General features: G+C 60.6%; 45 protein-coding genes and 2 tRNA genes. 36 read left to right on the forward strand and 11 right to left on the reverse strand.

The genetic code is table 11. The annotated features are described in order from the left end of the window. Positions 1-234: 234 nt before the first annotated feature. Positions 235-2,706 carry a glycosyltransferase gene (locus tag DWY03_RS07125; RefSeq protein WP_117840296.1) on the reverse strand — a complete coding sequence of 824 codons (2,472 nt, stop codon included), beginning with the start codon at positions 2,704-2,706 and terminating at the stop codon, positions 235-237. Between the two features lie 156 nt (positions 2,707-2,862). Between DWY03_RS07125 and rfbA the strand changes: the two genes are divergently transcribed. The 5 genes from rfbA (at position 2,863) to DWY03_RS07150 (ending at position 7,951) form a co-directional block, all read left to right on the forward strand. After that, a complete protein-coding gene (gene rfbA / locus DWY03_RS07130; RefSeq protein WP_117840297.1) occupies positions 2,863-3,762 on the forward strand; it encodes a glucose-1-phosphate thymidylyltransferase RfbA in 900 nt (299 codons plus the stop codon). A gap of 95 nt (positions 3,763-3,857) precedes the next feature. After that, positions 3,858-4,295: a DUF4869 domain-containing protein gene (locus DWY03_RS07135; RefSeq protein ID WP_022094783.1), complete on the forward strand. Its 438-nt coding sequence runs from the start codon at positions 3,858-3,860 to the stop codon at positions 4,293-4,295. Positions 4,296-4,304: 9 nt separating this feature from the next. Then, positions 4,305-5,279, forward strand: a complete 975-nt coding sequence (locus DWY03_RS07140) for a hypothetical protein (protein WP_117840298.1) — start codon at positions 4,305-4,307, stop codon at positions 5,277-5,279. Positions 5,280-5,354: 75 nt separating this feature from the next. Further along, on the forward strand, positions 5,355-6,374 hold the full coding sequence (gene rfbB / locus DWY03_RS07145; RefSeq protein ID WP_117840299.1) for a dTDP-glucose 4,6-dehydratase: 1,020 nt from the start codon (positions 5,355-5,357) through the stop codon (positions 6,372-6,374). 122 nt (positions 6,375-6,496) lie between these two features. Further along, positions 6,497-7,951, forward strand: a complete 1,455-nt coding sequence (locus DWY03_RS07150) for a sugar nucleotide-binding protein (RefSeq protein ID WP_117840300.1) — start codon at positions 6,497-6,499, stop codon at positions 7,949-7,951. 102 nt (positions 7,952-8,053) lie between these two features. On the opposite strand, the gene DWY03_RS07155 is transcribed toward DWY03_RS07150, so the two are convergent. After that, a complete protein-coding gene (locus tag DWY03_RS07155) occupies positions 8,054-9,025 on the reverse strand; it encodes a glycosyltransferase family 2 protein (RefSeq protein WP_052044190.1) in 972 nt (323 codons plus the stop codon). 160 nt (positions 9,026-9,185) lie between these two features. On the opposite strand from DWY03_RS07155, the gene DWY03_RS07160 reads away from it, so the two are divergent. The 3 genes from DWY03_RS07160 to DWY03_RS07170 all read left to right on the forward strand — a co-directional run bounded on the left by DWY03_RS07160 (position 9,186) and on the right by DWY03_RS07170 (position 10,941). After that, entirely contained in the window at positions 9,186-10,031 is an 846-nt protein-coding gene (locus DWY03_RS07160) for an ABC transporter permease (RefSeq protein ID WP_022094778.1), read from the forward strand. An 11-nt stretch (positions 10,032-10,042) separates the two neighbouring features. Beyond that, positions 10,043-10,810, forward strand: coding sequence for an ABC transporter ATP-binding protein (locus tag DWY03_RS07165; protein ID WP_006236046.1), 768 nt, complete (start codon positions 10,043-10,045; stop codon positions 10,808-10,810). Positions 10,811-10,864: 54 nt separating this feature from the next. Then, positions 10,865-10,941, forward strand: a tRNA-Arg gene (locus tag DWY03_RS07170). Positions 10,942-11,045: 104 nt separating this feature from the next. Here the strand turns inward: DWY03_RS07170 and aroQ are convergent. The 8 genes from aroQ to aroF all read right to left on the reverse strand — a co-directional run bounded on the left by aroQ (position 11,046) and on the right by aroF (position 19,493). Further along, on the reverse strand, positions 11,046-11,483 hold the full coding sequence (gene aroQ, locus DWY03_RS07175) for a type II 3-dehydroquinate dehydratase (protein ID WP_099431841.1): 438 nt from the start codon (positions 11,481-11,483) through the stop codon (positions 11,046-11,048). Positions 11,484-11,547: 64 nt separating this feature from the next. Beyond that, a complete protein-coding gene (locus DWY03_RS07180; RefSeq protein ID WP_117840301.1) occupies positions 11,548-12,798 on the reverse strand; it encodes a shikimate kinase in 1,251 nt (416 codons plus the stop codon). Next, positions 12,799-13,944: a prephenate dehydratase gene (gene pheA, locus DWY03_RS07185; protein WP_117840302.1), complete on the reverse strand. Its 1,146-nt coding sequence runs from the start codon at positions 13,942-13,944 to the stop codon at positions 12,799-12,801. A 53-nt stretch (positions 13,945-13,997) separates the two neighbouring features. Next, positions 13,998-15,095 (reverse strand): chorismate synthase, encoded by a 1,098-nt coding sequence (gene aroC, locus DWY03_RS07190; RefSeq protein WP_117840303.1) that lies wholly within the window; start codon positions 15,093-15,095, stop codon positions 13,998-14,000. Between the two features lies 1 nt (position 15,096). Next, positions 15,097-16,416, reverse strand: coding sequence for a 3-phosphoshikimate 1-carboxyvinyltransferase (aroA, locus tag DWY03_RS07195; RefSeq protein WP_117840304.1), 1,320 nt, complete (start codon positions 16,414-16,416; stop codon positions 15,097-15,099). After that, a complete protein-coding gene (aroB, locus tag DWY03_RS07200; protein ID WP_117654842.1) occupies positions 16,410-17,516 on the reverse strand; it encodes a 3-dehydroquinate synthase in 1,107 nt (368 codons plus the stop codon). Before aroB ends, aroA begins: the two co-directional genes overlap by 7 nt. Positions 17,517-17,552: 36 nt before the next feature. Next, the gene (locus tag DWY03_RS07205; protein WP_117840305.1) at positions 17,553-18,467 is read right to left on the reverse strand and encodes a prephenate dehydrogenase/arogenate dehydrogenase family protein; all 915 of its coding nucleotides are present in this window, start codon (positions 18,465-18,467) and stop codon (positions 17,553-17,555) included. 3 nt (positions 18,468-18,470) lie between these two features. After that, positions 18,471-19,493, reverse strand: coding sequence for a 3-deoxy-7-phosphoheptulonate synthase (gene aroF / locus DWY03_RS07210; protein WP_117840306.1), 1,023 nt, complete (start codon positions 19,491-19,493; stop codon positions 18,471-18,473). A gap of 204 nt (positions 19,494-19,697) precedes the next feature. Here aroF and DWY03_RS07215 point away from each other — a divergent pair. The 19 genes from DWY03_RS07215 to rsfS all read left to right on the forward strand — a co-directional run bounded on the left by DWY03_RS07215 (position 19,698) and on the right by rsfS (position 39,572). Next, positions 19,698-19,774, forward strand: a tRNA-Arg gene (locus DWY03_RS07215). A 76-nt stretch (positions 19,775-19,850) separates the two neighbouring features. Next, positions 19,851-22,568: an HAD-IC family P-type ATPase gene (locus DWY03_RS07220; RefSeq protein WP_117840307.1), complete on the forward strand. Its 2,718-nt coding sequence runs from the start codon at positions 19,851-19,853 to the stop codon at positions 22,566-22,568. 103 nt (positions 22,569-22,671) lie between these two features. Further along, a complete protein-coding gene (locus DWY03_RS07225; protein WP_158551271.1) occupies positions 22,672-23,814 on the forward strand; it encodes a zinc ribbon domain-containing protein in 1,143 nt (380 codons plus the stop codon). A 107-nt stretch (positions 23,815-23,921) separates the two neighbouring features. Then, positions 23,922-24,464, forward strand: coding sequence for a peptidylprolyl isomerase (locus DWY03_RS07230; protein WP_055249980.1), 543 nt, complete (start codon positions 23,922-23,924; stop codon positions 24,462-24,464). An 11-nt stretch (positions 24,465-24,475) separates the two neighbouring features. Further along, positions 24,476-25,780 (forward strand): tetratricopeptide repeat protein, encoded by a 1,305-nt coding sequence (locus DWY03_RS07235; RefSeq protein WP_231500813.1) that lies wholly within the window; start codon positions 24,476-24,478, stop codon positions 25,778-25,780. 127 nt (positions 25,781-25,907) lie between these two features. After that, positions 25,908-26,939, forward strand: a complete 1,032-nt coding sequence (locus DWY03_RS07240) for a rod shape-determining protein (RefSeq protein ID WP_006236061.1) — start codon at positions 25,908-25,910, stop codon at positions 26,937-26,939. A gap of 78 nt (positions 26,940-27,017) precedes the next feature. Further along, positions 27,018-27,959: a rod shape-determining protein MreC gene (gene mreC, locus DWY03_RS07245; RefSeq protein WP_117773548.1), complete on the forward strand. Its 942-nt coding sequence runs from the start codon at positions 27,018-27,020 to the stop codon at positions 27,957-27,959. 11 nt (positions 27,960-27,970) lie between these two features. Further along, positions 27,971-28,537, forward strand: coding sequence for a hypothetical protein (locus DWY03_RS07250; protein ID WP_117840309.1), 567 nt, complete (start codon positions 27,971-27,973; stop codon positions 28,535-28,537). A 13-nt stretch (positions 28,538-28,550) separates the two neighbouring features. Continuing rightward, a complete protein-coding gene (mrdA, locus tag DWY03_RS07255; RefSeq protein ID WP_117773547.1) occupies positions 28,551-30,620 on the forward strand; it encodes a penicillin-binding protein 2 in 2,070 nt (689 codons plus the stop codon). Between the two features lie 9 nt (positions 30,621-30,629). Further along, positions 30,630-31,856 carry an FtsW/RodA/SpoVE family cell cycle protein gene (locus tag DWY03_RS07260; protein ID WP_055249988.1) on the forward strand — a complete coding sequence of 409 codons (1,227 nt, stop codon included), beginning with the start codon at positions 30,630-30,632 and terminating at the stop codon, positions 31,854-31,856. 18 nt (positions 31,857-31,874) lie between these two features. Further along, positions 31,875-32,804: a YcjF family protein gene (locus DWY03_RS07265; RefSeq protein WP_117840310.1), complete on the forward strand. Its 930-nt coding sequence runs from the start codon at positions 31,875-31,877 to the stop codon at positions 32,802-32,804. 10 nt (positions 32,805-32,814) lie between these two features. Continuing rightward, positions 32,815-34,692 (forward strand): TIGR03960 family B12-binding radical SAM protein, encoded by a 1,878-nt coding sequence (locus tag DWY03_RS07270; RefSeq protein ID WP_117840311.1) that lies wholly within the window; start codon positions 32,815-32,817, stop codon positions 34,690-34,692. Beyond that, positions 34,689-35,501: a TIGR03936 family radical SAM-associated protein gene (locus DWY03_RS07275; protein ID WP_117840312.1), complete on the forward strand. Its 813-nt coding sequence runs from the start codon at positions 34,689-34,691 to the stop codon at positions 35,499-35,501. The genes DWY03_RS07270 and DWY03_RS07275 overlap by 4 nt, the downstream gene beginning before the upstream one ends. A gap of 67 nt (positions 35,502-35,568) precedes the next feature. Beyond that, positions 35,569-35,943, forward strand: coding sequence for a 50S ribosomal protein L21 (rplU, locus tag DWY03_RS07280; RefSeq protein WP_035138585.1), 375 nt, complete (start codon positions 35,569-35,571; stop codon positions 35,941-35,943). Positions 35,944-35,976: 33 nt separating this feature from the next. Next, positions 35,977-36,234, forward strand: a complete 258-nt coding sequence (gene rpmA, locus DWY03_RS07285; RefSeq protein WP_006236075.1) for a 50S ribosomal protein L27 — start codon at positions 35,977-35,979, stop codon at positions 36,232-36,234. Positions 36,235-36,319: 85 nt separating this feature from the next. Further along, complete coding sequence (gene obgE, locus DWY03_RS07290) at positions 36,320-37,786, forward strand: GTPase ObgE (protein WP_197032816.1); 1,467 nt, start codon at positions 36,320-36,322, stop codon at positions 37,784-37,786. Positions 37,787-37,789: 3 nt separating this feature from the next. Next, a complete protein-coding gene (gene nadD / locus DWY03_RS07295) occupies positions 37,790-38,467 on the forward strand; it encodes a nicotinate-nucleotide adenylyltransferase (protein WP_117840314.1) in 678 nt (225 codons plus the stop codon). An 87-nt stretch (positions 38,468-38,554) separates the two neighbouring features. After that, positions 38,555-39,088 carry a bis(5'-nucleosyl)-tetraphosphatase (symmetrical) YqeK gene (yqeK, locus tag DWY03_RS07300; RefSeq protein WP_197032817.1) on the forward strand — a complete coding sequence of 178 codons (534 nt, stop codon included), beginning with the start codon at positions 38,555-38,557 and terminating at the stop codon, positions 39,086-39,088. A gap of 28 nt (positions 39,089-39,116) precedes the next feature. Beyond that, on the forward strand, positions 39,117-39,572 hold the full coding sequence (rsfS, locus tag DWY03_RS07305) for a ribosome silencing factor (protein WP_055250002.1): 456 nt from the start codon (positions 39,117-39,119) through the stop codon (positions 39,570-39,572). Between the two features lie 98 nt (positions 39,573-39,670). Here the strand turns inward: rsfS and dinB are convergent, their stop codons facing one another. Then, the gene (gene dinB, locus DWY03_RS07310) at positions 39,671-40,924 is read right to left on the reverse strand and encodes a DNA polymerase IV (protein WP_117840316.1); all 1,254 of its coding nucleotides are present in this window, start codon (positions 40,922-40,924) and stop codon (positions 39,671-39,673) included. A gap of 201 nt (positions 40,925-41,125) precedes the next feature. Between dinB and rpsP the strand changes: the two genes are divergently transcribed. The 9 genes from rpsP (at position 41,126) to ppdK (ending at position 50,674) form a co-directional block, all read left to right on the forward strand. Then, a complete protein-coding gene (rpsP, locus tag DWY03_RS07315) occupies positions 41,126-41,467 on the forward strand; it encodes a 30S ribosomal protein S16 (protein WP_022094749.1) in 342 nt (113 codons plus the stop codon). A gap of 42 nt (positions 41,468-41,509) precedes the next feature. Then, a complete protein-coding gene (locus tag DWY03_RS07320; protein WP_171021534.1) occupies positions 41,510-41,755 on the forward strand; it encodes a KH domain-containing protein in 246 nt (81 codons plus the stop codon). Between the two features lie 34 nt (positions 41,756-41,789). After that, entirely contained in the window at positions 41,790-42,281 is a 492-nt protein-coding gene (gene rimM, locus DWY03_RS07325; RefSeq protein WP_231500815.1) for a ribosome maturation factor RimM, read from the forward strand. A 10-nt stretch (positions 42,282-42,291) separates the two neighbouring features. Further along, positions 42,292-43,050 (forward strand): tRNA (guanosine(37)-N1)-methyltransferase TrmD, encoded by a 759-nt coding sequence (gene trmD, locus DWY03_RS07330; protein WP_055285126.1) that lies wholly within the window; start codon positions 42,292-42,294, stop codon positions 43,048-43,050. A 2-nt stretch (positions 43,051-43,052) separates the two neighbouring features. Further along, positions 43,053-43,616, forward strand: coding sequence for a signal peptidase I (lepB, locus tag DWY03_RS07335; RefSeq protein WP_117840318.1), 564 nt, complete (start codon positions 43,053-43,055; stop codon positions 43,614-43,616). 59 nt (positions 43,617-43,675) lie between these two features. Continuing rightward, positions 43,676-44,587, forward strand: coding sequence for a glycine--tRNA ligase subunit alpha (locus tag DWY03_RS07340; protein ID WP_117716653.1), 912 nt, complete (start codon positions 43,676-43,678; stop codon positions 44,585-44,587). Positions 44,588-44,590: 3 nt separating this feature from the next. Further along, entirely contained in the window at positions 44,591-46,687 is a 2,097-nt protein-coding gene (gene glyS, locus DWY03_RS07345) for a glycine--tRNA ligase subunit beta (protein WP_117840319.1), read from the forward strand. 34 nt (positions 46,688-46,721) lie between these two features. After that, positions 46,722-47,597 (forward strand): pyruvate, water dikinase regulatory protein, encoded by an 876-nt coding sequence (locus tag DWY03_RS07350; protein ID WP_117736669.1) that lies wholly within the window; start codon positions 46,722-46,724, stop codon positions 47,595-47,597. Between the two features lie 326 nt (positions 47,598-47,923). Continuing rightward, the gene (gene ppdK / locus DWY03_RS07355; protein WP_117840320.1) at positions 47,924-50,674 is read left to right on the forward strand and encodes a pyruvate, phosphate dikinase; all 2,751 of its coding nucleotides are present in this window, start codon (positions 47,924-47,926) and stop codon (positions 50,672-50,674) included. The last annotated feature ends 128 nt before the right edge of the window (positions 50,675-50,802 follow it).

The following is a 50,802-nucleotide window of genomic DNA, read 5'->3' on the forward strand; positions in this document are numbered from 1 at the left end:
GCCGCCTCGATCAATTTGCGAAAGAATCTTGACGGTACCCTTTTCCAAGCCAAGCAGAGACTTTGACCGAGCGCTGGGTTGGCATGCGAGAGGCCAACATGAGGCCGTGCCGCGGGGCGGACCGCAGGTAGCAAAACGGCACCGGAGCCCATGTCGGGCCCGGTGCCCAAGCGCGATATCGACGGCGCAGTTTCGCGATATTCAACAGCGCCCAAATGAGTAAATACTCATTATCTATAAATGATAATAACGATTCGCGGGTTCCCCGACGGTGAAGTTTGGATTCATATAAGGATCGCCTTTGACGTAATACTTAGCCCATCGATAATTCATGTACGCGACCTCTTTGTGGAAGCGAATCTGCTTCTCCGTATTGTTTTCAACGCCTCTAGAAATCGACTCGTAGTGATAGAGCTCGACTTCGGGTGTGTATACAATTAGGTCGTTGATCTCGCGTAGCTTTAAGCAAAAGTCAACGTCATTAAATGCAACTTGAAGCTCTTCCGTGAAACCTCCGACTTTCTCATATTCATCACGCTTGGTCATTATGCAAGCTGCGGTGACGGCGCTGAAGTCTTGTTGTGCATCGTTGAGTGCAAAGTAGCCCCAGTTATCCCTTGGCATGCTTTGGCAAAGATGTCCTGCCACGCCACCAGTGACGCATAAGCCCGCGTGCTGGATGGTGTTGTCGGGATAGTAGAGTTTTGCACCAACTGCGCCAACATCCTCACGTGCGCAGATGCCAAGCATAGTCTCAATCCAATTGGGCGTAATTACCTCAGTATCGTTATTCAACAGCAAGAGATAGTCGCCCTTGGCGTGAGCAACGCCAAAGTTCATGAGCTTGGAGAAATTGAATTCGTGCTTCCAAGTTACAAGACGAACGATGTCAGGATATTTTGCTTGCAACTTATCGTAATAATCGAACGTCTCCTTTTCTGTGCTGTTGTTTTCGATTATGACAAGCTCGAAATTGTCGTACGTTGATTTCTCAACAATTGACTTAATGCAGTTGTCCAGAATGTTGGCGTGGTCTTTAGTTGGAATGATAATTGACACGAGTGGATGGGAATCTGGCACAGCGTAGGTTACTTTATATGTAAAGGGACGACGCGCTTGTTCGACCTTCGCATTGAGCCCAAGCCTGTCCAAATGACTCTGGACCGCTTTGATACCTGCGATAGTGGCATACGGCTTGCTATCGGCATTTGCTGCGGTGGAGGTCTCGCTTAGGCGCCAGTGATATAGAACCTTTGCAACATGATGAACTTTCCTTGCCTTTTCCACGGCGTGGAGAGTCAGATTATGATCCTGTGCTCCATCGAACTCTTTCGTGTTCGGTTCTAGAGTGTCAAGCAGAGACTTACGGATGGTAAGCATATGGCAGATATAGTTATTGTTTCTGAGCAGATCGATATTGAAATCCGGCTTAAAGAACGGCTGCGCTAGCATTCCATCGGGCATGAGTTTATCTTCATCACAATAAAGAAGATCGACGTCATCATTGTTTTCAATTGCCTCGGCATATGAGAACAACAAGTCCGGTTCAAGAATATCGTCATGGTCAAAGAAGCTAACGAAATCACCCGAAGCGATGGCAACGCCGGCGTTTGTGTTTTCGGAAATGCCCTTATTCTCGGTAAGGTTAATTGATTTAATTCTGTTGTCGTGGGCCGTCTCCTGCTCAACGCGAGCCTTTAGTTCCTGATTGTCAGGACTTGCATTTACTAGGATGAGCTCCCAGTTTGCATAAGACTGGTTTTTTACGGATTCGGCCATATCGTTAAAGAACGAAATGGGTGTGTTGTATAGAGGGACAATAATGCTGAACTTCGGAGCGCTGTTGAAGACGATTTTTCTCTGCTTCTCCAGAGCGCCGATAGTTGCCTTATGATCCGTGAACCATTCGGGGTATTCAGGGTCAAACTGCGCATGGGTAAAGAGAAAGTTGGTCTCCTCAAGAAGCAAGCCTAGCTTATCGGGTGTTAAGCAGTCGAATGCACTGAATGATGGGTGATTTTGATCGTCAATAATAAAGTAGTAACGATCGAACGCCTTTGGCATTCGAATTGAGAGCTGCGTTTCAAGCTGCTTTTTCTCAGACGTAAATCCAACGCTTGTTACATTCGAGCCGAAATTGACGATGCTCAAATTAACTTCATTAAGGGTTCGATCGAAACAACGAAGTTTGATTTGCGAGTCGCTACGATAAGGAGTTCTCACCGTGCACCTAAGGATATAGTCGCTTGAATCTTCGATGCACTGCCAGAAATCAATCGTTGCCATGTCAAACTCTGAAACGTCATCGTAGTTTCGGAGTTTGCTGCACATGTCAGGTTTAATTTTGTAGTTAAGGCGCGACTCCCATTTGATGTTCTTGCAATTGAGCGAAAGGGAGTCGCTGCTCAGGGTGCGACCGTCTTGGCCGATTTCGCTAAACTCAATTTTGATGGTGCGAGCATCGGGATCGGGGACTACAAGGACGTATGAGTTCGAGTCACAACTATTGTCCCGGAATTTTAGGAGGGATAAAGGTGAGCGGCGGTTATCGTCTGTAGCCGCCTGGGCTGTTACGCTGGAGCCTTTATGGATGCCTTCAATCTTAAGCTGCTGGTAGATTTTCCAGTTTCCTCTGCATACTCCGGTTGTTTCGACTCGCATTGTTTGCCTTTCGTTTGTTGGACACTGCTCATTGTACTTTTTCATTTGTTGCCTCGCTAGAAATGCAGAAAGAGTTGCGTGTTTCTGCTGTCCGATTTAAATAAGAAGACGGGGAGGTTGCTGCCGGTGCGTATAATTTAATTAACTATGCATCTGTAATCAGCGGCTTTTGCTCAACGATTGTCAATCGAGAGGATTTTTATGAAAGGCATCATCCTCGCCGGCGGGTCCGGCACCCGCCTATACCCGCTCACGCTCGTGACCTCCAAGCAGCTGCTGCCGGTCTACGACAAGCCCATGATCTATTACCCGCTGTCCACCCTCATGCTGGCGGGCATCCGGGACATCCTGGTCATCTCCACGCCGACCGACCTGCCCAACTTCGAGCGCCTGCTCGGTGACGGCTCGCGCTACGGCGTCAACCTCTCCTACGCCGAGCAGCCGAGCCCCGACGGCCTGGCCCAGGCCTTCACCATCGGCGAGGAGTTCATCGCCGGCGAGCCTTGCGCGCTGGTGCTCGGCGACAACATCTTCTACGGCAACGGCCTCAGCCGCCACCTGAAGAAGGCCGTCGAGAACACGCAGTCGGGCCGCGCCACGGTCTTCGGCTACCACGTGGACGACCCCGAGCGCTTCGGCGTCGTGGAGTTCGACGGCGAGGGCAGGGCCGTCTCCATCGAGGAGAAGCCCGAGCGCCCCAAGAGCTCCTACGCCGTCACCGGCCTGTACTTCTACCCGGGCGACGTCGCCGCCAAGGCGCATGAGGTTAAGCCGTCGGCCCGCGGCGAGCTGGAGATCACCACGCTCAACCAGATGTACCTGGAGGAGGGGACGCTGTCCGTGGTCACCCTCGGCCGCGGCTACGCGTGGCTGGACACCGGCACCATGGAGAGCCTGCACGAGGCCGCGGAGTTCGTCCGCGCCGTGGAGCACTCCCAGGACCTGCCGGTCTCGGTCCCCGAGGAGATTGCCTGGGAGAACGGCTGGATCACGACCGCCGAGCTGGAGGAGGCCGCCAAGGCCTACGGCAAGTCGGTCTACGGGCAGCACCTGAAGAAGGTCGCCGCCGGCGAGATCGTCAATAGCCCACGCGAGTACTAGCGCAAGCTTGTTTTCTTTTAGGGGTCACCGTTTATCTGGTGGCCCCTTTCGTTATGATTACGTTGACCATAAAGACAATATGATTGGGAGTGGATGTGTTAAGCGTCTACTTTGGCGATATGCCAGAAGCGATTTACAACACAGCGACATATTTCAAAAACTCTTACCGGTCTTCTTGGATTACGGATCCCTATGCAGTCTCGATAATTAAAGATGTCGATCGATCGGTTGTTGTCTCCGAAAACGTCATCGAAAGCCCTGTGCTTGGATCCATCTCCCCACTCCAGCTTTCTGGTGGCGTGAAAACGCTGCTGCTTATGAGATTTGATCGTAAGCATATTTTTAACGCTTCTACCTGTGGTGACAACTGTGCCAAGTGGATTCTCGACATGGCGAAAGACCGCAAGCTCGTTGTGAATCTCTATCATGTGATGGACTTTGGTCGCGAGGATTTTAAAATTAAAGTCGTGAATAGCGGCCGAATCGTTCACAACATGGCCGATTTGATTCACGAGTCGATTCCGTATCTGTAGGTGCTGCTTATGAACGGTTCGCATCTCGTTAAGATTTCCCGCCGCAGGGGAACCAAGTACACATTTACCATTAAACGGAACATTACTATTGTGCGTGGGGATAGTGGCACGGGTAAGACGACACTGTTTGACATGGTCGCAGACTACATGCGAACGGGCGAGCAGTCGGGTGTTTCCTTGCAATGCGATTGTCCCTGTGTCGCCCTGACCGATTATGATTGGCGAAACCAGCTTTCGTCCGTTCATGACTCGATTGTATTTGTCGATGAGGGCTTAAAAGAGATCCATTCTGATGAGTTTGCCCATCATGTGCTGTATTCCTCGAATTATTTCGTGCTGATCTCAAGGGCTGATTTCCCCAATCTTCCGTATAGCGTGGATGAGATTTACAAGATTAAGACGAGCGGAAAATACCATTCTTTCGTCCCTGTTTATCAAGATCGCGGGAATCATCGTTATGCTATTTCCCGGTCGGCGCCAAAACAGGACTTTTCTATCCTTCTATGCGAGGACAGTAAGTCTGGTTTCCAGTTCTTTAAACGGCATTTTGCTGACAGTGAGCTTACCTGTACTTCGGCCATGACGAACAGCGCGATTTTGGGCTGGTTGGATCAGCATCTCGACGATCGCGTGTTTGTTGTCGCGGACGGGGCGGCATTTGGGTGCTATGCGGACCGCGTCCTTAAGCTGCAAGACATTCACCGCGATACTGTTACGGTTTGTCTTCCCGAGTCGTTCGAATGGCTTCTGCTGAGCTCCGGCGTAATTTCAGGGCTAGATGTTAAGACGGTTTTGGAAACCCCAGAAGCCTTTGTAAACAGTGAGAAGTTTAAAAGCTGGGAGGATTTCTTCTATAAGTACTTACGTGAAATAACTGGGGATTCGGTTTTTCACTACGACAAAGACTGCATTTCGGAGGCGTTTTGTACAGGAGGTAATTCTGCGAAGGTTATGGCTCTTATCGCATGCCGAAATGTCCGATAGTTTTGTTGAATAGCGTCGCGGCGTCACTTCCTGCGGCATACTAAAGAAGCTGTACATGCTTCAGATTGGATTTTCATGTCTGAGATTTTCGAACCCAAGAATATCATCGTCACGGGCGGCTGCGGCTTCATCGGCAGCAACTTCGTGCACTACGTGGTCAACAACCACCCCGAGGTGCACGTCACCGTCCTGGACAAGCTGACCTACGCCGGCAACCCCGAGAACATCGCGGGCCTGCCCTCCGACCGCGTGGAGCTCGTCGTGGGCGACATCTGCGACGCGGAGCTCCTGGACCGCATCGTCCCGGGCCACGACGCCATCGTGCACTACGCCGCCGAGTCCCACAACGACAACTCCATCGCCGACCCCGAGCCCTTCCTGCGCACCAACGTCGAGGGCACCTTCCGCCTCCTGGAGGCCGTCCGCAAGTACGGCGTCCGCTACCATCACGTCTCCACCGACGAGGTCTACGGCGACCTGGCGCTCGACGACCCCGCCAAGTTCACTGAGGAGACGCCCTATAAGCCGTCCTCTCCGTACAGCTCGACCAAGGCTTCCTCCGACATGCTCGTCCGAGCGTGGACCCGCACCTACGGGCTTCGCACCACGATCTCCAACTGCTCCAACAACTACGGCCCCTACCAGCACGTGGAGAAGTTCATCCCCAGGCAGATCACCAACATCGTCGACGGCGTGCGCCCCAAGCTCTACGGCCGCGGCGAGAACGTCCGCGACTGGATCCACACCGAGGACCACTCCAGCGCCGTCTGGGACATCCTCACCAAGGGCCGCATGGGGGAGACCTACCTCATCGGAGCCGACGGGGAGAGGAACAACATCACCGTGCTGCGCATGATCCTCGAGGCCATGGGGCGCGACCCCGAGGACTTCGACTGGGTCGCAGACCGCCCCGGACACGACCGCCGCTACGCCATCGACAGCACGAAGCTCCGGCGCGAGCTGGGCTGGAGGCCGGCCCACACCGACTTCGCCGGGGGGCTCAGGGCCACCATCGACTGGTACGTCGCCAACGAGTCCTGGTGGCGCCCGGCCAAGGAGGCCACCGAGGCGCGCTACCGCGCCCAGGGGCAGTAGGCCGGACCCCGGCGAACCGCACCGCGGGGCGCCCGCGCGGGGATGCAGGGCATGGGGATGATCCTGCGTCCCCGCGCGGGCGCCCCCGGTTATACAACCTCTTCGATAGGAGCTTTTCCCACATGGCAGACATCGCATTCGAGAAGGACCTCTCCGTCGCCGAGACCGGCATCGAGGGCCTCAAGGTCGTCGACCTCGCCGTCCACGGCGACTCGCGCGGCTGGTTCAAGGAGAACTGGCAGCGCGCCAAGATGACCGCCCTGGGCATCCCGGACCTCAGGGTCGTCCAGAACAACATCTCCTACAACGACAGCCGCGGCGTCACCCGCGGCATCCACGCCGAGCCCTGGGACAAGTTCATCTCCGTGGCGCGCGGCAGCGTCTTCGGCGCCTGGGTGGACCTGCGCGAGGGCAGCGAGACCTACGGGAAGGTGTTCACCTGCACGCTCGACCCGTCCAAGGCCATCTACGTCCCGCGCGGCGTGGGCAACTCCTTCCAGGCCCTGGAGGACGGCACCGCCTACACCTACCTGGTGGACGTCCACTGGTCCCTCGAGCTCAAGAAGACCTACACCTTCGTGAACCTCGCCGACCCCGAGCTCGCCATCGAGTGGCCGATCCCGCTCGATGAGGCCACCGTCTCCGAGGCCGACCTCAACCACCCGATGCTCAGGGACGTCGTCCCAATGGCGCCCAAGAGGACGCTCGTCACCGGCTGCAACGGCCAGCTGGGCCATGCTGTGCGCAGGCTGGCGGAGGAGCGCGGCGTCGCCAAGGACTTCGACTTCTGCGACATCGACACCTTCGATATGTCAGACCCGGACGCCTACGCACAGTACGACTGGTCGCTCTACGGCACCGTGATCAACTGCGGCGCCTACACCGCCGTGGATAGGGCGGAGACCGCCGAGGGCCGCGCGACCGCCTGGAAGGCCAACGCGACCGGCCCCGCCCTCCTCGCCCGCACATGCTCTGATCACGGGATCACCCTCGTCCACGTGTCCAGCGACTACGTCTTCGACGGCACCGCCGAGGTGCATGACGAGGACGAGCCCCTCAGCCCGCTGTCCGTCTACGGCCAGACCAAGGCCGCCGGCGACATCGCCGTGGCCGGGTGCCCGCGCCACTACATCATGCGCTCCAGCTGGGTCATCGGCGAGGGCCGCAACTTCGTCAAGACGATGAAGGGCCTGTCCGACCGCGTCGCCGACCCCGAGGACGGGCTCGAGCAGGTCACGGTCGTTGACGACCAGCTGGGCCGCCTGACCTTCACGCGCGACATGGCCGAGGCCATCTTCCACGTGCTGGGGACGCACGCCCCCTACGGCACCTACGACTGCACCGGCTCCGGCACCGTCAAGTCCTGGGCCGATATCGCCCGCGCCGTCTTCGAGGCCGCCAACGGCAACGGGGACAGGGTCGTGCCGGTATCGACCGCCGACTACTACGCGAGCGCCGAGGGCCCCGTCGCCCCGCGCCCGGTCCACTCCGCGCTCGACCTGTCCAAGCTCGAGGCTGCCGGCTTCCACATGCCCGACTGGGAGGAAGAGCTGGGGGAGTACATCAAGACGCTCTAGCCGCTATTAACTTTTCGAGAGTAAAAGCCGCCGTTCTTTAACGGCGGCTTTTCTTGTTGGTGGCTATCTGCGCAGTGGTGCCAATAGTATTTTGCGGAAGATCTACCTCTCGCTTGGCATGGAAGTAGGGTGGCCGGGCTGGTCGTCGTAGGCGTATTTGCTGTACACGTTGACCTCCCACTGCTTTTTTTCGACCTTTGCTACAGAATCTAGGATGAAGCCGGTCGCAAGGCTCAGGCCGCACAGGAACATAAACGAGGCGGCGAGCATAGCGGTGGGGAAGCGCGGGACGAGGCCGGTCTGGAAATATTCGACAACGATGGGCATGCCCAGGGCGAGGCCGAATACCGCGAACAGAAGCGCAACGAGGCTGAAGAACTTCAGCGGGCGGTAGTCCTTGAACAGCGTGCCGATCATCGCAACGACTTTAATGCCGTCGCTCACGGTGTTGAGTTTGGACTCGGAACCCTCGGGACGGTCGCGGTACTCGATGGGCACATCTTTGATGCGCCAGCGGTGGTCGACGGCGTGGATCGAGAGCTCGGTTTCGATCTGAAAGCCCTCGGAAAGCACTGGGAAGGTTTTAACGAACGGGCGGCTCATGGCGCGGTAGCCTGTCATGACGTCATCGAAGCTGTAGCCATAGATCCACTTGATCATGGCGCGGACCAGATTATTGCCAAAGCCGTGGAAGGCACGCTTGTTCTCCTCGGCGTAGGTGCCGTTGGAAAGGCGATCGCCTACGGTCATGTCGGCCGTGCCGTTAAGGATGGGCTCGCAGAGGGCCTTGGCCGCCTCGGCGGGGTAGGTGTCGTCTCCGTCGACCATCAGGTAGCAATCGGCGTCGATATCGCGAAACATCTGGCGGCACACGTTGCCCTTTCCCTGACGGGGCTCAAAGCGGACTGTGGCGCCGTGCTCGGTGGCAATGCGTGAGGTATCGTCCGACGAGTTGTTGTCATAGACATAGACCGTCGCCTGCGGAAGCTCGCGGTGAAAGTCGTCGATGACTTTGCCGATCGTGAGCGCTTCGTTGTAGCAAGGGATGATGACGGCGATGGATTCAGAATTCACTTAATGCTCCTTATACATTCAATCCTAGAAAGTATAGCCGTTTGGGCCTGGCATCCTAAGATGTGGGTTAGTTCTCCAGTTTTGTTGCGCGAATCGTTTGCATGGCCGTCGGGTCTATACTGTTCGTTTGTCAACGATTACGAGTAAAGGAGTTGCATCCGTGTCGGATCAGACAAAGCAACAAGAAACTCGCAGTCTGCCTGCGACGTTTGCTAAGAACGAATTTGAGAAGGACGCGTTTATCCTTCGTCAGCTGGTTACCAAGGATTTTAAGATCAAGTATCGCCGTAGCGTTCTGGGCGTCGCATGGTCGGTGCTCAACCCGCTGCTGATGATGATCGTCATGGCCATCGTGTTCTCGACGATTTTTGGCCAGGGCCGCAATGGCTCAATGACGCCCGAGATGTACCCGCTGTACTTGATCGTGGGTAACATCACCTTTGCCGTCATGTCTGAGTCTACTAACCAGGCCCTGACGTCGATCGTGGGCGCTGCCCCTCTGCTCAAGAAGGTTAAGGTGCACCGCTGGGTTTTCCCGGTGCAGAAGGTGCTCTTCTCGCTGGTCAACTTTGCCTTCTCGCTGGTCGCCGTCGCCATCGTCATGCTGTGGTTCCGCGTTATGCCTTCTTGGCACCTGATTCTGTTGCCGGTTTGCCTGCTGCTGCTTATGTGCTTCTGCATGGGCCTGGGCATGATGCTCTCTGCCCTTACGGTCTTCTTCCGCGACGTTATGCATCTGTGGAGCGTCGTCATTACGGCGTGGACTTACATTACGCCCATCTTCTGGACGACTGACTATATTGCGCAAATGCCGCATCTCGTGCGTATCTTGATGTATGCGAACCCCATGTTCAACTACCTGCAGTTTATGCGCGATATCTTCCTGTTCCAGACTACACCCTCGCTTATGACGTTTGGTATGTGCGTCGCTTGGGCGGTTCTTGCGCTTATTATTGGCTATACCGTGTTCCATAAGTCCGAGCGCAAATTTATCCTCTACATCTAAGGAGTGCTGTGATGACTGAATCTGTTGTTGATTACAGCGAGCAGCCTCTGGCTGTCGAGGTCGACGACGTCACCATGATCTTTAACATGGCGTCCGAGTCGCTGACCAACCTCAAGGAGTACTTCATTAAGCTTGCCAAGCACGAGCTGTTCTTTGAGGAGTTTAGGGCGCTTAAGCACATCTCGTTTGATATTCATCGCGGCGAGGTTGTGGGTCTGGTCGGCACCAATGGCTCCGGCAAGTCTACGATGCTCAAGATTATCGCTGGCGTTCTTGAGCCTAGCGAGGGCAGCGTTAAGGTGCACGGTAACATCGCACCGCTGATTGAGCTTGGCGCCGGCTTTGACCCCGAGCTGACCGCCCGCGAGAACATCTATCTGAACGGCGCCCTGCTCGGCTATACCAAGGAGTTCATCGACGCCAACTTTGACGGCATTATCGAGTTCGCTGAGCTGCAGAACTTTGTCGATATGCCGCTTAAGAACTTCTCTTCGGGCATGGTGGCGCGTATCGCCTTTGCAATCGCGACGATTACCGAGCCCGATATTCTGATCGTTGACGAGACGCTGTCCGTCGGTGATGTGTTCTTCCAGCAAAAGTGTGAGGCCCGCATCCAGCACTTTATCCAGAGCGGCGACGTGACGGTTCTGTTCGTTTCGCACTCTATGGAGCAGGTTGAGCGCATCTGCCAGCGTGCCGTTTGGATTGAGAAGGGTGACCTTCGCATGGACGGCCCGGTCGATGAGGTCTGCAAGGCGTACCGCGAGCAGTTCAACTAGGTTATAATTACTTGCGCCTGACAGGCTTGTGCTTGCTTGGGCGTGCGGTTATTTGCTCCATTAGCTCAGTTGGATAGAGCAGGGGACTTCTAATCCCAAGGTCGACGGTTCGAATCCGCCATGGAGCACCATCGTTTATTAAGCCCAGACCGCTTGGTGGTCTGGGCTTTTTTCATCTTGTGTGTTGCTGGAGCCGAGCGCGAGCAAGCCGCTGCTGTTTGTTGGGGTTGGCATTTTACTTTTCGAGATGCTCTTTCAGCAGCTCCAACGCGTGGGCGTAGCCCTTCAGGCCCTCTCCGGTGATGGTGGCGAAGCAGGCCAGACGGGCGTAGCTCACCTGGCGGAAGTCTTCGCGGGTCTCGACTGCGCTAATGTGGACCTCCACAGCCGGGATGGCGACGGCTTTGAGCGCGTCCAGGATGGCCACGCTTGTGTGCGTGTAGGCGGCCGGGTTGATGACGATGCCGTCGACCTTTCCGTAAGCCTCCTGGATCTTGTCGACGATGCTGCCCTCGTGGTTAGACTGGAAGACCTCGACCTCGTCGAAGCCCTGTGCGGCACCCGCTTCCTGGCAGATCTGCACTAAGCGATCGTAGTTGTCGCTGCCGTAGATGCCTGGCTCGCGAATGCCGAGCATGTTGAGGTTGGGGCCGTTAATGACGAGTGCTTTCATGGTTGCTTCCTTTGCAGTTGAAAAACCACCACAAAGGTGCCTGCCCCCTTTGTGGTGGTTTTGGTTAGAGAGCGGGTGGGAGGGTGTCGAGGAGGGCATGGACGGTGTTGGCGGCGCAGTCGCGTGAGTCGATGATGTAGTCGGCCCAGGCGCGGTAGCGCGGCATACGCTGCTCGGCCAGCTTGTCGATGCCGTCGCGCGCGGTGATGGGGCGGCCCTTGTGGGCGAGCTCGTCGAGCTTGCGGTTGAGCATCACGATTTGGCTGTTTTGGTGCAGCAGAGGGTAGTTCTCGTCGCGCGTAACCACGCCGCCGCCGGTGGAGAGCACCAAGCCGCTGCGCTTGGAGATGTCGGCCAGCGCTGCCGTCTCCTGCTCGCGGAAGGCCGCCTCGCCGCACTTGATGATAAAGTCGGCGCAGGGCATGCCCAGGCGCTCCTCGAGGGCGCGATCGAGATCGATGTGCTCGCGGCCCGTGAGCTGGGCGATCTGCTCGCCCACGCGGGTCTTGCCCGAGCCCGGCATGCCGATCAGCGCGATGTTCTGTTCGCGGCGTGACAGGCGCTCCGTTACGTCCAGGATCCTCTCGCGCGGGGTGGCTTTGCCGGTATAGCGCTCGACAGCTTGTGCCGCCTGGGCAACAAGCATAAGCAGGCCGCCGATGCAGGGGATGCCGCGGCACTCGGCCTCGAGCATCAGGCCCGTGCGGGCGGGGTTGTAGACAATGTCGATGACGCCCTCGAGCGCATCGAGGCCTTCGAGCGTGCAAGGCGCGTCGGGGCAATGGGGGAACATGCCGGCGGGCGTGCAGTTGACGAGTAGGGAGGCGTCGGACTGCTGCGCGATATTGTCGTAGTTGACCTCGCTCGTGCGACCCACGGGTACGACGATGGCGCCCATGTCTCCCAGCACCATACTTGCCGTGGTGCCGGCGCCGCCGGTGGCACCGAGCACGAGGGCCTTCTTGCCGGCAACCTCAACGCCCAACTCCTCGACCAGGCACTGGAAACCGAAGTAGTCAGTATTATCGCCGTGCAGGCGGCCGTCGGGCAGGCGCGTGATGGTGTTGACGTTGCCCATGCGCTCGGCGAGCGGGCTCAGCTCGTCCAGGTATTCCATGACGGCGCGCTTGTAGGGGATGGTCACGTTGGTGCCCTCCCATTCGTCGCCCGTCATAAAAGCCTCAAGATCCTCGGGCTCGCGCTCAAAACGCACGTACTCAAGCCCCGCCAGCTCTTTGTAGATGGTCGGGGTGTAGCTGTGGCCCAGCACGCGGCCCAGCACACCGTAGGGGCGGGTTGCGGCGGTATCGGTCATCTAGAGCACCTCCGTGTAGCTGCCAAAGTAGGTGAAGCTCTCGCACACGTCGTCGATGGAATCGAGCAGGTCGTCGAGGGCCTTGCTGCCAAAGGGGCAGTCCAGATCAAAGTAGAACATAAACTCAAAGTCGCGGCCGGGGATGGGGCGGCTCTCGAGCTTGATGAGGTTGATGTTGAGTGCGTAGAAGCGCTCGAGCACGCGATAGAGGGCGCCCGGCTCGTTGGCCGTGGTGATCATGAGCGAGGTGCGATTAGCGCCGGGGTAGACGCGCGGCTCGCGGCTGATGACGACAAAGCGCGTGTAGTTGTTGTCCGAGTCTTGGATATTGGGCTCCAGCACCTCGAGGCCATACAGCGTGGCACAGCTGCGCGAGGCGATGGCGGCGACGTCGGTGCGCTCGGAGTTGGCGACCATCTCGGCCGACATGGCCGTGTTTGGGTACTTGGTGGCGTGCAGGTCGTGGGACTCGATAAAGCCGGCACACTGGGCAATGGCTTGGCCGTGGCTGTAGACCTCGCGCACGTCGGCGAGCTTAGTGCCGGGCTTGACGAGCAGGTTGTGATCGATCTTAAGGCGCAGTGAACGCACGATGTGGAAATCGAACTGGGCGAGCAGGTCGTAGACGGCGTTGACCGATCCGGCAGTTGAGTTTTCGATGGGCAGCACGCCAAATTCGCAAAAGCCGTCGCGTACGGCGCGCATAACGCCCTCGAAGGTCTCAAAGAAGGCGATATCGGGCACGTCAAAGAGCTTGCACGCGGCAATCTGGCTGTAGGCGCCCTCGACGCCCTGGCAGGCGACGGTGGCCGTCTGGGGGAAGGGCGTGTCAAAGGCTGCGGCCGTGGCATGGGCTTTTTGCGACACCGTGATGCCCTTGAGCTCGTTGATGTAGCGCTGCTGCTCGGCCTTGCTCATGCTCATGAGGAGACGGAACAGGGTGATGGTCTGCGCCTCGTAGCGCTCGGGCGCGCGGCTGGCGAGGTTATTGAGCTTGGAGCGCTCGCGGGCGGGGTCGAAGACGGCCTTGCCCATCTCGATTTTTGACTTGGCGACCTCGGTGGCAATGTCCATACGCTCGACAAAGCTGTTGAGGAGCGTGGTATCGATGCCGTCGATGGCCCGGCGGATGTCAGCAAGGTCCATGGGGACCCCTTTCGCGTAATGGCAGAGTTGACGGGCAACTCAGGTGAGTCGGGTTAGAGCTGGCCTGCGTCCTCGAGGAGAGCGTCCCAAATCGCGAGGGCGGCGGCTGCTTCGGCTACGGGGACGGCTCGGGGGACGATGCAGGGATCGTGGCGGCCGTGGACCGAGAGCTCGGCATTTTCCATGGCGTCCATGTCTACAGTCTGTTGCTCGCGGCCAATTGAGGGCGTCGGCTTTACGGCCATGCGCCACATGACGGGCGCGCCGGTCGAAATACCGCCCAGGATGCCGCCGGCGTTGTTGGATTCAACCTCGATCTCGCCCGACTCTGCATCGATGCGATACGGATCGTTGTTCTCGCTGCCGCGCATGGCGGCGACGGCAAAGCCCATGCCAAACTCCACGCCCTTTACGGCGGGGATGCCAAAGGCGATCTGTGCGATGCGGTTCTCGATACCGTCGAACATGGGGTCGCCGATGCCCGCGGGAAGCCCGTAAATGCCGCACTCCACGATGCCGCCGATGCTGTCGAGTTCGTCGCGCGCGGCTAGGATCTCCTCGCGCATGCGGCCGGCTGCGGCGGCGTCAATGCACGGCAGATCGTTCGTAAGGATCGCCTTGCGGTCGGCCTCGCGATAGACCATATCGTCCATCGGCAGGTCGGAGATGCCGCCGATTTGCGCGACGTGCGCCATGACCTGAATGCCGTGGGCCTCAAGTGCCTGCAGCGCAATGCCGCCGGCGATGCACAAGGGAGCCGTCAGACGACCGGAGAAGTGTCCGCCGCCGGCGACGTCGTGCATGTTGTGATACTTCACGCGCGCAGGGAAATCTGCGTGCCCGGGGCGGGGTTTGCGGCGCAGCTCGGAGTAATCCTTGGAGCGCGTGTTGGTGTTCTCGATAATCGCGGCGATGGGCGCGCCGGTGGTATGTCCATCGACAACACCGGCGATGATGTGGGCTGCGTCAGCCTCGCGTCGTTTGGTCGCGGTCTCGTCGCGTCCGGGGGCGCGACGGTCGAGGAAGGCCTGCAGCTCCTCCTGGTCCACGGCGATGCCCGCCGGGATGCCATCGAGCGAGCAGCCGATAGCGGGGGAGTGCGATTGGCCGAAGATGCTTAAGTGCAAGACGTTGCCAAAGGTCGAGGACATGCTATTCCTCCTCGAGTGTGATTTTGCCGCCCAGCAGGCGGTAGTGGTCGAAGAAATCGGGATAGGACTTGTTGACGGCCTCGGCGCCGTGGATCACGACCTCGCCGGTGGCACGGCTCGCAGCGATGGCGGCCATCATGGCGATGCGGTGGTCGTTGTGCGAATCGACCTCGCCGCCGGTGAAGGCATCGACACCCTTGATGATGAGGTCGTCACCGGCGATGCGCACCTGTGCGCCCAGCGCGGAGAGCTCGCGGGTGGTGGTGACCAGACGGTCAGATTCCTTGATGCGCAGGCGCGCACAGTCACGGATGAACGTGCGGCCCTGAGCCAGCGAGGCCACGGCCGAGATAACGGGTACCAGGTCGGGAATGTCGTGGGCGCTCATCTCAAAGCCGGCGAGCTTGTCGGACTGCACGGTGGCGGCGTTGGTGGAGCGCACGATGCGGGCACCAAAGCGCGAAAGCGCGGCAAGCACGTTGCGGTCGCCCTGTGCGGAGCTCAGCGACACGCCCTCGACGGTGATGGGGTCGGTGCCGATGGCGCCGGCGCACAGCCAAAAGGCGGCGTTGGACCAGTCGCCCTCGACGGCTACGCTGCCGGGCGTGCGGTACGAGCCGCTGCTCACGCGGAAGTTCGTGACCTCGGGCTGGCCGTCCTTGGCCGGAATACGCTCGACGTTGACCTCGACGCCAAAGGCCTTCATGGCCTGGATCGTCAGGTTGATGTAGGGGCGGCTCTCAATGAGGCCGGTTACCTGCACGCAGGAGGGCTGGGCCAGCAGCGGGGCTGCCAGCAGCAGGCCGGAGATATACTGCGAGCTCACGTTGCCCGGAAGCACAAAGGTGCCCGGGCGCATGCGTCCGCTCGTCTTGAGCGGAAAACCGCCCAGACCCTGTAGGTCGCAGCCGGCGGCGATGATCTCGTCCGAGAGCGGGGAGAGCGGGCGGGCGCCCAGGCGGCCCTGGCCTACGAAGGTGGCATCCGCACCCAGCGCGCAGGCGACAGGCAGCATAAAGCGGAGCGTGGATCCACTTTCGCCGCAGTCAAGCGTGCCGCCGGCAAGGGCCTTGAGCAGGCCAAACTCAACACTCTTCATGGTGGGGTGGACCTGGAAGCCGTCCTCGACGGTCTCGATGCGAGCACCCAGGGCCGTAAGGCAACGCACCGTAGCCTCGATGTCGGCGCAGGTGGTATTGCAGGTGACGTGTGTCTCGCCGTTGGTAAGCGCAGCGCAGATGATGAGGCGATGCGCCATCGACTTGGACGCGATGGCGGGAACGGTGCCCTTGAGCGGGGACGGGGTGATGCGGGCTAGCATGCGGAAGCGTCTCCCTTCTGGCCGAGGCCCTCGGCAATTAAATCGTGGAAGGTGGAAAGCGGCGTGCGGTCGATGCTGCAACGGCCAATGCCGTGCGGAATTACCAGGTCAATCGTGTCACCGGCGCGCTTTTTATCGTGCAGTGCTTCGGCAAAGACGGCGTCGGCCGAAAGCTCGCAGCGGGTCTTGAGACCGTGGCGTGCGCAGAGCTCCTCGATGCGGCCCGGCAGCTCGGCGTCGCAGATGCCGTGCAGGGCCGCGGCGCGCGTGATGATGCCCATGCCGATTGAAACGCAGTTGCCGTGTCCGAGCTCAAAGTGCTCGCAGGCCTCGACGGCGTGCCCGGCGCTATGTCCAAAATTGAGGAGCTTACGCTGGTTGGTTTCGCGCTCGTCGGCGACGACCACGGCGCGCTTGATGTCGATATTGCGGGCGATGATGAGCGCTACGCGGGCCACATCGCGGTTGAGCAGCTCCAGCGTGAGCGGGGTCTTCTCCAGTTCGGCGAAAAGCTCCGGGTCGGCGATCACGGCGTGCTTGACGACCTCGCCGCAGCCATCGGCGAACTGCTCGGGCGTGAGGGTGGCCAGGCACCCCACGTCGGCGATAACCACGCTCGGCTGCCAAAAGGCGCCGGCCAGGTTCTTGCCGGCAGCCAGGTCTATGGCGGTCTTGCCGCCCACCGACGAATCCACCATGGCGAGCAGGCTCGTCGGGATCTGCACAAACTTGCAGCCGCGCATGTAGGTGGCGGCCACAAAGCCCGCCATGTCGCCCACGACACCGCCGCCGAGTGCCACGATCACGTCGGAGCGCGAAAGCTCGCGCTCGGCCACAAACTCCAAAATGGCAACGTAGGTCTCAGCGCGCTTATGGGCCTCGCCGGCCTCGAAGGTGCAGATGCTCACCTCGTAGCCTGACGCCTCCAGGCTCTGCTTAACGGGCATCTGGTAGAGCGGGCCCACGTTGGTGTCCGTCACGATGACGGCCTTGGTGCCGCCGGCGGTGGCGCGCACGAGCGGCCCCGCCTGCTCCAGCAAAAACGTGCCAACATGCACCTGGTAGGGGCGTGCAGTGTCGATATCGATGGTAATCGCCATAAGCTTCGGTCCTTTCGACCTGGCGTGATGGGTGGTCTAGTGGGAGGCCTCGTCGTCGAGTGCGCGCTTAATGCGGTCGCCCTCGGCAAGGAGATTCTCCAGATAGCGCTGGTCGCGGTCCTTGAGCGCGCGGCTGTAGGCGCCAAGCGATTCGATCAGATGGTCGATCTCGAAGGCGAGCGCGTCGGCGTCGTCGATCATGAGCTCGGACCACATTTGCGGGTTGAGGTGCGCCACGCGGGTGAGATCGCGGTAGCTACCGGCCGAAAAGCCGTGGTGGACCTGAGTGGTCGGGCTCTTAACATAGGCGTTGGAGACGACGTGCGCGAGCTGGCTCGTAAAGGCGATGACGCGGTCGTGCTCGGCGGCGCTGGTCACGCTGAACTTGCCAAAGCCCAAGGGGCGTACCATCTCGCGCACCTGGCCCAAAAGCTCCAGTTTGAGCGCATCGTCCACCGCGGGCGGTACGAGCACGAGCGGGGCGCCCTGGAACAGGTCGGCGCGGGAGTGCGCATAGCCCGAGTACTGCGTGCCCGCCATGGGGTGCGCGCCCACAAAGTAAAAGCCGTGCTCGCGGGCTAGCTCAAAGGCGCGCTCGCACACGATGCCCTTGACGCCCACCGTGTCGATCACCACGGGGCCCATGATGGCCTCGGTGTCGGTGGCGTCGGCGAGCGCCTGGGCGTGCGCCTCGAGCCACTCGATGCATGCCTCGGGATAGCAGGCAAGGACGATGATGTCGCATTCGCCGAGCGTCTTGTCGTTAAGCTCTCCGGCGACAGTGCCCATGCTGGCGGCCGTCATGACATCGTCATCGGGGTCCCAGGCCAGCACGCGGACGCCCGCCTGCGCATAGCCGCGGGCAAAGCTGCCGCCGATGAGGCCCAGGCCGACGATGCCGGCGCACTTGGGGCCGCCCTGGTTAACGCGCGCGTTTCTCACTGTACCCATGGGCTACTCCATGGTCTCATGGCAGACAACCTCGCGAATGGCTCGGATGCGGCGCATGGTGTCGTCGAACTGATCGGGGGTGAGGGCCTGAGCGCCGTCGGACCATGCGCGGCTGGGCTCGTCGTGGACCTCGATCTCTAGGCCGTTGGCACCGCAGGCGGTCGCGGCGAGCGCCATGGGCTCAACGTAGCGGGTGTAGCCGGTGGCGTGGCTGGGGTCGGCGACGACGGGCAGGTGCGACAGGTGGTGCAGCACCGGCACGGCATTGAGGTCGAAGGTGTTGCGGGTGCGGGTCTCGAAGGTGCGGATGCCGCGCTCGCACAGGATGACGTTGTCGTTGCCCTCGCTCATGATGTACTCGGCGGCCATGAGCAGCTCATCGATCGTGCCGGACATGCCGCGCTTAAGCAAGATCGGAGTCTTGGTCTTGCCGACCTCTTTGAGCAGAGGGAAGTTCTGGGCGTTGCGGGCGCCGATCTGCATGACGTCGATCTTCTTGTCCAGGAAGACCTGCACGTCGCGCGGGTCCATGATCTCGGTGACGATCGGCATGTCGAGCTCGGCAGACGCCTCGCACAGCAGGTCCAGACCGGCGGGGCCCATGCCCTGGTAGGCGTACGGGGAAGTGCGGGGCTTGTAGGCACCGCCGCGCAGCATCGTGGCACCGGCGGCCTTCACGCGGCGGGCGATGCGGATGAGGTTCTCGCCCTCGACGGAGCACGGGCCGGCGATGACCTGGAACTGATCGCCGCCGATCTTGACGCCGTGGCCGCAGTCGATGACGGAGTCCTCGGGGTGGAACTTGCGGTTGGCGCGCTTGAACGGCTCGGAAACGCGCTGCACGCGCTCGACGACATCCATGGACTCGAGCAGGAATGGGTCGATCTTGGTCGTATCGCCCACCAGGCCGATGATCGTCTCATTCTCGCCGCGCGAGACATCGGTCTTCAGGCCCTTTTTCTCAATCCAGCTGACGATATGGCTGACGGCCTCGTCGCTGGCGCTCTCTTTTAAAATTGCAATCATGGTGTGCCTCTCACCTCGATGGATAACCCTTGCAAAAACGGCCCGCATCGCGAGCCGTGTACATATGGTGCATGAGAGTTTATACTATCTGACTCGCTTTTGCCTTCTAAAGTGGGCCGTTGAGCCGCGTCTTCCTCGGAATTGCAAAGCTTTTTCTTTTATTTTGATAGCCCGTGGTGTACTTGGGTATAATGCCAGACGTTGGCCCTATTAGCTCAGGGGATTAGAGCGTCTGCCTCCGGAGCAGAAGGCCGTTGGTTCGAATCCAACATGGGGCACCATCGAACGTGAGACCGTCCGAACCTCGCATGGTCCGGGCGGTTTTTCTTATACCGACGCGACGTGATGGGACGTGGTATGGCAGCAACGGATATCGAGCGCGGACTCTCGACCGCCGAGGTCGAGGAGCGCATCGCCGCCGGTAAGATCAACCGCAACATGGAGCTCAAGACCAAGTCGGTCAAAGAGCTCATCATCGAGAACCTCTGCACGCTGTTCAATTTGATCAACGTGATCTTGGCGTTCCTGGTCATTTTGACCGGTTCGTTTAAGAATCTGACGTTCCTGTTCGTGGTGTTCCTCAATACCGCTATTGGCGTCATTCAGTCCATGCGTTCCAAGAAGATGGTCGATAAGCTCACGCTGCTGACCTCCAAGAAGGCCATCGCGGTGCGCGACGGCTCCGAGGTGGAGCTCGACCTGGACCAGATCGTGCTCGACGACATCATCCGCCTGGGGCGCGGCGACCAGATCCCCGCTGACGCCGTGGTGGTTTCGGGCGAGGCGCTCGTGAACGAGAGCCTGCTGACGGGCGAGAGCGATCTTATTAAGAAACAGCCCGGTTCCGAGCTCATGAGCGGCAGCTTTATCGACTCGGGTCTGCTGCGCGCCCGCGTGATCCATGTCGGCGCCGACAACTACGTGGCCAAAATTAATAACGAGGCCAAGTACGTCAAAAAGGTCAATTCCGAGATCATGAACGCGCTTAACGCCATCGTGCGCTTTGCGAGCATCATCATGATCCCGCTCGGTTTGGCGTTGTTTGCCTCGAGCGTGAGCGAGCTGTGGGATGCCGCGGGAACCCCAGGCAATAGCGCGCTTTCGTGGTGCTTCTCCGAGCTGTTGGCTGGTCATGTGCCTTCGTCGGCGCTGCTGTCCACGGTGGGCGCCCTGCTGGGCATGATCCCGCAAGGCCTGGTGCTGCTGACCTCGTCGGTGCTCGCCATCGCCACGGTGCGCCTGGCCCGCCGCAAGGTACTCGCGCAGCAGCTCTACTGCATTGAGACGCTCGCGCGCGTCGACGTGCTGTGCCTGGACAAGACGGGCACCATCACGTCGGGCCGCATGGAGGTCGAGGGTACCTATCCGCTGCCGGTCGAGGGTATGGGTGCGGGGGAGGGCGACGCCGCCGTTCCCGTCGATACCACGGTGCTCGATTTTGCGCTGGCTAACGTCGCACGTGCGACCTCGGCCGATGCCAACGAGACCTGTCAGGCGCTGCTCAACTATTACGCCGACCGTCCGGTCGAGGTGTCCGAGCCGCTGTCGGTCATTCCGTTCTCGTCTTCCAAAAAGTGGAGCGGCGCGTCGTTTGCACAGGGCTCATATGTGATGGGTGCGGCGCAGTTTGTGCTCTCTGATCGTGCGTTTGCCCAGGTCGAGAACCGTGTCGCCGAGCTTGCCGATACCTGCCGCGTGCTCGTGGTGGCGCGCGTTGACGGCTTTACGCCCGATGGCGATATGGTGGGCGAGGCCGAGCCCGTGGGCTTTGTGACCATACGCGACGAGATCCGTACCTCGGCGGCCGAGACCATCGGCTACTTTAACGAGCAGGGCGTGACTCTCAACGTGATCAGTGGCGACGACCCGCGTACGGTGTCGTCGATCGCGCGCGTGGTGGGCGTGCCGGGGGCGGACGCTTATGTGGACGCCACGACGCTCGATACGCCGGCCAAGCTCGATGCCGCAGTGGACCGCTACCATGTCTTTGGTCGTGTGACCCCGCAGCAGAAGCGCGAGCTCGTGCAGGCGCTCAAGCGCCGCGAGCACACCGTGGCCATGACAGGCGACGGCGTCAACGACGTGCTGGCGCTCAAGGAGGCCGACTGCTCCGTGGCCATGGCGGCCGGCTCCGATGCCGCGCGTAACGTGGCCGAGATCGTGCTCGTCGACAACGACTTTGCCTCGATGCCCGCCGTGGTGGCCGAGGGCCGTCGCTCCATCAACAACCTGCAGCGTTCGGCTTCGCTGTTCCTGACTAAGACGCTGTTCTCGATGGGCCTGGCGGCGCTGTGCATCGCACTGCCGCCGTACCCTTTCGAGCCGATTCAGATGACGCTCATCAACTTCTTCTGCATTGGCGCGCCGGGCTTTGTGTTGGGCCTGGAGCCCAACAATGCTCGCGTGAAGGGGTCGTTCCTGACGAACGTGCTCAAGCGGGCACTGCCGGCGTCGATTGCGGTCATTTTGGCCGCGGCGCTCGATATCTTTGTGGCGCGCGTGTTTGGCTTTAGCCAGCTCACGCTGTCTACGATGTGCCTGCTTTCGTCGTGCGCGGTGAGCGTCAGCCTGATCTGGCGCATCTCGCAGCCTCTCACGCCCTTACGTGTGGTGCTCTTCGTGTTTGTTGTCGCCGGCATCCTGGTGGGCGTTATCGGATTCCCGGAGCTGCTGTCTATTGCCAACCTGTCGATGGGCCAGATGGTAATCTTGGCTGTCATCGTGGTCTTTACCTGCTCGGTGTTCTTTAAGCTCGCCACGATGATAGATTCGCTCAAGCCGCGTCGTCGTCATGCCGCAACTGGTTTTGGCCGCGGTGTGCGCGTCCACCTGGGTCGCGGTGGCGGCAAGGTGAGCTCGACGGGTTCGACGGCCGAGCGTTTTGCCAAGCGCGTCGCCGCCGACATGGCGCAGCGCCGCGAAGATCGCACCGCTCGCGAGGCCGAGGCCCGCGCACTCGAGGGCGTGGCCCAGGCCCAGCCCAAGAAAAAGAAGGGTAGCGGAGCCAAGCGCTCTCGCGTAACCAAGTCCGCCCAAGGCATCAAAGTCTCGATGCCGAGCAAAAAGAAGAAGTAACTACGCGCCCTGGCGATGTTGAATTGGTGCCTTGCTCCTGTAGGGCCGTGGCGATGTTATGCTCTAACCTCGATTATTTGAATTGCTTCGAAAAGAGGATGCCGTGATCTGCCCGCATTGCCTTAAGACTATCGAGGACGGCGCCTCGTTCTGCCCCTACTGCAACGCCTATGTGGGTCCGGGCGATGGTCCCGAGCACACCGAATTCGTGTTCTGTGAGGGCTGCGGTGCCCGTCTTTCTCCGCATGATCGTACGTGCCCCAAATGCGGACGCCCCGCTCCGGGTATCCTCTCCGAGGATGCGGCAGCATCCGACCTGGCAGCGGGCCGCACGGCGGGCTTTCCGCGCCTAACGCAAGAGCAGATCGATACCGAGGTGCCGCATGCGCCGGCCTCTGCCGCTGCGGTGCTTTCGGACGCCGCCGACCCCAATGAGACCTGCGTGCTGCCAGCTTTCGATAAGGATTTCGGTATCCCCAAGGTCGATATTCCCACGCCCGTTTCCCTGCATGACGATGCTCAAAAACCCAAGCGCAAGGTGCACCCCGACGAGGACGCCTATCACAAGCATAAGCGTCATATTCCCAAGCCGCTCATTATCATCGCGGTCCTTGCCGTCGTGTGCGGTGGTGCCTATTGGTTCGTGACGACCGATCCCATGGGTGTTATGCCTGGCTTCTACGACCAGTTTGGCCAAGCTGCACAAACCACCTTCCCCACGCGTCAAAAGGGCGAGGCGACTGAGGACGATACCAAGCAGGGCGATTCTGCCGAGGTGGTTCAGGAAGAAACCGTGCTCACCGATGATCAGCTCTATACCAGGCTCGATGGTCTGTATCAGACCATCGTGTCCTACGCTGACGAGGACCAGATCGGCGAGGTCATCGATTCCTTTAACAACGGTTATCTCCGAACGCCGCTGTCCACCCGTCAGGAGCTGTCGCAGAGTGCCTACGCCCTACGCGACCAGATCAAAAAGACGCAAGATGAGCTCAACAACCTGAAAGTACAGGACGATACGGTCTATGCGGATGACATCGCCCACTTAAAGCAGCTTGCCGAGTGGATGTATGAGCGCGTCGACGTGATCTGCCAGAGCTGGGATATCTCGCTGGCCATTCCCGATGGCGAGTCGATGAGTTCCCACCAAAGCGAGATCCTGGCGCCCATCGCGCAGGGCGGCAACAGCGCGCTGAACCAGTACGATGCCAATGTGGGTTCCTGGAAGCCGCAGCAGCGTTCCTAAAATTAGTTCGCCATAGTCGGCATAACCTACGTGCGCAATTGATGTAAACCCGTGCTTATTGCTACAATTCGTACAAATATGCTTTAAACGCACGAGGAAGGAACCACATGTTTGGTTTTAAGAAAGAGCTCTACACGCCCGAGTATCAGCTTGTCGGCGACGAGTGCGCCGTAATCGAGACGTCGAAGGGTACCATCAAGGTCAAGTTTGACGGCGAGGGCGCTCCCATTCATGTCGCGAACTTCTGCGAGCTTTCCACGATGGGCTTCTATGATGGCCTTAAGTTCCATCGCTATGTGCCCGGTTTTGTTATCCAGGGCGGCGACCCCAATACCCGCGACATGTCCGGCGCCGACGTCGCTGCCGGTCTTGAGGGCCCCGACGGTATGCCCGGTACCGGTGGCCCCGGCTACTGCATCAAGGGCGAGTTTGCCACCAATCCGCGCAACAGCCATGTCGATGGCGCCCTTGCCATGGCACGCTCCATGGACCCCGATTCCGCGGGTTCGCAGTTCTACTTCTGCCTGGGTGCCCAGCATAACCTCGATTCCGGTTACACCGTCTTTGGTACCACGGTCGAGGGTCTCGATGTGATTTCGCAGCTGCGTGCCGGCGACGAGATCGTCCATGTCGAGATCGTTCACGAGTAAAGGGGACTTCCTTGAATAGCCAGCTGATCCAACAGGGCCGCGCCGCTTACCGCGCGGGTGATTTTTCTGCTGCAGCCCAGATGCTTGGGGCGGCAAAGACTCCCGATGAGATTATGGGCGAGGCCGATCACCTTCGTGGCAACGCCTTGATGCACCTTGGCATGTATGCCGAGGCCGCCGAGGCCTATGCCGCCGCCCTCAACGACGGTACCTACGGCAAGCGCGGCGCGCTGCTCACCAACCGCGGCAAGGCGCTCGCCGCCGTGGGCGACTACACGACGGCCGCTCAGGCTTTCTCTGCCGCTACGCAGGATGCTTCCTATGCCACGCCGTTCAAGGCCTATCTGGGCCTGGGCAATGCGCTGTTCCAGTCGGGCGACTATGCCAACGCGGGAACCGCCTTCCGTCAGGCTGCCATCGACGGCGCCAATCCGGCTCCTGCCGCCGCACTCGGCGAGCTCGGTCGTTGCTTCATTAAGCTCGGCCGTCCGGCGGATGCCGTGGAGACCTACCGCACGGCTATCGACTTTGCCGGCCCCCGCGACGACACGCGTGCGCTCAACGCCGGCATGGGTCAGGCGCTTTCTGCCGCCGGCCGTCCCTCCGACGCACTCGACGCCTTTAACGCCGCTACTGCCGATGGCATCTACCAGCTCACCTCCGAGCAGGCCGATGAGCTTGCCCGCGTGCACGATTCGCTTGCCGCGCTGTCTGCCCAGACGGCTATGGCCACGGCTCCGGCGCCCGCGATGGACGCTCCTGCCGTCGATCCGCTCGATCCTACGGGCGCGACCGGTCAGTTTATGCCCGATCCCTCGGACACCGGCTTCTTTACGCTGTCCGAGTCCGAGATGGTCCAGCAGGACCGTCAGGATCGTAAGCAGGCCAAGGTCCGTCGTCGCCATCGCCACACGGGTCTTAAAGTCTTCATCGTGCTGCTTCTGCTCATTTTGATCGCCGCGGGCGGTCTGGGCTTTGCCTACACGCGCGGCTTTGGCTTCCCGTCTCAGGAGTCTGTCGTTACCGATCTGTTCCAGGCTGCCGGCGACGGTGACGCCGCAAAGGCCGAGTCTTGCCTGGCCTCGAGCCTGTCCGAGGACGCTAAGTCGATGATCATCTCCTCGATTCCGCAGGGTGCCACCGTGTCCGTCGAGGGCATGGATCAGTCCATGACCGAGACGACCGCCAAGGTGAAGGCATCGCTGTCCAAGGGCGGCGAGCAGGAGTACACCGTCAAATTCGTGCGCTCCGACAACCATATCGGCTGGGCCGTTTCTTCGCTCGATATGGATTTCTCGGCTGCTGACAACCAGTAGTGACCTTATGGGATTTAGCTTTGCCCGGCGCTTCACCGCAAGTGAGGCGCCGGGCTTGCGCTAGTATGATGAGCTAGTAGTTTTCCAGCAATCATCCAACACATCAGGAGTTGCGTTGTTTTCTTTGATGGATATGTTCTTCGGTAGCTATGCGGGCGATCTTGCCATCGACCTCGGCACCGCCAATACGCTTGTCTCCGTGCGCGGCAAGGGCATCGTCATTCGCGAGCCCTCTGTTGTCGCCATCGACAAGAACGACGAGCGCATCTTGGCGGTCGGTATCGAGGCAAAGCGCATGCTCGGCCGTACGCCCGGCAACATCGTGGCCGTTCGTCCCCTGAAGGACGGCGTCATCGCCGACTTCGATGTTACCGAGGCCATGCTTCGCTACTTTATCGACAAGGCGTCCGAGAAGCGCTATCCGTGGACTCCGCGTCCGCGTGTTGTCGTCTGCGTTCCCTCCGGTGTCACGTCGGTTGAGAAGCGCGCTGTCTTTGAGGCCACGATCCAGGCCGGTGCCCGCCAGGCCTATCTGATCGAAGAGCCCATGGCGGCTGCCATCGGCGCCGACCTGCCCGTCGAGGAACCCACCGGCTCCATGGTCATCGACATCGGTGGCGGTACCACCGAGGTTGCCGTTATCGCTATGGGCGGCATCGTCGTCTCGCAGTCTATCCGTATTGCCGGCGACGAGTTCGATCAGGCCATCCTCACGCACGTTCGCGATGCCTACAACCTGGCCATCGGCGAGCGTACGGCAGAGGACATCAAGATCAAGGTCGGCTCCGCCGTGCCGCTCAAGGATGAGCTCGACGTCGAGGTCAACGGCCGCGACGTGATCACCGGTCTGCCCAAGACCGTGCGCATCGAGAGCGAGGAGATTCGTCGCGCACTCAACAAGCCGCTCGACGAGATGGCCAAGGCCGTCAAGGACGCACTCGACGCTACGCCTCCCGATCTTGCCTCGGACCTTATGTACTATGGCATTTTGCTGACCGGTGGCGGCGCGCTGCTGCGCGGTCTCGATGTGCGCCTGCGCGATGAGACCGGCGTTTCGGTCAACGTCAGCCCCACGGCGCTCGATAACGTTGTTAACGGCTGTGCCCGCGTGCTCGAGGCCAATGCGTTTGATGGCGGCTTCGTCCAGACCAATGCTTAATTTCCAAAAGGTGGATTCCATTTGGCACGATCTTCGGGTTTCTCCACAAATCTGAATACCAAGCGACAATCAACGGGTATGCGCCCGTTGATTGTTTTCAGCCTGATTTCGGTGTTGCTGCTCACGTTTTATATTCGTGAGGGCGAGACGGGGCCGATTCATGCCGTTCGTTCGGGCGTGACGACGATTACCTCGCCGGTGCGTTTTCTGGGCTCGACTGTGGCGGCTCCCTTCAATGCGATCGGTAACGTGTTCTCTAACCTTACGGCGTCACAGGACACGCTTGACGAGCTTAAGAAGCAAAATGAGGAGCTGACCTCCAAGGTTGCCGAGCTCTCCGAGGCTCAAAAGACCGCCGAGCGACTGGAGGGTCTGGTCGGTCTGCAGTCGACCTACAACCTCAAGTCCACTGCAGCTCGTATCGTCGGCGCTTCGGGCGATGCCTGGACCTCGACCGTTACCATCGATAAAGGTTCTGCCGACGGGCTTACCATCAACATGCCTGTGACGAGTTCGGCTGGTGTTATCGGACAGATCATCGAAGTCTCGGCCAAGACGTCCACCGTGCGTCTGATCGGCGATGAGAACTCGGGCGTGTCCGCTATGGTGCAGGACACGCGCGCCCAGGGCATGCTGCAGGGTCAGGCTGACGGCACGCTGCGTCTTGAGTACGTGAGCGTCGACTCCGACGTTAAGGTTGGCGACATCATCGTGACCTCGGGCATTGGCGGTGTGTTCCCCAAGGGCCTTCCGCTCGGCACCGTCTCGTCGGTTGAGAAATCGGCAAACGACGTGTACTACACCATTGTGGTACGCGCCCAGACGACGGCCGAGAACAACGAGGAAGTGCTGGTCATCACCTCGCTGACCGACGAACAGTCGGCCTCGGATGAGGACGTGAGCACCGCTAATAGCACGCCGCAGGGAACGTCGCGCGATGCTGCGACCAAGACGAAGGACGAGAGCTCGGATGACGGTTCCGACACGTCCGAGACGACCGATTCCGGCTCGAGCGAATAGGGGGCATGTCCATGGATCTACACGAGCAGGGGATGAGCTCCCGCACGTTTGTAATCGCCGCCATCGTGTGCGTGCTGCTGCAGGCAGGCCTGGCACCGCAGATCTCCATTGCGGGCGGTCGCGTCAACTTCATGATTATCCTGGTGTGCCTAAGCGTGTTCTCGGGCGACCCGACCCGTGCCGTCGTGTGCGGTTTTTGCAGCGGCTTGTTTTATGACCTGTCCGCTGCCGTGCCGGTGGGAGTTATGTCGCTCCTGCTGACCGTGGGTTCTTTTGCCCTGGTGCACAGCGCTGCCGGTCAAACGAGCGGTACCCCGAGTGCGCGCGGCATCACTGTGGGCGCCTTTGCGCTCGTCATTAATGTGATCTACAGCATCATCTTGCTGTTTATGGGTATGGAGACGAGCTTTGTCGTGGCGATCTTCGGCCATGCGCTGCCGTCTTCGATCCTGACGGGTCTGGTTGCCATTCCGTTTTTGATGTCCGGCGTCGTGCCGCAGTCCGGTTATGGATTCTCCGCACGTGGCGGACGCCAGACGGGCATGCGCTTTAAGCCCAAGACCCGTAAGCTCAAATAGGGGAGGCCCGTAGATGTCTTCCCAGATGACGGTTATTATCGCCGGTATCGTGCTGGTTGTGGCCATCGTGGTCGCGCTGGTCATCATGCGTCGCGGCGATTCCCGTTTTACCTACGATACGCAGCATGGAACGGCCCCGCGCGCCACCGAGGGCGAGGGCAATACCGCGGCGACCGCCTTTAAGGGCCGCTTCTCCATCCTCACCACGGGTGTGGGCGCGATGTTCGCGGCGCTTGCCGTCAAGCTGTGGGGCATGCAGATGGTCTCGTCGGACTATTATGAAAAGCAGGCTAATAGTAATCAGACGCGCACCGTTACCACACCCGCTGTGCGCGGCCGCATCCTCGACCGTAATGGCGTGGCACTTGTCCAGAACCGTCCCTCACTTGCTGTCGTGGCCTACCGCGACCTTGCCGAGGATGAGGTTCTGGTTCGCCATCTTGCCAACGTGCTCGGTATGCCCTACGTGGCGGTTCTGCGCAATATTCAGGACAATTCCGAGGGCGCCCAGAGCCTGCATACCATCGCGACGGACGTCCGTCGCTCCACGGTTGCCTATATCAAGGAGCACGCCGGCGAGTTCCCGGGCGTCAAGATTGCCGAGCGTACCGAGCGCCAGTACCCGTACGGCGAGACGGCCTGTCACATTTTGGGCTATACCGGCACCATTACCTCCGAGCAGCTTGAGGCCCAGAATAAGAAAACCTCTGGCGACGATGATGCTTCTGCTGGCCGGATTACGTACCAGTCGGGCGATATCGTGGGCCAGGCGGGTGTTGAGAGCTACTACGAAAACCTGCTGCAGGGTATTCGTGGCGAGCAGACCGTCAAGGTCGATGCCTCGGGCAATGTGACCGGTCAGGCCGGCGCCGTGCCCGCCAAGGCCGGCTCCGACATTAAGCTCACGCTCGACCTCAAGATCCAACAGGCCTGTGAGACGGCGCTGGCGAGCGCCATCGAGCTTGCCAAGACCACTGGCTACAGCAATGCCGGCAACGGCGCTGTGGTGTGTCTCGATCCCAACAACGGCGAGATCCTGGGCATGGCGAGCGAGCCCAAGTTCGATCCGTCCGTCTTTATCGGCGGCGTCTCAAATGACGTGTGGACCGAGCTCAATGATGACAAGGGTTCGCACCCGCTGCTCAACCGCGCCATTAGCGGACAGTACATGTCGGCCTCGACCATCAAGCCGCTCTCGGCACTGGCCGGTCTTGAGTTTGGAACCTACACTTCAACGCAGACAACCAACTGCACGGGCTATTGGACGGGCTTGGGCAAGGCTTGGGGCAAGCGCTGCTGGCTGACGTCTGGACACGGCACCATGACGCTGCAGTCGGGTATTGCCAACTCGTGCGACCCCGTCTTCTACGATATGGGCAAGGCGTTCTTTTATGACGAGCAACATTCCGAGGGCCTGCAGGAGGTCTTTCGTCGCTGGGGCCTAGGCAAGACCTGCGGTATCGATTTGCCGAGTGAGGGCGCGGGCCGTATTCCCGATGCCGAGTGGAAAGAGTCGTACTTTACCGACGCCTCTGCCGAGGACCGCAAGTGGAATGCCGGCGATATGACCAACATTGCCATCGGCCAGGGCGACATTTTGGTGACGCCTCTGCAGATGGCATGCGCCTACATGGGCCTTGCCAACGGCGGTAAGCAGTACGTGCCTCACGTGTTTTTGTCTGCCGTGTCGCGCGATGGCGACGGCGATGCCTATAAGTACAACGGCAAAGGCAAGAAGAAGCGCTTGGAGGCCAAGATCAACAGCGATTCGGATTTGGCTCTTGTTCGCAACGGCATGCACGACGTGATTTACACGGCATCGACGTCCCTGGCGGCTCACTTTGGCACCCTGACGCCGCAGGTATACGGCAAGTCGGGCACGGGCGAGAAAAGCGGCGAGGACGAATACGCGTGGTTCTGCGCCTATGCGCCGGCCGATGATCCCAAGTATGTCATCGCTACTGTCCTGGAGCAGGGCGGCGGTGGCTCAGATACCGCGATGCATGTCGTGCGCGACGTGCTCGGCGCGATTTATGACGAGCCCGATACCTCTTCGGCCTCGGGCGATTCTTCGGTTCGATAGGAGGTTGCGATGGATTTTTCTCCGGCGGATCTGTTCCGTTCAACCAAGACCGGCTCTCGCAGCAGCCTGGACCGCGTCAACAAGCAACTTTCGGCCTCGCGCGGTACGTTTCGCCAAAAGGTGCATATCGGTGTGCTGCTGGCTACCGTCGCGCTCGTTGCCTATGGCGCCATCATTATTTGGTCGGCGTCACAGTTTAAGGCCGACGCCTCATTCTCGCGCCACCTGCTGGGCATTGGCATTGGCGCGGTGCTTGCGGTGCTCGTCTGGCGTACCGATCTGCGCGGCATCTCTAACTTCTCGACGGCGCTGCTCGTCATTGACCTTATTGTGATCTTCTCGCCCAAGATTCCGGGCCTGTCCTATACGGGCGGTCTGGGCATGACGGGCTGGATCAAGATTCCCGGTATCGGCTTGACATTCCAGCCGGTTGAGCTTGCCAAGCTCATCACCATCTTCTTTATCGCCACGCTTGGCTCGCAGTATAACGGCCGCATCGATACCGTTCGCGACTACGTCAAGCTCTGCGGCATGCTGTCCATTCCGTTTTTGGCCGTCGTCGCCATGGGCGACCTGGGCTCGGGCCTGGTCGTGCTGGTCTCGGGCGCCATCGTCATCTGCATGAGCGGTGCACGCCGCGAATGGGTGCTGTCGACCCTGGCCCTGCTCGTGGGCCTGGTGGCCCTCGTCCTGGCGCTCGATTCGGTCTTTGATTCGTTGCTCGGCCACGATGTGCTCATCAAGCAGTATCAGATGAACCGTCTGACGGTCTTTATCGACCCCGATAATGCCGATTCGGACGATGCCTACAACCTGCAGCAGTCGCTTATCGCCGTTGGCTCGGGCGGCTTCTTTGGTAAGGGTTTGGGCCATGCGACGCAGTCGGCCGGCGGCTTTCTGCCCGAGTTCCACACCGACTTCGTCTTCGCCTTCCTGTCCGAGACCTTTGGCTTTTGCGGTTCCTTTTTGCTCCTGTGCCTCTACGTGCTGCTGATCTTTTCGACGATTCGCGTCGCCTTTAAGTGTGAGTCGCTGTTCTTGCGCCTATCGTGTGTGGGCATCGTTGGCATGTGGGCGTTCCAGACCTTCGAAAACATCGGCATGTGCATCGGCATGATGCCGATTACCGGTATTCCGCTACCGTTTATTAGCTTCGGTTCGTCTTCGATGATGATTCAGCTGCTGACGGTGGGTATCGTACAATCCATATGGCGGCATCGTTCGGGCGCCGCGTAACCGCTGGAGGGGTTTGCTATGAAAACTCCCGTAGATAAGCTGACGCGCGCTTTTAAGATGGGCGCGTCCGTTAAGAAGGATTCCGATACGCCGGTGCGCGTCTCGGTCTATTTGGATTCGTCCGCCTCGCGCTTTCTGGCCGAGACGGTGCGTGACGCCTTTGTACCGCAGACGACCTCGGGCATTGTGCGCGTCGAGCGTCTGGGGGAGGAGCGAATTGCTCCAAAGACCGATACCGATGTGGTGCTGGTGCTCTCGTGCGGCTCCGACCGCTTGGAGAGTGCCGTGCAGGAGCTCGTGATCGCCGGCGCCCCCGTGTGCGTGCTTGCCGAGTCTGCTGTGGAGGTGCCGTTTATCGAGGAGTCCACGCCTGTGCTCGGCGTGGTAGCGGCAACCGATAAGACGTATCTGCTCGAGACGCTTGCCCGCTGGATTCTCGATCGCACCGAAAAGGAAACGGCTTTTGCGGCGAACTTTGCCTTCATGCGCATCGCGGCGGCCAATCGTATCATCACCTCGTGCGCGCTCACCAATATGGCGACCGGTGCGCTGGTGTTTTTGCCGGGCGCCGATTATCCCGTTATGGCGCTGGCGCAGGTGGGCATGCTCTTTGAGCTCGCTGCCGTCTTTGGACGCGGCATTAAGCCTGAGCGCGGCTACGAGGTCGCGGGCGTGCTTGTCGGCGGTCTTGTGATCCGCGCGGTCACCCGCGCGCTCGTCAAGCAGACGCCGCATATTGGGTTTGCCGTCAAGGCGCTCACTGCTGCCGCGGGCACCTATGGCATGGGCCGTGCGCTCGTTTCGCTCTACGAGCGCGATGTCGACTACAGCCGTGCCAACGAGGTGGTTACTGCCACGTTCTCCCGCGTTCGCGATCTGGTGACCACGGTCGCGGGCGCTACCCGTCCTATGGCGTCCTATCAGGACGCATCCGATCTCGCTGCTTAGGGGTTTTCCGTTGCGCGTTCCGTATCAAGACTGTTTTCATTTAATTGAGCCGCTGCTCGCCAAGGTCGAGAAACCGAGCCGCTATATCGATCACGAGTGGGGCACGCTTTCCAAGGCCGATGCCGACTACCGTTGCTGCCTGATCTACCCGGATGTGTACGAGGTCGGTCTGCCTAACCAGGGCATCGCCATCCTCTACAACATCCTTAACCAGGCCGAGGGCATCTCCTGCGAGCGCGGCTATGTGCCGTGGCCCGATATGGGTGACGCCATGCGCGAGGCGGGCATTCCGCTGCTGTCGCTCGAGGGCGCAGCGCCGGTCGCTTCGTTTGATATCGTCGGCCTGCATGTGCCGCACGAGATGGCGGTGACGAACTTCCTCGAGGCACTCGACCTCGCTGGCATTCCGCTGTTAGCGGCCGACCGTACCGAGGACGACCCCATTATCATCGCCGGCGGCCCCTCGGTGTACAACCCCGAGCCGTACGCGGCCTTCTTCGATGCCATCCTCATCGGCGAGGGCGAGGAGTCGCTGCTCGAGACCTGCCAGCTGCATCGTCGCCTGCGCGACGAAGGAGTCCCGCGCGCACAGATTGTTGAGCAGCTTGCATCCATTGCCGGCAACTACGTGCCGTCGCTCTATGAGGTTCGTCACGACGAGCCCTGTTCGCCGCATGGCTACACCGTGCCGCGTGAAGGCAAGAATGCGCCGACCGTGGTCTACAAGCGCGTCGTCGAGGATTTCGGCGCCACGAATCCGCTGTCGCAGTCGTGCGTACCCTATGCGCAGCTGGTCCACGACCGCCTGTCTATCGAGATCCTGCGCGGCTGCGCCCGCGGCTGTCGTTTTTGCCAGGCCGGCATGACGTATCGCCCAGTGCGCGAGCGCTCGGCCGACCAGATCGTCTCGTCGGTGATTCAGGGTCTGGAAAAGACCGGCTATGACGAGGTGTCGCTGACCTCGCTCTCCACGACTGACCACTCCTGCATTCGCGACGTGCTCGGCAGGCTCAACCGTCGCCTGGAGGATACGGGTATTCGCGTATCTATTCCGTCGCAGCGCCTGGATTCGTTTGGCGTGGATATGGCCGAGTCGGTCGCCGGCGAAAAGAAGGGCGGCCTGACGTTCGCGCCCGAGGCCGGCAGTCAGCGCATGCGTGACATCATTAACAAGAACGTGACCGAGGAGGACCTGGACCGTGCGGCCAAGGCGGCCTTCGAGGCCGGCTGGAACCGCATGAAGCTCTACTTTATGATGGGCCTTCCCGGTGAGCGCGACGAGGACATCGTAGCCATTGCCAATCTGGCCGATCACGTGCTGGAGCTCGGTCGTTCCGTGGTGCCCAAGGCTCGTCGCGGCTCGATTTCGGTATCCATCTCGGTTTCGGTCTTTATCCCCAAGGCTGCCACGCCGTTCCAGTGGTGCCCGCAGCTCGACTACGACGACGTCAAGCGTCGCCAGAAGCTGCTTATCACGAGCGTTCGCAACCGTGCCGTCCGCGTGCATTACCACGATGCCGAGACCTCGCTCATCGAGGCCGCGCTGTCCCGCGCCGGTCGTGACATGACGCCCGTCATCATCGATGCTTGGCGCTCGGGCTCTCGCTTTGACGCCTGGGTAGAGCATTTCTCGCTCGATAACTGGAAGGAAGCTGCTGCCAAAAACGGCATCGACCTCAATGAGCTCGTGCACCTGCCCTACGAGTTGGACTGGCGCCTGCCGTGGGAGCACGTGAGTCCCGGCTGCACGCGCGGCTTCCTCGAGCGCGAGTACCGTCGCTCGCTCGAGGGCGTCACGACTCCCGACTGCACCCGCACGTCGTGCACCGGCTGCGGGATCTGCCCCACGCTCCACGTCAAGAATGTATTGATGGGTGATCGCGCATGAGTGAGCGCCTGACCGACAACCCCTCGCTCTTTAGGCTTCGTGTTCGCTATGGCAAGCGCGACCGCCTTAAGTACCTGGGCCATCTCGAAGTAATCCATACCATTGAGCGCATCGTGCGCCGTGCGGGACTTCCCTATGCCGTCACGCAGGGCTTCTCTCCGCACATGCGGGTGGGCTTCTCTTCGGCGCTACCGGTTGGTACGTCGTCGACCTGCGAGTGGTATGACCTGTTTATGACCGAGTTCGTGGCGCTCGACGAGGCGTTTGGGCGCCTGGCTGCGGCGTCTCCGGCCGATCTGGCGCCCATCGAGGCGGCGTACATCGACGTGCGCACGCCGGCGTTGACGGCGCAGCTCACGCGCCTGTCGTATCGCATCGACCTGCACTTGGATCCCGAGGCGCCCGTAAGCCCCGACGAGGTGCGTCGTGCGATCGACACGCTGCGCGCGGACCATGGCATCGACTACGCGCGCGGCAAAAAGAGCAAGCGCTTGGATTTGGATCACACACTCGTGGGCTATGAGCTCACGGCGGGGGAGCGCCCGGACCATCTGGTGCTCATGCTCGACACCCATGCCGACAACGAGGGCTCCATGCGTCCGGAAATTTTGCTTTCCGCTGCTGATGTTTTGTTGCAGGGCTTGACCCCGGGCGTGGATGCACCTATTGTTTCCACCGGTATGCAAGACCTCGTGACCATCTGCTCCTACGATGTCGAGCGTCAGAATCAAGCATGCGAGGACGACGAGGGCCGACTCGTCAGCCCCATACCTGTGCGAACTTGTGGATTTGCTCCACATACTCGTTGACGGGGGTATTTTCGCCTGCTACTATATTCGGCTGTTGCACTAACTGATGCATGAAGGGCAAGTAAACATGTACGCAATCGTTAACACGGGCGGCAAGCAGTACAAGGTCGCCACCGACGATGTCATCACCGTCGAGAAGATCGAGGGCAATGAGGGCGACAAGGTCACCCTGCCGGTTATCTTCCTCAACGATGGTAAGAAGATCGTCACCGATCCCGACAAGCTGGCCAAGGCCAAGGTTACCGCTCAGATCGTTGAGCAGTTCAAGGGCGAGAAGCAGCTGGTCTTCAAGTTCCACAAGCGTAAGCGCTATCGTCGTCTGAAGGGTCACCGTCAGCAGCTCACCAAGCTGAAGATCGTGAAGGTCCAGGCTACGTCCCGCGCCAAGAAGGCTGTCAAGGCAGAGGCCGAGGCTGTTGCCGAGGCTCCCGTCGCCGAGTAGATTACACTCGTAACGAAAGAGTAGGTATACACAATGGCACACAAAAAAGGACTCGGTTCCTCCCGTAATGGCCGTGACTCCCGCGGTCAGCGCCTTGGCACGAAGCGCTATGCCGGCCAGACGGTAACCACGGGCACGATTCTCGTCCGTCAGCACGGCACTCACATCCACCCGGGTGAGAACGTTGGCCGTGGCAAGGACGACACGCTGTTCGCGCTGGTCGACGGTACCGTTGAGTTCCACAAGGGTATCAAGCACAGGGTCAGCGTACGCCCGCTCGCGAACGCGTAATTCACCCTTCATAGAGCACATATGTGGGAGGCACTTGAGTTTTAGGATTCAAGGGTCTCCCTCTTTTTTGTAGGAGGCGATTCTGTTGTCACAGTTCACCGATATCAGCCGCATTAACGTGTGCGGCGGCGACGGCGGAGCCGGATGCATGTCGTTTAGGCGTGAGGCATTTGTCCCCAAGGGCGGCCCCGATGGCGGCGACGGCGGTCGTGGCGGCAATGTCGTCATCCAGGCCGATGCTCAGCTGTCTTCGCTGATCGATTACCGCTTTAAGCATCACTTCCGCGCCGAGCGCGGCACGCACGGGCAGGGTGCCCGTCGTAACGGTAAGAGCGGCGAGGACCTGATTCTCAAGGTCCCTATGGGTACCGTGGTGCGCGAGCTCGACCCCGAGACGCAGACCCCGATGTTCGAGATTGCCGATCTGGTGCACGATGGCGAGCGCGTTGTCGTGGCCCCTGGTGGCGCCGGCGGCTTGGGCAACACGCACTTTGTGACGTCGGTGCGCCGCGCGCCCGCGTTTGCTCAGCTGGGCGAACCGGCAGAGGAGCACTGGATTGAGCTCGAGATGAAGCTTATGGCCGATGCCGCACTCGTGGGCTTTCCCTCGGTGGGTAAGTCATCGCTCATTGCGCGCATGAGTGCCGCCCGCCCCAAGATTGCTGACTACCCGTTTACCACGCTCGTGCCCAATCTGGGCATGGTGCGTGCCGGCGAATATTCTTATGTCGTTGCCGACGTCCCCGGTCTTATCGAGGGCGCGAGCGAAGGCAAGGGCCTGGGTCACCAGTTCTTGCGCCACATTGAGCGTACGGCCCTGATTATGCATGTCGTCGACATGACGGGCGGTTTTGAGGATCGCGATCCGGTTGAGGACTATCGCATCATCAACCGCGAGCTCGAGCAGTATGGCGCCGAGCTTTCGGAGCGTCCGCAGATCGTTGTCGCCAACAAGTGCGACGCGCCGGGCACGGCCGATAAGATTGCCGACCTCAAGCGCGCAGCGCTCGACGATGGACATATGTTCTTTGCCGTGTCTGCCGTGACGGGCGCCGGTCTCAATACGTTGATGCTTGCCGTAGGTGAGCAGGTGGCCAAGCTCCGCGCCGAGCTGGCGGTCTCCGATGAACCGGTCGACCTGCGCGACGATGAGTGGGAGCGCCGCCGCCTGCAGCGTGAGAAGCGTTTCCGCATTGTCCAGGAAGAGCCCGGTGCCTTCCGCGTGGTCGGTCGTGCCATCGAGCGCATGGTCATCCAGACCGACTGGGAAAACGAGGAAGCCGTTATTTACCTGCAGCATAAGTTTGCGCGTATGGGTGTTGACGACGCGCTCGAGAAGGCCGGTTGCCGTGCGGGCGACGAGGTCCGCATTTGCCAGCGCGCCTTTGACTTTGAGGGCGCCGAGGACTTCTCGGAGTACGAGGAGCTCGAGGATGCTGGCGAGGACGTTGCCGTTGAGGCCATTGACGTGGCCGATGCTGCGGATGAGGGCGTCGAGGTTGTTGATGCGGCGGATGCCGCGGACGATGCCGAGACCTCGGAGAGCGAGTAAGCCATGTCGCTGCGCGGTGGAATCGGTTTGCCCGAGCTTCCCATAAAAGAGGGCAAGGAGTTTCGGCTTGGCATTATGGGCGGCACATTCGACCCGATTCATTACGGGCACCTGGTGACTGCCGAGCAGGCGCGCGAGTCGCTCGACTTGGACGCTGTGCTCTTTATGCCGGCGGGCTCTCCCGCCTTTAAGCTTGACAAGCCGGTTACGCCTGCCGAGGACCGTTATGCCATGACGGTCCTCGCCACCGCCGCGAACCCGGCCTTTTTGGCGAGCCGGTTCGAGATCGACCGTCCGGGCGTAACCTATACGGCCGATACGCTTCATGCCCTTCGCGACTTTTACCCGCCGCAGGTAAAGCTCTACTTTATTACGGGCGCCGACGCGATTATCGATATTGTGACCTGGCATGATGCCGAACGAATCGCTGAGCTTGCTACCTTTATTGCGGCGACACGACCGGGCTTTGATATCGATACGGCGCGTGCCCGAATCAAAGAGTCGGGGCTGCCGTTCGACGTGCGCTATATTCAGATTCCGGCGCTGGCGATCAGCTCGACGAACATTCGCAAGCGAGTTGCCCGCGGTATGAGCGTGCGCTATCTTACGAGCGAGTCCGTGCTCGGCTACATTCGCAAACGCAGGCTATATGCCGATTTGGGCCAAGAAGATTTTGTGTGATGGGGGTCTACGTTGTCGGTAGAGGATCAGTTTGAGGGCGATGAGCACGCGCTGCTCAAGCGCATTCAAGAGCTGCTCGATGTTCGAATGAAGGATAAGCGCAAGCGCTATGTGCATTCGCTGGGTGTTGCCGAGACCGCACTTCATCTGGCCGAGGTCTACGGCGTTGACCGCTTTGATGCCGCTGCTGCCGGTCTGATCCACGACTGGGACAAAGTGCTCTCCGACGACGAGCTGGTTACGCGCGCTCTGCATTACGGCATTATGATTGCCGGCTCTCCTTCCGCCGCGACGCCGCTTTTGCATGGCCCTGTTGCCGCCTATGAGCTTCCGCAGCTTTTTCCCGAGCTGTCGCCGGCAGTCTTTCAGGCTGTCGACCGTCACACCGTGGGTGCTTGCGACATGACGCCGCTCGATATGGTGGTCTTTGTGGCAGATGCCATCGAGCCCAACCGCCACGGCGACTATGCCCATGCGCTGCGCAAGATGGTGGGGAAGTCCTCGCTCGACGAGTTGTTCTTCTCCTGTTTTGCGCAGGGTCTGGTCTATGTGATCCAGTCCGGGCGCTATCTTTATCCCACGGCTATTACGATTTACAACCATTACGCCCAGCTGCGCTAGCTCGGGTGTGTCTAGAAAGAGGTATTCCATGGCCGACGAGACCATGACTGACGAGCAGATTCTTGAAGGTGTGGAGCACAAGAGTTTCGTTGCCACGTCCGACCGCACCGCCGCCTCGCTGTCCGCGAGCGGTGTCGCCGCCGAGGATGTCGCCCGCGCCGCCGCGCAGGCCGCCTACGACAAGAAGGGCGAGGACGTGCAGGTGCTCGACCTGACCGAGCTTTCCGACGTGTGCGACTACTTTGTGCTTGCCACCGGTACCAACAACCGCCAGGTCGATTCTATCGTCGACGAGATCGAGGAGAAGGTCGCCGCGGCTTGCGGCGAGCATCCGTTCTCCATCGAGGGCCGCGAGCAGAAGACCTGGATGCTCATGGACTACGGCTCGGTCGTCGTTCACGTCTTCACTCCCGAAGCCCGCGACTTCTACCGTCTAGAAAAGCTCTGGGGTGACGCCCCCCAGCTCCCCCTCGACCTCCTCTAGTGGCTCATTTGATACGGGGCTTTTAGTTAGCCTCGCGCATTTTGCCGGGCAGTTGCGGTTTTCCGTACCTGCCCGGCTTTCTTTTTGCCCAAAGGCGGTTAATCGTTGAAGCGGGATTGGCGGCCGAAGGATAGGGCGGTGTCGCCGAACTTGTCTCGGACGGCGTCGATAGCAACCGAGAGGTCGCGTCGGTCGCTGGATTGGGCTCCGCGGTCGTCGACTTCGCAGAACAGGTCGGTCTGGATGCCGCCCTGATGGTCAAAGTCGCTCATCCCGATACCCGCCAGACGCACATGCATGCCTTCCTGCCAGATGTTGTCGAGCAGTTCGAGCGCAACCGCCACAAAGATGTTCTCATCGTCGGTCGGATGAGGCAGCCGGCGCTGTGCCGAGCGACCGCTTCCATACGAATACTTGAGCTTGAGCGTCACCGTGGCGCCCGTCAGTCCCTGACGGCGCAGGCGGCGTCCCACTGACTCGCCCAACAGCGCAATCGCCGCTTCGATGTCCCCGCGCTCAGTCAAATCTTTCGCAAAGGTGCGCTCATTGCTCACCGATTTAACCTCACGCTCTTCATCGAGACTTGTGACTTCGGAGATTTCGAGTCCCAGCGCACGCTGGCGCATGCGTTCGCCGTTGACGCCAAAAATAGAGGCCAAGGTGGATTCCGGTGCACGTGATAGCTCGCCGAGGGTGTAGATGCGCATGCGGCGCAGTCGTTCCTCGGCCGAGCGCCCGATGCCGCTCATGGCAGACACTGGTAGCGCGGCCAAAAAGCGCTGTTCCGTCCCGGGGCGCACAATCGTCAATCCAAACGGCTTGTCACGCTCGCTTGCGATCTTTGCGACCGTCTTGTTGCAGCCCACGCCAATGGAGCAGGTCACTCCCAGCGCTGCCACGCGGTCGCTTATACGCCGCGCAACCAGTCGCGGGTCTTCGGGCGCAAAGCGACCCGGTGTGATATCGATAAAGGCTTCGTCGATGGATACGCGCTCTACGCGCGGCGTTTCCTCGGCAAGAATCGCCATGACCTGCGCGCTCACCTCGCGGTAGCGATCAAAGTGCCCGTGCGTCCAAATGGCTTGCGGGCACAAGCGCCGCGCCTCGGCCGAGGCCATGGCAGAGTGCACGCCAAAGCGACGCGCCTCATACGAACACGTGGACACGACGCCACGCGAATCGGCGTCTCCGCCCACGATGAGCGGCTTACCGCGCCATTCGGGATGATCGAGCATCTCCACGCTCGCAAAAAACGCATCGAGGTCCATGAGGCCCACCGCCGGACCCGTCCAGGGAGGCGGCGTGACGCCCATGGCATCCTCATAACCGTATGTATGTTCGCGTATTTCCATGTCATGAGTATACCGCGCAGCTCATGTGGGGTGCGTGTATGTGCTTGCAAATCCCGAATTCTTGTCTAAGATATGGATTTGCCCTCGACTACACCGAAGAAGTTGGTCTCACGGACTTCACCTGCCCGCGTCGATGGCGTATTATGTTCAACTGTTTGTTTGTAGTTGCAGCCTAAAGCTGCTTGGTTGGAGGAGTTTCCTTTGGCAGTCAAGATTCGCCTTGCTCGTCACGGCGCTAAGAAGCGTCCGTACTACCGTGTCGTCGTCGCCGATTCCCGCGCCCCGCGTGACGGTCGTATCATCGAGGAGGTTGGCCGCTACAACCCGATGACCGCCCCCAAGACCATCAACCTCGACCTCGAGAAGATCGCCGACTGGCAGTCCAAGGGCGCTCAGCTCACCGACGCCGTCGCCGCTCTGGTCAAGGCCGCCAACGAGGGCGAGAAGACCGAGACCGTCGTCAAGAAGTCCAAGAAGCAGCTCGCCAAAGAGGCCGAGGCCGCTAAGGCTGCCGCTGAGGCCGCTGAGGGCGCCGAGGAGTAAATCGTGCCTGAGGTTGACGCTGCACAGCTCGAGGGTGAGGCAATGCTCTCAGATCGCATCGCCGATCTCGTCGAATATCTCGTTGTTCAGATCGTCGACGACCCGGATTCCGTGAGCCTCGAGGTCATCGATGGTGACGACGCCTCTACGATTGAGGTTTCGGTCGCCGAGGATGACGTCGCTAAGGTCATCGGCCGTCGTGGCCGTACCATCAAGGCCATTCGCACGCTCGCCCGTGCGCTGGCCGCTCGCCTCGACACTGCTGTCGAGGTAGAGGTTCTGGGCTAGGACCTTGAGGTCCCAGTACAAAAACATCGCCCGTGTGGTCAAGCCGCACGGAAGGAAGGGGGAGGTCCTCGCGCAGCCGCTGCGGGGGCTTCCTTCTGTATTAGAGCCGGGTATGCGCGTCGCCTTGACGCCGCCGGCACTCAAGCGCGACCGCTTTTGCAAGGTCGTGTCCGTCACCGATACGGGCGATGGCGATCTGGTCTCGTTTGAGGGCATTGACGACTTGACGGCCGCCGAGGGCATCACGGGGTGCTACGTGCTGGCAAATCGTGACGACTTTGAGCTCGATTCGCTCGACGCTGCCTATACCGACCTGATGGGTCGCGAGGTGGTCGACGAGCGCTTCGGTTCGCTCGGCACGATCGTCGAGATCATGTCGACGCCCGCTAACGATGTTTGGGTTGTCGAGGGTGATCGGTACGGCGAGGTACTGATTCCCGTGATCGAGCAGGTTGTGCTCGATCTTCCCGACACGGGAACAATTTCCGTCCACGTTATGGACGGCCTGATCGATATGGACAAGTAGGGAGGACAACATGCTGATCGAGACCCTTTCGGTCTTTCCCGAGATGTTTGAGCCCGTCATGTCCACATCGATCTTGGGCCGCGCCCGCAAGGCCGGCCTTTTTGATTTTAAGGCGTATAACCTGCGCGACTGGACGCACGACCGCCATCGTACCGTCGATGACGAGCCGTACGGCGGCGGGCAGGGCATGCTCATGAAGGTCGAGCCTATCGCCGAGGCCATCGAGGCCATTAGCGCAGAGGGCCCCAAGCCCACTGTGGTGTTCTTTACCCCCTGTGGCGAGCCTTTTACGCAGCATGTGGCCGAGCGCCTGCTCAAAAGTGAGCGCCTGCTGTTTGTGTGCAGCCGTTACGAGGGCGTCGACGAGCGCGCGTATGCGTATGCCGACGAGCGTCTGTCGATTGGCGACTATGTGCTTACGGGTGGCGAGCTACCCGCTATGGTTGTTGCCGACGCTGTCGTGCGCCTGATTCCCGGCGCCCTTGGTGACGAAATGAGCAACGTCGACGAGTCGTTCTCAACCGCCGAGGACGGAGGCCTGCTCGAGTACGCGCAGTACACCCGTCCTGCCGAGTTCAACGGCGAGGGCGTGCCGCCGGTGCTCGTGAGCGGCGATCACGCCAAGGTCGATGCCTGGCGTCGCAAGAACGCCATCGAGCGCACCTGCCGCTGGCGTCCCGACCTGATCGAGACTGCGCGGCTCACGCCCGAGGAGCGCGCTTACGCGCAGGAGATTCTGGACGCGTCGTATTCGCAGAGCGAGGAGTGAGAATGGTCCCATCGCAGCATTCCGTGCTAAGGGGTGCGTTTGAGTGGATTGTGGTCGTCGCGATCGCACTCGTCGCCACCTTCTTGATTCGCTCGTTTGTGGTCGAACCCTTTGTGGTGCCCACCGGTTCCATGGAGTCCACGATCGAGATTGGCGACCAGATCCTGGCCCAAAAGGTGAGCCTCGAGCTCGGTCAGCCCGTCAAGCAGGGCGATATCGTGGTGTTCCATAACCCCGATGGTACCTCCGAGCACGATGTTCTCGTCAAGCGTGTTATTGCCACGGCCGGCCAGACCGTTGACCTGCAGGACGGCAAGGTGGTCGTTGACGGCCAAGCACTCGACGAGGACTACACGACCGGCATGAGCTGGCCGCTTTCGGTCCAGGCTCCCGGCGCTCAGGTAGGCTATCCCTACACCGTTCCCGATGGGTGCGTGTGGGTGATGGGCGACAACCGCGAAAACTCTGCCGACTCACGCTACTTTGGTCCCGTCGATCGCTCTGATCTGATCGCCGTGGCGCTCGTGCGCTACTGGCCGCTCAACCGCATCGGCGCTATCGACTAAAAAACGCTATAGTACAGTACCTAACCGTGTAATCGTTTCGACGAGGGGATATTAGAGGCATGAACGCTTCATCGCTTTCCTTCCAAGACATCATCCTGCGCCTCCAGCAGTACTGGGGCGAGCAGGGCTGCGTCATTATGCAGCCCTATGACTCCGAGGTCGGTGCCGGTACCTTCCATACCGCGACCACGCTGCGCTCGCTCGGTCCCTCCGAGTGGCGCACCTGCTATGCGCAGCCTTGCCGCCGTCCCGCCGACGGCCGCTACGGCGAGAACCCCAACCGCATGCAGCACTACTATCAGTTCCAGGTGCTCATTAAGCCCTCGCCGGTCAACGCCCAGGAGCTCTACCTGGGGTCTCTTGCCGCCATTGGCCTGGACCCCAACGACCATGACGTCCGCTTTGTCGAGGACGACTGGGAGAGCCCGACGCTCGGCGCCTGGGGCCTTGGCTGGGAGGTCTGGCTCAACGGTATGGAGGTCACGCAGTTTACGTACTTCCAGCAGGTGGGCGGCATCGAGGTCGACCCCGTGCCCGTCGAGATCACCTATGGTCTGGAGCGCATCGCCATGTACGCCCAGGGCGTCAACTCCGTTTATGACCTGGTGTGGAGCTATCTGCCCGATGGCACGCCCATGACCTATGGCGACGTGTTCCTGGAGAACGAGCGCGAGTTCAGTGCCTACAACTTTGAGGTCGCCAACGTCGAGATGATGCGTCAGAAGTTTGACGACTACGAGGCCGAGTGCCACTCCTGCCTGGAGCGCAAGCTTCCGCTGCCGGCGTACGACTGCGTTATGAAGTGCAGCCATGCCTTCAACTTGCTCGACGCCCGTGGCGCCCTGTCCGCGGTCGAGCGTGCCAACTACATCCTGCGCGTCCGCGCCGTCGCCAAGGCGTGCTGCGAGGCCTATATGGCCGAGGTCGCCGGAGTCAACGAGAATGCCGACCAGGAAGGCGAGGTGGCGTAAGCCATGGCAGACGCTAAGGATTTCCTGTTTGAGATTGGTACGGAGGAAATGCCCTCCGCACCGCTGAACAATGCCGTCAAGCAGCTTGGCACCATGATCGCCAAGGGTCTCGACGAGGCCGGTCTGGCCCATGGCGAGGTCCGCGTGATCTCGAGCCCGCGTCGACTGGCTGCGCTCGTGGCCAACGTCGCCACTGCGACCGATGAGGTCCATGAGGTCAAGCGCGGTCCCGCGGCCAACATCGCCTTCGATGCTGACGGTAACGCCACCAAGGCCGCCCAGGGCTTCGCCCGCAAGTGCGGCGTGGCTGCCGAGGGCCTGGTCCGTCGCGAGGATACGGACGGTCGCGAGTATGTCTTTGCCGAGAAGAACATTCCTTCCGCCCCGGCCACCCCGATCCTGACGGCCCTGTGCGAGAAGACTATCGCCGGCCTGCAGTGGCCCAACTACCGCTCCCAGCGCTGGGGCCACGAGCACGCGACGTTCGTGCGTCCGGTCCGTTGGATCTGCTGCCTTTTGGGTGAGGATGTTGTGCCCGTGTCGTTTGCCGACGTGACGAGTGGCAACACCACGCGTGGTCATCGCGTACTTGGCCCTGGTGACCATGTGGTTGCCAGCCCCGCCGCCTACGAGCAGGTGCTCGAGGACGCCGGCGTGCTTTCTGCCGAGCGTCGTCGCGAGGCCATCCTCGCCGGTATCGCTGAGGTCGAGGCTGCCCGTCCCGGCTGCCATGTCGATACGCCCAAGAAGGTCTTCGAGGAGGTTATCAACCTCTGCGAGTGGCCGACGGTGCTCGTCGGTACTTTCGATGAGGAGTTCCTCAAGGTCCCGCACGAGATTATCTGCGAGTCCATGCTCACCAACCAGCGCTACTTCCCGATCTATGACGGCGAGGGCAAGCTCACGCGTGAGTTCGTGGTCGTTTCCAACAGCAAGCCCGAGAATGCCGAGCGCGTGATCGACGGCAACGAGCGCGTCGTGCGCGCCCGTCTGGATGATGCCAAGTTCTTCTACGAGGAGGACCTGAAGATCTCCCTCGACGAGTTCCGTGAGCGTCTGGCCAAGGTTGCCTTCCAGGAGAAGCTCGGTAGCGTGCTCGCCAAGTCCGAGCGCATCGAGCAGCTCGCGCTCGCCATCGCCCGCGAGGCTCACCTGGGCGCCCATCTTGCCGCCGACGCTGCTCGCGCCGCACACCTGTGCAAGGCAGACCTGGTGTCCAACGCCGTCGTCGAGTTCACGAGCCAGCAGGGCGTGATGGGTGGTTACTACGCCTGCGCGATGGGGGAGAACGACGAGGTCGCTCATGCCATTCGCGATCACTATCGTCCCCGCTTTGCCGGCGACGAGCTGCCCGAGGGCACCGCTGGCTGCATCGTGGCCTGCGCCGACAAGCTCGATACCATCGCCGGTATCTTTGCCATCGGCGAGCCCCCGACCGGCTCCTCCGACCCCTACGCGCTGCGTCGTGCCGCTATCGGCATCATCAACATCCTGCGCGACCGTCTGCCGATCGATCCCACGTCGCTCATCGACTTCGCCCTTGAGCTCTACAGTGAGCAGGGCATTGAGTTCGACGCCGCCGAGGTCGCCCAGCAGGTTCGCGACTTCTTCCATGGCCGCCTGGTGAGCATGGCCCGCGACGAGAAGATCCCGGCCGATACCGTTGCCGCCGTCTCCGCGGTGCACATCATTGCTCCGTCCGTCTTCTTCGCCCGCTGCGCCGCCCTCGACGAGGCCCGCAAGAACGACGCTGAGACGTTCGATAACCTGGCGACCGCCTATGCCCGCGCCGCGCACATCTCCAAGCCCGAGCTGGGTGCGGAGTACGACCGCGCCCTGATGGGCGAGGTTGAGCTCGCGCTTGCCGACGCCTCCGAGGCCGCTCGGACCGCCGTCGATGCTGCTCTCGCTGTCGAGGATTACCCGGCCGCATTTGCTGCCCTCGCCGCCCTGCGTGCCCCCATCGACCGCTTCTTCGACGAGGTCATGGTCATGGACAAGGACGAGCAGCTTCGCGATAATCGCCTTAAGCTGCTCAACCGCTTCGAGGCCGTTTTCTCCGGCATCGCCAACATCGGTGAGCTTGCCCGCAAAAAGTAAGCTAGCCTGCGCGTAAGCGCAAAAGGAGCCCCGCATGGATTGCCCGGTCACCGCTCGTCCCAACGTTATCGTTATCTCCGACTCGCTCGGCGATACCGCTTGTGAGGTGGTGCTTGCGGCGTCCGGGCAATTTGATGAAGGGGCTTTTCGTCTCTTGCGCCTGTCCAAGGTGACCTCGGTAGAGCAGGTCAAGTCGTTTGTGGGCCCGCGCGTCGATGCCGACCATCGCGATATTGCCGTGTTCCATACCATTGTCGATCCGACGCTTCGCGCCCGCGTGCTCGATTACCTGGGCATGCTGCATATTCGTTCAGTCGACCTGATCGGCCCGACGCTCGCCGTGCTGTCGTCGCTCATTGGCGTGCCGCCCAAGGGCGTTGCGGGCGTGATTCACAAGACCGATGACCGTTACTTCCATCGCATCGAGGCCATGGAGTATTTTGTTGAGCACGATGACGGGCGTGGTTGCGACGATCTGTCGAGTGCCGATATCGTGCTGCTGGGTGTGTCGCGTACATCCAAGACGCCGCTGTCGATGTATTTAGCCTATCAGGGTTACAAGGTTGCCAACGTCCCTCTGGCGCACGGCATGGAGCCGCCCAAGTCGATTTACGAGGTCGACCCGATGCGCCTGTTCGGCCTGATTTCGACCGTCGATGTGATTTCCGAAATTCGCGATAGCCGCTTGGGCGATGACTACGCTCGTGCCGTTGCCGGCTCCTATGCCGAGCCCGAGAGCGTGCGCGGCGAGCTTGAGGAAGCTCGTGCCCTCATGAAGCGCTTAGGCTGCTTTGTTGTGCGTACCGACGGCAAAGCCATCGAGGAAAGCGCTGCCGAGATCATTGCTCACCTCGAAGAGATTCAAGAGGCAAGAGCCCGCCGTGCCGTCCGCCGCGCTCAACAAAAGTAGCTCACTTGGGACAAGGTTGTTTGGGTAGCTAATTTGGGACGGGGCTCTTTTAGCTAACCAAAGAGAATACTTGGAAATAATGCTGATAAATGGTAAAGCGATTTAGCAAAAACATCGCATCCGACCTGCACTTTCCTTGTAGTGGTATCTTCATAAGGTAGCCACCTTTACCTACCGTTTACCGCCGGTTTTAGCACGTTTACCAAACCGCGCACCCTCTGCTCAAGCCTGTCCAAAACCCGCCGTATAGTTCCCTCACGGCCCGCATCCGGCGGGTCGATTCGTTACCACGGTCGTGCGCGTAAGCGCATGGAAGGGGAAGTATCGTGAGCGATTGCAAGAGGGTTTACCGTTTTGGAACCGACGCCCAGGGCACCTGTGTCACTGAGGGCGACAAATCCATGAACTTCGTGCTTGGCGGCAAAGGCGCAAACCTTGCCGAGATGAGCCGCATCGGTCTGCCGGTTCCCGGTGGCTTTACCATTACCTGCCAGACCTGTGTCGAGTACTCCGGTGCCGGCAACGTCTGGCCCGAGGGCGCACTCGATGAGATCGTTGCCGCCGAGGCGGACCTCGAGGCCCGTTGCGGCAAGAAACTCGGCGATGCCTCCGATCCGCTGCTCGTGTCGGTTCGCTCGGGCGCTCCGTTCTCCATGCCCGGCATGATGGACACGGTCCTCAACCTGGGCCTCAACGACGATTCCGTCCAGGGCCTTATCGCGCAGACGCAGAACCCGCGCTTTGCCTGGGACAGCTACCGTCGCTTTATCCAGATGTTCTCCAACGTCGTCATGGGCGTCGACGCCGACCTATTCGAGAACGCTCTGACCCAGGCCCGCCTGGTCGCCGGCGTTCGTGTCGATTCCGAGCTTTCGGCCGAGGACCTGCAGGAGCTCGTCGAGACCTTTAAGGGCATCTTCTCCGAGAACGTCGAGGCGACCCTGTATCCCGAGCTCGAGGTCGCCGACGGTAAGCCCGTTTTCCCGCACGATCCGGAGCTCCAGCTGCGCCTTGCCATCCAGGCTGTCTTTGGCAGCTGGATGAACGAGCGCGCCTGCATCTACCGCAAGCAGCACGGCATTTCCGACGAGCTCGGCACCGCCGTCAACGTCCAGGCCATGGCCTTTGGCAACAAGGGCGAGACCTCTGCGACCGGCGTCGCCTTTACGCGCAACCCGGCCGACGGCACCAAGGAGTTCTATGGCGACTTTTTGGTGAATGCCCAGGGCGAGGACGTCGTCGCCGGCATCCGAAACACCGAGCCCATCGCCGACCTCAAGACCACCCCGGGCCTCGAGTCCGCAGGCGAGGAGCTCGAGCGCGTGTTCCTGACGCTCGAGGATCATTACCGCGATATGTGCGATATCGAGTTTACCATCGAGCAGGGCAAGCTCTGGATGCTCCAGACCCGCGTGGGCAAGCGCACCGCCACTGCCGCCCTGCGCATTGCTATCGAAATGGTCGAGGAGGGCCTCATCACCCGCGAGGAGGCTGTGAGCCGCATCGATCCCGCGCAGCTCGACCAGCTCCTGCACCCGCAGTTCGACGCTTCCAAGAAGTACGAGGCCCTGGCCAGCGGCCTTAACGCCAGCCCTGGTGCCGCCGTGGGCGAGGTCGTGTTCTCGAGTGATGACGCCGTCGCGCGCGCCAACGAGGGCCACAAGGTCATTCTGGTCCGCTGGGAGACCAACCCCGACGACCTGAAGGGCATGGTCGCCGCCGAGGGCATCCTGACCAGCCACGGTGGCAAGACGAGCCATGCCGCCGTTATCGCCCGCGGCATGGGTACGCCCTGCGTTTGCGGCGTTGAGCGCTTCCACATTGACGCGGCAGAGAAGGTCGTGCGCATCGAGGGCAGCGACCGCGTGCTGCGCGAGGGCGATGTCATCTCCATCGACGGCACCCAGGGTATCGTCGTCGACGGCGCGGTCGACCTGGTCTCTGCAGAGCTCACCGGCGACCTGGACACCATCCTGTCCTGGGCCGATGAGATCCGTTTGGACGAGACCTGCGGCCACGCCAACCACGTGCGCGTCAACGCCGACAACCCCGAGGATGCCGAGCTCGCGCTCGAGTTTGGCGCCGAGGCCATCGGTCTGTGCCGCACCGAGCACATGTTCCTGGGCGATCGCAAGAACATCATCCAGAGCTTTATCCTGTCTGACGATGAGGCCGTGAAGCAGCAGGCCCTGGCCGACTTGCTCAAGGTTCAGACCGAGGACTTCCTGGCGATGTTCAAGACCATGTCCGGTCGCGATGTGGTCGTCCGCCTGCTCGATCCGCCGCTTCATGAGTTCCTGGATAATCCTCGCGAGCTCGAGGTCGCCATCACCAAGAAGGAGGCCGCCGGCGCTCCCGAGGAGGAGCTCACTGCCCTGCGCGCCCGCCTGCGTCGCATTGACGGCATGGTCGAGTCCAACCCCATGCTGGGCTTGCGCGGCGTGCGCCTGTCCGTCGTCTTTGGCGATCTGCCGCTCATGCAGGTTCGCGCCGTCGCCACGGCCGCTGCCCGCCTTATCAAGGAGGGTATCGACCCGCGCCCCGAGATCATGGTTCCGCTCGTTTCCATCACGGCCGAGCATGTCCAGACCCGCGAGGTTATCGAGTGCGTGATCGCCGAGGTTTCCGCCGAGGAAGGCGTCGAGCTCAATATTCCCGTGGGCACGATGCTCGAGCTGCCGCGTGCCTGCATGGTCGCTGACGAGATCGCCCATCATGCCGACTTCTTCTGCTTTGGCACCAACGACCTCACCCAGACGACCTTTGGCTTCTCGCGCGATGACGCCGAGGCCAAGTTCATCCCGCTGTACATGCATAAAAAGATCCTGAAAGACAACCCCTTCGAGACCATCGACGCGGCGGTGCTGGAGCTCGTGCGCTTGGCCGTCGAGAAGGGCCGCGCCACCAATCCCGACATGCACTTTGGCGTGTGCGGCGAGCACGGCGGCGACCCCAAGTCCATCAAGGGCCTGTTTAACGTGGCCGACGTGGACTACGTGTCCTGCTCGCCCTATCGCGTGCCCCTCGCGCGCCTGGCTGCCGCTCAGGCCAAGCTCGAGGCCAAGCGTTCCGCCTAACGTTTTGGGTTTAGACGCCTAGCGTAGCCCCCTTCATGCCGCCCGTCTCATTCGTGAGACGGGCGGTTATCATGTGCGGGTTTTGTCGGTTGATTTTCAATCTCAGCGCAACAGCCTGAACGGGCCCC

Source organism: Collinsella sp. AF23-2 (assembly GCF_003459245.1).
Classification (GTDB): domain Bacteria; phylum Actinomycetota; class Coriobacteriia; order Coriobacteriales; family Coriobacteriaceae; genus Collinsella.

Excerpts from the sequence above, each read along its gene's own strand:
- DWY03_RS07125 (WP_117840296.1), bottom strand. The coding sequence starts at position 2,706 with ATGAAAAAGTACAATGAGCAGTGTCCAACAAACGAAAGGCAAACAATG.
- rfbA (WP_117840297.1), top strand. The coding sequence starts at position 2,863 with ATGAAAGGCATCATCCTCGCCGGCGGGTCCGGCACCCGCCTATACCCG.
- DWY03_RS07140 (WP_117840298.1), top strand. The coding sequence starts at position 4,305 with ATGAACGGTTCGCATCTCGTTAAGATTTCCCGCCGCAGGGGAACCAAG.
- rfbB (WP_117840299.1), top strand. The coding sequence starts at position 5,355 with ATGTCTGAGATTTTCGAACCCAAGAATATCATCGTCACGGGCGGCTGC.
- DWY03_RS07150 (WP_117840300.1), top strand. The coding sequence starts at position 6,497 with ATGGCAGACATCGCATTCGAGAAGGACCTCTCCGTCGCCGAGACCGGC.
- DWY03_RS07165 (WP_006236046.1), top strand. The coding sequence starts at position 10,043 with ATGACTGAATCTGTTGTTGATTACAGCGAGCAGCCTCTGGCTGTCGAG.
- aroQ (WP_099431841.1), bottom strand. The coding sequence starts at position 11,483 with ATGAAAGCACTCGTCATTAACGGCCCCAACCTCAACATGCTCGGCATT.
- DWY03_RS07180 (WP_117840301.1), bottom strand. The coding sequence starts at position 12,798 with ATGACCGATACCGCCGCAACCCGCCCCTACGGTGTGCTGGGCCGCGTG.
- pheA (WP_117840302.1), bottom strand. The coding sequence starts at position 13,944 with ATGGACCTTGCTGACATCCGCCGGGCCATCGACGGCATCGATACCACG.
- aroC (WP_117840303.1), bottom strand. The coding sequence starts at position 15,095 with ATGTCCTCGACCTTTGGCAACGTCTTGCACTTAAGCATCTTCGGCCAA.
- aroA (WP_117840304.1), bottom strand. The coding sequence starts at position 16,416 with ATGCTAGCCCGCATCACCCCGTCCCCGCTCAAGGGCACCGTTCCCGCC.
- aroB (WP_117654842.1), bottom strand. The coding sequence starts at position 17,516 with ATGGCGATTACCATCGATATCGACACTGCACGCCCCTACCAGGTGCAT.
- DWY03_RS07205 (WP_117840305.1), bottom strand. The coding sequence starts at position 18,467 with ATGGGTACAGTGAGAAACGCGCGCGTTAACCAGGGCGGCCCCAAGTGC.
- aroF (WP_117840306.1), bottom strand. The coding sequence starts at position 19,493 with ATGATTGCAATTTTAAAAGAGAGCGCCAGCGACGAGGCCGTCAGCCAT.
- DWY03_RS07220 (WP_117840307.1), top strand. The coding sequence starts at position 19,851 with ATGGCAGCAACGGATATCGAGCGCGGACTCTCGACCGCCGAGGTCGAG.
- DWY03_RS07230 (WP_055249980.1), top strand. The coding sequence starts at position 23,922 with ATGTTTGGTTTTAAGAAAGAGCTCTACACGCCCGAGTATCAGCTTGTC.
- DWY03_RS07240 (WP_006236061.1), top strand. The coding sequence starts at position 25,908 with ATGGATATGTTCTTCGGTAGCTATGCGGGCGATCTTGCCATCGACCTC.
- mreC (WP_117773548.1), top strand. The coding sequence starts at position 27,018 with ATGCGCCCGTTGATTGTTTTCAGCCTGATTTCGGTGTTGCTGCTCACG.
- DWY03_RS07250 (WP_117840309.1), top strand. The coding sequence starts at position 27,971 with ATGGATCTACACGAGCAGGGGATGAGCTCCCGCACGTTTGTAATCGCC.
- mrdA (WP_117773547.1), top strand. The coding sequence starts at position 28,551 with ATGTCTTCCCAGATGACGGTTATTATCGCCGGTATCGTGCTGGTTGTG.
- DWY03_RS07260 (WP_055249988.1), top strand. The coding sequence starts at position 30,630 with ATGGATTTTTCTCCGGCGGATCTGTTCCGTTCAACCAAGACCGGCTCT.
- DWY03_RS07265 (WP_117840310.1), top strand. The coding sequence starts at position 31,875 with ATGAAAACTCCCGTAGATAAGCTGACGCGCGCTTTTAAGATGGGCGCG.
- DWY03_RS07275 (WP_117840312.1), top strand. The coding sequence starts at position 34,689 with ATGAGTGAGCGCCTGACCGACAACCCCTCGCTCTTTAGGCTTCGTGTT.
- rplU (WP_035138585.1), top strand. The coding sequence starts at position 35,569 with ATGTACGCAATCGTTAACACGGGCGGCAAGCAGTACAAGGTCGCCACC.
- rpmA (WP_006236075.1), top strand. The coding sequence starts at position 35,977 with ATGGCACACAAAAAAGGACTCGGTTCCTCCCGTAATGGCCGTGACTCC.
- nadD (WP_117840314.1), top strand. The coding sequence starts at position 37,790 with ATGTCGCTGCGCGGTGGAATCGGTTTGCCCGAGCTTCCCATAAAAGAG.
- yqeK (WP_197032817.1), top strand. The coding sequence starts at position 38,555 with ATGAAGGATAAGCGCAAGCGCTATGTGCATTCGCTGGGTGTTGCCGAG.
- rsfS (WP_055250002.1), top strand. The coding sequence starts at position 39,117 with ATGGCCGACGAGACCATGACTGACGAGCAGATTCTTGAAGGTGTGGAG.
- dinB (WP_117840316.1), bottom strand. The coding sequence starts at position 40,924 with ATGGAAATACGCGAACATACATACGGTTATGAGGATGCCATGGGCGTC.
- DWY03_RS07320 (WP_171021534.1), top strand. The coding sequence starts at position 41,510 with ATGCTCTCAGATCGCATCGCCGATCTCGTCGAATATCTCGTTGTTCAG.
- trmD (WP_055285126.1), top strand. The coding sequence starts at position 42,292 with ATGCTGATCGAGACCCTTTCGGTCTTTCCCGAGATGTTTGAGCCCGTC.
- lepB (WP_117840318.1), top strand. The coding sequence starts at position 43,053 with ATGGTCCCATCGCAGCATTCCGTGCTAAGGGGTGCGTTTGAGTGGATT.
- DWY03_RS07340 (WP_117716653.1), top strand. The coding sequence starts at position 43,676 with ATGAACGCTTCATCGCTTTCCTTCCAAGACATCATCCTGCGCCTCCAG.
- glyS (WP_117840319.1), top strand. The coding sequence starts at position 44,591 with ATGGCAGACGCTAAGGATTTCCTGTTTGAGATTGGTACGGAGGAAATG.
- DWY03_RS07350 (WP_117736669.1), top strand. The coding sequence starts at position 46,722 with ATGGATTGCCCGGTCACCGCTCGTCCCAACGTTATCGTTATCTCCGAC.